The sequence below is a fragment of the Maribacter stanieri genome (assembly GCF_900112245.1).
GTDB lineage: Bacteria > Bacteroidota > Bacteroidia > Flavobacteriales > Flavobacteriaceae > Maribacter > Maribacter stanieri.
The window spans coordinates 461372-519042 of sequence record NZ_FOYX01000003.1; the positions used below are offsets into that span (position 1 = coordinate 461372).

Genomic DNA, 57671 nt, shown 5'->3' on the forward strand with positions numbered 1-57671 from the left:
TTCTTTACCATATGGAAAGCAGGGTAGTCATAGTAATGATAATAAACAACGTCTCTGAAATCCTGTTCGTTTAAAGTGCCGTTTAATAATCCTAAAAAAGATTCTCCTTGCATTTCTGAGTTCAAATTTGCAAACCCCGTAAGGTCTAAAAAGGTTGGTGCAAAATCTAAGTTTTGAACCATCGCTTCAATTTTGGCACCAGGCTTAATGGTTCCAGGTAGTTGCATTAATAAAGGAGTTTTAAAAGATTCTTCGTACATAAAACGCTTATCAAACCAGCCATTTTCGCCCATCCAAAAACCTTGATCAGAAGTATATACAACCAATGTATTTTTATCTAAGCCACTCTTTTCTAAATAATCAAGAATTTCACCTACTCCTTCATCAACAGCAGCAATTGTTGCCATGTAGTCCTGTATATAGCGTTGGCCTTTCCAAATAGCCAATTCTTTACCAGTTAATTTTGCTTTATGAAAAGCATTGTTTTTCGTTAAGTAAGCTGCATCCCAAGTCAATCGTTGCTCAGATGTCATTCTATCAAAGTCAGTTGTCCATGGGTTATTGGCAAGTTCTGTCTGTCCATAAGCTGTCGACATTTTTAAATCATGACCTTCATACATATCTTTATAAATGGTCTGAAGTTGTTCTTTCGCAGCCCATTGTTTGTTGAATTCAGGGAAATAACTATCAGGTAGTGGAAATTGTACAGAATCATACAATTTGACATGACGTAAGGCTGGCATCCAATTTCTATGAGGAGCTTTATGCTGTACCATTAAGAAAAAAGGAAGAGAATCGGTTCTATTATATTTTAACCAATTCAAGGCATCTTCAGTAATAATATCAGTCGCATAACCCTCTATACGTGTAGTATCTCCATTTTCAATAAAGTCGGGATTATAATAGTTTCCTTGGTCAACGATAATTTTCCAGTGATCGAATCCTTCTGGGTAACCATGCAAATGCCACTTACCGAACACTGCGGTGTTATAACCAGATTGCTGCAGCATTTTAGGTAATGTAGGCTGACTGCCATTAAAGTGATCTCCGTTTTGTCTAAACCCGTTTATATGGCTATGTTTTCCAGTTAGGATAACTGCTCTACTAGGACCACAAATTGAGTTGGTAACGAAACTATTATTGAATAGTACCCCATTTTTAGCAAGTCTATCAATATTCGGTGTAGGTGCTAATTTACTGATGGGATGACCATAGGCACTAATTGCCTGTACGGCATGATCATCTGCCATAATAAACACGATATTGGGTTTTTGTGCAGTCTTTTTACTCGTATTTATTTTGGTGTTACAAGCAATGGTCAATAACCCTATAAGCGTTAGAATACCTATTCGCATAGTTGATTTCAATTTCATTTTAAATGATGGATCGAAGATTTATTCCAGTTCAAATTCAGCAGACATCTCAGCATTGGAATTTCCACCAACGAACACCTTAAATTTCCCTGGTTCAGCCACAAATTTTAATTCGCTGTTGTAGAATTTTAAATCATTTGCCGATAAGGTAATGGTAACAGTTTTTGATGCTCCTTTTTTTAGAAATATTTTTTGGAATCCCTTTAGTTGTCTTACGGGTGCAGTAATACTACGAACCTCATCTTTTAGGTATAGTTGTACCACTTCTTCTCCATCAAAGTCTCCCGTATTTTTCACTTTAACTGAAACATTTATTGACTCACCTTGTTTTAGGATGTTCTTATCTAAAGTAATTTCACTGTATTCAAAAGAGGTATAGCTTAAACCATAACCAAATGGGAATAAAGGAGAAATTTCACTATCGAGATAATTGGATTTAAATTTTTCGAATTGATGTGTGGGTGCTGGTCTACCTGTATTTTTCATACTATGGTAAATGGGAATTTGACCAACATTCCTAGGCCAACTTGCCGTAAGTTTCCCTGACGGATTGTAATCTCCAAAAAGCACATCGGCAATGGCATTTCCAGCTTCAACACCGGGGTTCCAAACCTGGAGAATGCTAACTGGCAAGTTAAATTCTTCGGAAATGGTTAATGGTCTACCGCTAAATAAAACCAGTACTACCGGTTTTCCAGTTTCCACTAAAGCATGTATCAATTTCTTTTGGCTTTGTGGTATTGATATATCTGTTCTGCTTGCAGCTTCCCCGGCAAATTCTGAAGCTTCCCCGACGACTGCAACGATTACATCTGCATCTTTACTATTTCTCAAAGCTTCTGAAAGCATTGTATCAGGAGTTCTTGTATCGATGTCTACTCGTAGTCCAAAAACATTGGCACGCTTGGCGAGCTCCGTATCATTGGTGATATTTGCGCCTTTGGCGTAACTTATTTGAGAATTAGGAGCTACATTTTTTAAACCTTCCAACACAGGAATTGATAATTGAGGGTCACCCGTAGGAGCCCATGTACCCAACATATTATTTTTGTCGTTCGCCAATGGACCAACTAATGCAATTTTGGCATCCTTTTGTAATGGAAGAACATTGTTTTCGTTCTTTAAAAGTACAAAAGATTGCGTTGCAGTTTTTCTCGCTGCTAATCTATTTTCAGCAGTAAGAATGTCTTTTTCCGGTCTAGAGGTATCTGAATATTTATAAGGGTCATCAAACAGTCCCAATTGATGCTTTGCGGTTAAAATTCTTCTGCAGGCAATGGTGATGGCTTCTTCGGTTACTTTTCCTTCTTGTACAGATTTCTTGAGTGTGGTCAAAAAACCTTCGCCTACCATATCCATATCTAGTCCTGCATTCAGTGATTGAGCTGAAACAGCTTGCAGGTCTCCCAATCCGTGAGCCATCATTTCATTTACAGAAGTATAATCTGATACAACAAAACCTTTAAAGCCCCATTGCTTTCTTAATAAGTCTGCAATCAACCATTTGTTTCCCGTTGCGGGTATACCATCAATATCGTTGAACGATGTCATGGCACTACCAACACCTGCATCTACTGCCGCTTGGTACGGTGGTAGGTATTGGTTGTACATTTTCACCTTGCTCATATCAACAGAATTATAATCGCGACCAGCTTCTACGGCACCGTAAAGAGCCAAGTGTTTTACCGTGGCCATCATGGTGTGCGATTTACTTAAATCGTCACCTTGGTAACCTTTCACCATTGCTTTTGCAATAGCCGATCCTAAATATGGGTCTTCGCCGGAACCTTCAGAAATTCTTCCCCATCTGGCATCACGGGATATATCTACCATTGGCGAAAAATTCCAGTTAATACCATCTGCGGTAGCTTCTTTTGCTGCCATTTTTGCGGCATTTTCAATTAATTCCATATTCCAACTAGAAGCCACACCAAGTGGAATAGGGTAGGTGGTCTTATAACCATGAATAATATCGGAACCTATTAATAACGGAATTTTTAATCTCGAATTTTTTATGGCTATTTCTTGAGCCTGCCTAACTTTCTCTGGTCCTGACACACCAAACAAACCACCTACTTGTCCGGCTTTAATTTTTGCCTCAACATTTTCGCTTACTACAGAGCCTGTGGCGATACCGCCACCAGGTGTCAATAGATTTAGTTGTCCTATTTTTTCATCTAAAGTCATTTCGCTCAATAATGCTTCAACTTCAGGTATGGTTTCTTGCGCAGACATTTTAAAAATGGCAAACGACAATAGTAGTAATGGTAGTAATTTATACGTGTGAGTCATAAATATCGGGTTTAGTGACTTTTTATTCTTTGTTCAAAGAGTTAGAGAAAAGCCATGGTAATAAATCTGGTTCTGCAAAAGCAGGGTCCCAACTATTATGGTTGGCAAAGTCATATAAGGTAAGCCGGGGGAAAGCTCCCTCATGTAGTAAAGCACTAACCATTTCCATTGTTTGTAATGGGGCAACAACGTTATCATGAGCACCATGAAATGCCCATAGAGGAATTTTCTTCGCGTAATTTGTTGCGTAAGTTGGATCGCCCGCGCCACATATGGCTATTGCGGCAGCAAAACGGTCTGGTTGCCTTGCCAAAAGTTCATAGGTGCCCATACCGCCCATAGAAAGTCCCATGACATAAGTTTTGCTTTTATCTACAAAGTCTTCTTTTTCATAATTGCTCAATAATTGCAGCACAAGGTCCATTGCTTTGGTTGGTCCTTTTTTAAATTGAAAATCTAATTGAATAGGGTAGTTGCTACGATCTACGTTTACCTGTGCCCAATAATCATCTTTAGGACATTGTGGCATAATCACAATTGTAGGAAATTTGGTTCTATTGTTTTGGTCAAGAAATAGTGAACTACCATGTGTTAATTGTTTTTGGTTGTCATTGCCTCTTTCCCCCGCACCATGTAAAAATAAGATTAACGGATATGTTTTTTGCGCGTCAAAATTTTCAGGATATAGCATTCGATATGGCAACGTATCACCTTTTACGATCAATGCTTTCTTTTCAAATAAATTGGTATCCTGTGCGAAAGCTGTAAAGCTGCATATAAAAATAAAGGCGAGAAGTAAGTGTTTATTTTTCATACGTAAAACCTAGTTTGTCAAGACCGTTTTGAATGTCTTCATTCTGCATGAAAAGATTCCAAAGTAGACCACTTCTGTAATTTTCTATCATTATGATTTCAGGTCCTTGGTCAATCGCCAAATAAGCTTTAGCAACCCAAAAGTTGTTTTGCGGACTAAAAGCATCATAAAATCCTGCCGGACCTAATAATTTATCTTTATGCTGATAAAAATAGCGTAGCGCTTTTAGAGATTCGTCTGGAGTATAGGGAATGGAGCTTATAGCTGCTGTTGGTGATATTACACCTGTGTCATTACTTGGGCTATGTGCATTGTAACCCAAAGTACTATCAGTATTTCTAGAATAACTTGCCGTCAATCCCCAGCAATTTTCGCCATAATCGATGAAGTTTTTAGGATTTTCTACACAGTACAGATAATTGATTTTAGCATGGTTGATGGCCGCAGCACCATAATCGACGAATTCATCGTTCAAATTTTGTGGCTTGAGTCCTAAATAAGAGTAGTGCGAAAAAAATAATGGTCCGCCATTAGGGGAATTTCCTGCATGATCTACCACTAATGGAATGTTATATGCACTACTAGCATCATTTATAGCCCCGTTAGATGCCCAGCCATTGGTATATACCTCTTTTTCAATAGAAAAATCTGGTGAAGCGGCAGCCATTACGTAAGTAATCATTACTTCATTATATCCTTTCAATTCTAGATTGATATCAAAACCAAAATTAGGACTCCAATGCCAATACAGGCTATTTTTATTTTGCGTGTACCAATTCCATTCAACACCTTTCCAAAGGGTGTCAGCTTTATTCGCTAATGACTTTTCGGTTTCGTCACCATCTTTAAAATATTCTTTAATACAGATCAAGCCTTGTGCCAAAAATGCGGTTTCTACAAGGTCGCCACCATTATCCATTTCGCTAAAAGGTCTAACGGTACCATTGGTGCCATCTAACCAGTGTGGCCACGCACCGTGAAAACGATCGGCAGATGCCAAAAAACTTAAGATTTGATCAATACGTTCTACTGATTCGTTTCTGCTTATAAAACCTCTTTCTACTCCTACAATCAAAGCCATTAAACCAAAACCTGTACCACCAATACTTACGGTGTTAGGGTCGTTTGATGGTTCGTTGGGATGAAAACGTTCACGAGCTGCACCCGAATTAGCTTCTGCATAATCCCAAAAGTATTTGAAGGTTTCTTGTTGAGTAAGGTCTAAAAGTTCTTCATCTGAAATTTCTGGTACTTCAGGTTCCGGTACGTTCGGAGTTTCCGGAAGTTCAGATTCGCCCGTTGGGGCATCGGGTTCAGATGAGGAACACGCCATTACCGTCATCGTTAAGATTCCTAAGAATACTACGAACACTTTTTGGAGTATTTGCTTTTGATGCCTATGTCGATTTATGCCCTTCATTTTGGTGATGCTACAGAAAACCCTAATTTATCTAACCCCTTAACGACATCTTTATTGGTCATAAATAGCATCCAGAATAGTCCGCTTCTATGGTTTTCAATCATTACCGGTATAGGACCTTGGTCGATAGCCAAATACCTTGGCAATACCCAATTTTCTTCTAAGCTGAAAGCATCATATGGACCGTATTTACCAACCAGTGTATCGTGATTCGTATACAGATTTCTTAAAAATGCCATGCTCTCTTTAGGTGCATATGGCATGGAAGAAAGAGCTGCAGTTGGCGAAATAACGCTGATATCCCTATCTGGTCTATGTCCGTCATATCCTTTAATAGAATAGCTGGATGTAAGCCCCCAAAGGTCTTCTCCGTATCCTTTGAAATTCTTAGGGTTATCAACGGCATACTTGTATTGTATCATAGTATGATTACGATTCAATTCCCAGTAATCTGCATATTGGTCTTTTAGTCCTTTCGGATTTAAACCTGTATAAGAATAGTGAGCCCAGAACATAGGACCTACGGGTGAAGCATCACTTTCATAATGGTCTAAAATAGTTGGTAACCCATAATAAGTAGTGTCTTTTGTGATTGCTCCATCTCTAGCCCAACCTTGGTCATAAACTTCTTTGGAAATAGGATGTGTTGGAGATGCCGCTGCCAGAATGTACATAATCAATGCTTCGTTGTAACCACCAACAGGAAAGTTCATATCCCACTCATATTCTGGAGACCAGTGCCAATACAGTACATTTTCACCTTTTGTATACCAATCCCATTCTACTTCTTCCCATAGTATTTGTATACGTTGCGCCAGTGCTTGCTCTCGATCATTTCCGTCCTTGAAATATTCTTTCACGGTCAATAATCCTTCAATGAGGAATGCGGTTTCAACTAAATCACCACCGTTATCTTTTTTACTGAATGGCGTCATTTTACCATCTGGGGTGAGCCAGTGTGGCCAAGCACCATGAAAACGATCGGCATTGTCAAGAAAATCTACTGCTTTTTCAAGTCGTTCAAGACCCATTTCACGCGTTATGAATTCTCTTTCAATTCCTACTAAAATTGCCATGACACCAAAACCTGAACCACCAATGGTGATAATATCCTTGTCATGAGTTGGGTAAATATCATCTAAATGAATTCTTTCTCTTGCCAGCCCTGATGTTGGTTCGGCACCTTCCCAAAAATAATTAAACGTCTGTTTTTGAACGGAATCTAATAATTGTTCATCCGTTAATTTTATATCTTCTTTTTGCTTGTCTTGATCTCTAAGTTTGGACTTAGAGGATTGACCATTACAACCCACTAACAAAGTTGCAATGGTCATTGAAATTAAAAATAACCTCATAAAAATCTACTACATTAACTGAATTAAACTAAACTACTATTGTGCTTAAAGACCTGCTTGTCTTATATCTTGAATTTCTTGTTGGCTCAACGCTTTGTTATATAATCTAAGCTCATCGATGAAGCTTAGGTCAAAGCCGTGACCCCATTCTGTAAAACGTGGTGCACCTGAACCGATGGATAAAATATCGCATCCTGTCCAATCTACGCCCGTGAAATCACCTTGTGATACTATTTCACCGTCAAAATAGACTACACATTCGGTACCGGAGATGGTAAATGCCAAGTGTACCCATTCTGTAGCAGTAGGGTCTAATGCAGCTACATCGCCACCGTCAAACCAAGATTCACCGTCACCATTACCCACATTTAATTTGAATACCTGTCTTGTTTCATCACCTTCCCTAAAGAATCTGAATCCATTTGTGCGTTTGTTCTGTACATCAGGATACCCAGCATTATCTACATCCTCAGGACCCATAACTAAAATGGAACCTCTTGTTGGGTCTGCATTCAATTTATACCATAAAGTGGCACTAAATTCCTCTGTAGTAAGCGCGCCGGATTCATTCGTTGGAAACGTTAAATAAGAATCTGTTGCACCGGCATAGGCATTATCACCTTCTACACTTTCACCGGCATAACCAGGTGTACCTACAACGGTAGCGTCAATGTCTCTAAAACGTTCGTTGTAAGTGCCATCAAAAGGCATATAGAACATTTCACCGTCGAAAGTAGGAGGGTAGGAAGAAACAAATTCACCTGAATCGTCAGCCATTATTTGTTGAACTTCTTCTTGAGAAATTGCTCTGTTGAAAATACGAAGTTCGTCCAATAAGCTTTCATCTGACAAGTGACCCCACGCTGTAAAGTTAGGTGCGCCAGACATAATGGAAAGTACATTAACATCTGTCCAGTCAATACCGGCGAAAGCTCCTTCTTTAGCAATTTGACCGTCTATATAAACTACAGCTTCTGAACCTGAAATGGTAAATGCGAAGTTTACCCATTCTCCAATAGTAGGGTCTACATCTGCAGCCTCGCCACCATCAAACCAAGTACCATCTGTACCTGTACCTGCATTTAGTTTAAAGCGTTGCATTCCGTTTGCATTTTCGCGGAAAAATCTAAAACCTTTAGAAAGGTCGTTGTCTGCGCCGTTAATTAATGGCGGACTCAAGGTCAATACACCGGCACGGTCTGGGGTGCTATTTATTTTCATCCAGAAAATAGCACTGAATTCGGCATTTTTGAAACGCTCGGAATCTAATGTTAAATAAGTATCCGTAGCACCTTGGTATGAACCATCACCTTCAATATTATCTTCACTTATGGATGGACTTCCAAATTCTTCAGCTTCTTCAAAACTGATCAAATCAACATAGGCACCATCAAAAGGCATGTATAAAATTTCACCTGGATATTTGGAAACATAGGCAGGTTCTTTTGTAAAGTTGACCATGCCGTTTGTTGTTTTACCATCTAGGTCAGTTGCGGTTACGGTAAGAACATGATCACCGTCCGCTAGTTGGTCGTAAACCAAATCATCTACAACCAATCTTCTGTAATCCAGAAAATTAGAATAGCTTTTAATAGTAGTTCCATCTAAAGCAACATTGACCGAAGCCAACTCAATATCATCCTTAGCTTCAAATTTTATGGTAATGGTTGCTAGTTCTTCGTTCACTTTTACCGCTAATCCTTCTGTAGGTGAAGTAATGGTGATACTAGGAGCCGTTTCATCTGCACCAGGATCAACTTCGGTAAGTGAATCGATACCATCTTCGCAGGCAACCAAAAGAAAGGTAGCCAACAAAAAAGTAATTATGTTTTTAAAATGTTTCATTGTTGTTCGTTTTTAGTTAGCTATTTCACCTAATATTGGAAACTCGTCGATTTGATCTTGATGATAGGTTACAAAAGCCTTGTCTTCGGTAAATGTTCTACCATCAAAACTTAGTTCATCGTATCTACCCAATCTAACCATATCAAAAAAGCGTTTTCCCCATTCCATTGAAAGTTCGGCATACTTTTCATCTACGATCTGGTCAAGTGTTACTCCGCTTAAAGGTGCCATATTTGCTCTTGCTCTAACTTGGTTTACTGCCTCATCTGCAGTCATTACAGAATTATTTGCACCTTGAACTAGAGCTTCGGCATACATTAACAATGTTTCAGAGTAACGAAAAACAATGTTGTTCTTGTTACTGCCATAAGCCGTACGGCCAGGTATTAATTGATTGGTAGGTAAGTAGTGTTTACCGCTAGAAAATATGGACCGCACGGTTGATGTATTTTCATCCCCATCTCTTGTAATTGGAGAAACAAATGAGGGTAAAGTTTCTATGGTGTAAGGTGTAGAAGCAATTAAACTATCAATACCCTTTTGGCTAAAGAAAACAGAAGTTTCTAATCGTTCGGTTTCGCCTCTGTCAAGCATAAATTCAACATATTTTAAGCTAGGCTCAAAAAATCCCCATCCGTTACTTGAGCCATCAACTTCTGGATTCCATGAGTTTGGACCATAAGGAGCATATAAATGACTTACTCTATCGCCTTCACCATTTCCAAAATCAGAATATTGAAATTCGAATAAATTTTCATCGCTAAGTTTACCCGGAGTTTTGAATAGCTCATAATAATCAGGAAACAATGTGAATTTTCCCGAAGCAATAATCTCACCTGCAGCATCTGCAACGGCTTGGTAATTCTCCAGTTCTTGATTTGCTTCCGCCTTTATCATTAAAGCAGTGTATTTAGTTACTCCACCAGGTAAGTCAGTACGTTCGTTTGGTCTTAGGTCAAGTAAGAAAGGTATTGCTTCGTCCATTTGATCAGAAATGTGTTGCATTACTTCATCTTTACTTGGTACCGATGTTACATCTGCAAAATCGTTAAGATTCGATGAAGTTGGAATAAATACCGATCCATATACCTGTGATAATTGAAATAGAAGCACGGCTCTTAAAACTTTAGCTTCTGCGATATATTGATTGCCCAAGGCGATACCTTCATCATCGGCAAACTCCATATATCTTTCTATCTGTTCCATACCCGTATGGGCACCTATGATATCTCCATAATACGTTTCCCATAAGGTTCTAGAACCAAAGAAGGAATTGTCATACACATAGCGATCTTGATTTTTTAGGCCTTGTTGGTCTCCTGCGGCATTAACATCATCACCTCTTGTAGCAACTACCAATGGCTGTTCCCAACCTCTATCTGCAACGGATTGGTAAACCCCTATTAGTGATAAAATCATATCATCGGTCTGAGAGAAATCTGTTCCGCCGGCAAAATTATTGTTTAATTCAGGTTGGTCTAGTTCGTCTGAACAACCAATAAGTACAGTACCTAGAAAGGCTAAAAGCACTGTTAATTTGTTAACTTTTATATATTTCATAGCTGTATTTTTATATTTTAATATTTACACCAACTGTATACACACCTGGTATTGGATAGGTTTGGGTATCTCTACCATCAGAAACCTCAGGAGTAAAACCGTTGTAGTTGAAAAATGTCAACGGACGTTCTGCAGTGATGTAGAATCTAATATCAGGATTGAATTTTCCATTTAACTTAGGTAGCGTATACCCCAAGGTTACATTCTGTAGTCTTACAAAATCTCCCTTTTCTACGAAGAAACTGTTCAAGAACTGGTTGCTCCAAGGGTTTCTAATTCCCCTTGCCGATGGGTAGCTATTGGTGCTAGCGGCACCGTTCCATCTATTTACTGCGAAATCCCTATCAATATTGGCATCAGGAGTTTGGCGAATAGCAAAGCGTTTTTGGTTGGCTATAACATTACCACCTTGCCCAATAACATTCAGGTTAAAATCCCATGCCTTGTAATTCATTCCAAAATTGAATCCGAAAGAATAGGTGGGTAGGTATGATCCAAGATCCACTCTATCTTGTGCATCAATCACCATATCTCCATTTTGATCTACAAACTTTAAATCTCCAGGGGCAACGGTTAATCCGTCTGCAATGGCTGCTTGTGCAGCAGGGTCAGATTGAATTTCCTCATCAGTTTGATATACTCCGTCAACTTTTAACCCGAAGAACGGACTAATAGTACCACCTACAACTGTACGTTGTGCAGTGTCACCACCAGAGGTTAGATTCTCTTGTCCCGCTAAATCAAGTACCTCATTATCTAAAGTAGAGAAGTTTCCGCCTACGCTAAAGCTAAAATTATCTGATACTTTTTGGTTCCAGTTGGCAACAATTTCAAAACCTGAGTTTCTTATAATACCAACATTTTGTCTGGTTTCCCCAGGAACTAATAATCTAGACACTGGTATAACTGCGTCACGTGTTTCTCTAACGTAGTAGTCAGAATCGATCGTTAATTTATTATCGAATAATCTGGCAGTTAAACCTACGTTGGTTTCGGCAGTAACTTCCCATTTTAGGGCTTCAAAATCACTACTAGTTACAAGACCAGGGTAGCGAACATCACCAAATGCACCATCTACCGCATCAGACGTAATCCCGCCAGTACTAGAGTCTACATTGGCATTACCCAATTCACCCCAACTAGCTCTAAGCTTTAAAAAGTTTATAACGTTGCTGTTCTCTAAGAATGATTCCTCAGAAACTACCCAGCCGACACCAACAGTTGGGAAATAACCCCATTTCTCTTGGTATTTACTAGTACCATCTGCTCTAAACGTACCATAAAGAAGATATTTACTGTCATAGTTATAAGCAACACGACCAAAATATGAGAAAAAGTATTGTCTAACACCGTCATCACCTACACCATCAATATCTATTGAGTTGGCAAGGTCCAGGTAATAAGATTCATCTCCAATCCCTGGTCCGTTAGGAAAATTAAGACCTTTAGCTTCTAACTGCTCATAAGAACGATCCCTGTAAGAAGTACCGACCAATGCAGTTAGATTGTGTTTGCCATAACTGTCATTATAGGTTAAAGTATTATCCCAAGTTTGCTCTGAGAACGTTGCATTTCTTTTTACCAATTCTGCATTTTCCCTAAATGCGTTACCGTTTCCAAAAAAGTAAGGTAAACGTACTTCTCTCGTTTCGGTAGTTTCAAAGTTGTGATAAAAAGCAGTTTTTAAAGTCAATTTATCGGGCACCAACTGGTAGTTAAGATCAACTGTAGTCAGTGTATTTCTGATTTTGTCTCGATTTTCTGTATTTTCCATTACTGGAAACGGATTCTGGGTACCTCTGTAACCTAAATTTTGTGCGTTTGCATAAGGTTTTGGATATGCATCTGTTTTTGAAGGGTCAAGAACAGGCATGGTAGGGGAGGCATAGTATGCCAATGCAAATGCGGTACTTTCTGGTCTGTATCTTGTTGCATTACTAAAAAGAGTTGAAATACCAATATCTAAGCGATCAGTAATATCAACATTGATTTTAGAACGAATATTGAATCTTTCGTAATCATTCTTCATTTTCAAAATACCTTCTTGTTCAAAGTAGTTTAATCCTAAAGAATAAGTTACAGATTCTGTACCACCGGCAACACCTATACTATGGTTCTGCTGTAATGCGTGACGTAAAATAAGATCGTACCAATCTGTATTTACATCGGGTACATTGGGGTTAATTCTGCTTCTACCATAACGTTGAATAGCATTATCTATAGACTGTGCTTCTGCATCAGAACCAGATTCTCTTGCAAGGGTTGCAAACTGTTCTGAGTTAGATAGTTTAACAATGTTTTGCGCAATCTGCACACCTTGGTATCCATTATAGGTGATTTCTGGTTTCTGGTTTATTTTACCAGATTTGGTTTCTATCAGCACCACACCATTTGCGGCACGAACACCGTAAATTGCCGAAGCTGATGCATCTTTAAGTACGGAAATAGTTTCAATGTCTTCCGTATTTAAAAAATCGATATCATCGAAGAAAGTTCCGTCGACCACATATAGAGGATCAGAGGCACCACCCACATAAGAACCGATACCACGAACACGAATTGTTGGTCCCGTACCTGGTGCACCGCTACTTACTACTTGAAGTCCCGCTACTTTACCTTGCAATGATTGCATTGCGGCACTAGTTGGAGTTCTAGTGATATCCTCAGTTTTAATTGTAGTAATGGATCCCGTAAGATCAGCTTTTTTCTGGGTACCATAACCAACGACTACAACCTCGTCTAAAGCTTGAGAATCTTCAGATAAAGATACATCTATAGTTGTTTGGCCGTTCACCGCGATTTCTTGAGTAGAGTAACCGATGTAACTAATTACTAGTGTACCATTGTTGGGTACATCGTTTAATGCATATAAACCGTCAAAATCAGTTTGGGTTCCTGTAGTAGTACCATTTACGATAATACTAGCACCTGGTAATGGTTGCCCACTATCGTCGGTGACAGTTCCCGAAACCGAAATTCCATTTTGCGCAAAAACCGTCAAATGGCTTAGTAAAATGCAGAATGTTAAAAATTTGATTCCTATTTTCATAATTGTTTAAAAATTGAGTTGTAAAATTATCAAGTTGTTAATTTCAATAGCAAGTTATCAAAACAACTACGCGTTAAAATCTATTGAACTACATAAAAAGTACATCAACGGTATGAGTACCCTGTAAACCTTTAAAAACAGGGTTTTGCAGTAGTAGATGTGTTAATTAAAAAGTAATTTTTAACGTTTTGATGTAGTAATGATGTATAGTATTAACGCGATATTAATATGTGAGGTAGTTTTAGAGTAATCAATAAGACCTACTATTTGAACTTAATTAGGTAATTCGACAGATTTTGAGAGCTATCAATGTTTAATTTTTTACGAAGACGGTATCGATGTATTTCCACACCCCTAATAGAAATACCCATTAAAGGAGCTATTTCTTTGGTTGTATGATTCATTTTCAAATAGGCACATAATCTAAGATCCTTAGGACTTAGTTTTGGGTATTTCTTTAGGAGGTTTTCAAAGAAATCTTCATGTAATTCTTTAAAACTTAATTCAAAATGCTTCCAATCTTGATCTTCGTTCATTGAATTATCAAGTTTTTTAGATAAAGATCTGTAACGTTGTTTGTTAGAAAACGCATCTTGGTTTAAAGAGATAAGCTCTTTTAATTCAATAATTAATTCATTTTTCTTAGCTACACTCATGGTTGTTCTCGCAAGTTCGGTCTGTTTTCTTTTAATTTCTTTCTCTAGTTTCTCTTTCTCTATTAGAGCTAAACGCTCTTCTTGCTCCCTTTGCAATTTAATTTTTAGAAGGTTGTGCTTTTTAGCTAATTTTTGTCTGTTATACCAACGCACTAAAAGAATACTTGCAATAAATAAAAATAAGTATCCTAATAAACTCCAATTAGAAAAGTACCATGGTCTTAATATTTCAAATTCAATAATTTTAGGATTTGATAATTCATTACCTATGCTTACTGTGTATATTTTTAAAGTATAAGATCCAAAAGGCAAATTTTGAAGATTAATAATGCCATAATCCAAATAACTAGCTTGTTTTACGGTACCAGATAGTTCATAATAATACGTATACTGCTTAAAGCTACCAGCAGAAACTGCTATTTTAATATTTTTGGATTTATTAAATGGTATTTTAAACAGATTTCCATTTAATGAATGGGTTTCATTTTCATCAACAAAAGAATTTATTCTTGGTGCGGGTAATTCTACATTTTGAAGCTCTTTCTCAAATCTTTTAAGGTTAAGTTTTCCAAAGCCATCGGTAAGGGTAAAATAATATATGGAATCATTGTAATTTACTATTGTTTCTGTTTCAATGGCTAATCTTTTTCTAAGTTGCTCATCGTCTAATGTAAATTGATTAGCACCAAGATCTGTGTGAATGATTTTCTTTTGATTATCATTATCGAAAAACCAATAATTTGTGGAATTGTAATTTACCAAGTCCATATTTTTATAATCTTCGAATTCTTTAAATTTCGAAATTACATCTGAAATCGGGTCATATTTATACCAATTACCTTCACTTGATAATATTATTTGATTTTTAATATTATACAACTTTATATTGTAGGTATTTGGAATTACACCTGTTTCTATTTCTTTTATGTCCAGTACTTTGGTGTGTAATTCATTCATTTTAATTTTGAAAAGACCCTTGTATGGATGTGCCACCCATATTGTACTTGAATTTTCAAAGCATAATTGCTTAACGGGAAAGTCAATACCAATAACACGACTTGTTAGCCAATTGCCGTTAGCATCTTTCTCAAAATTGGCTAAACCTGTATATGTACCTTGAATATAAGAAGATTGGGTTTCAGGGACTTTGACTATTTGGTATCCTCCAGAAATATCAGATAGCTTTTTGAGTTTACCATTTTTCAATATGAACGTACCCGTATTATGTCCAATAAAGAGATCACCGTCAATAACTTCCAAATCCCAAACATGACCTTGTGAGCCAGGTACAAAGTGTAGTACATTATCTTTGAAATGATAAATGCCAGTATTGCTTCCCAAGTATAAATTACCTTTATGATCCACAAGGTCATACACGGTACCTAAGACTCCAGTATAATCAGTATAATAGGTAATAGGATTATTTAGTTGAATCTTATCGATACCATTATCTAGACCTAGCCATAGTTGTTCTTTATATTGTAGCATAGCTAAGACCGTATTATTTTGTAGCCCTAGTGCCTTGTTGAGATTTTTAAAAGAATTGGATTTAATGTTATAGGTGTAGACTCCGTTTTTTATGGTTCCAAATGCAATGGTATTTTTATCTAGTGATAAAACCTTATTTAATTGATGTTCTTTTAACTCGTTGTTAATGGAATCGTCTAATAGTTTTACTTGTCCATCAATAAGTAAAAAACATCCATTCAGTTTAGTGCCAATGATTAAGTTATCTCCAAAAGGGACCATATCAACAATGGTCTTACCTTCTAAAATTTCTTGTGAATTTATAGGTGTTAGAGCATTGTTTTTAATCCAATATAATCTTCGATGTTCACCTGCAACTATAATTTGATCCTTATACTTGGCTATATTGGTAACAACAAATGGGGCATCTACTATTTTTATTTCATTATCCTTATAAATGTAAACTGTTGAAAAAGATCTAAAAATAATTGCATCATTTAGTTGTATGATTTGCCAAAACTCTTCATTTGTAAACTCATGATTTTTAATTAAATGGGTTAATGACGTATACGCTAAAGATCCGTATTCATTCATCTCCCAGAACCCGAATTCTTCATAAGAGCCAGTAAAAATTTTTCCATTTACAAATGCTACGGAACGAACAATTGTTTTATTAGGTAATTTATTTAGACTCCAACTTTCACCATTAAAATGTAGCAATCCATTATTATTGGCAGCATATAATTCACCATTATTATCTATGGCAAGTCCCCAGTTTTTACTTGCGGCATTATATTCATAACTATTATAATTCTGAATAGGAGGTAATAAGTTTTGCCCTAAAATCCATTGCGGGAGTATAAATATGATAATTATAGAAAATAAATTATATCTCATTTTTATTTGGGATGTTTCAGATAATTTATTTTATAAAGATAGTAGAAAGAAATGGCTGATAAATACTTAAATAATATATTCAGATGCTTGCTAATACTTATAAGATTATAATTTTAAAATTTATTTTTAGGAAATTATACACTTTGTTTTCCTCGATAACTTGAAATTATAATCGCAGAATAATAAGGATGTTTTTTTGGGTCAAGGCTATTTTTTAAATCTTCTAAACTTAAAATGTATTAAGAATTATCTGTAAACCTGGTAGACACCATGGAGAATTAAATTTATTGGTTACGTCTTGCTGTTTAGGGCATTCTTCGATATTCACCTTTTAGTGTTTAGTTTTCAATGCTAATTTAATCAGGGAAACGTCCTATTTTTTTCTACTTTATAACTCCGATTCAATTAATTTCGTTTTTCATCTTAAATTGCAAACGAGTAGGCTAAAAGTTGCAGCGAGCCGTAGGCGGCTATTGCTTTTAGGTGTTGTTGGCAATAGTTTTTATTTTAATTCAAAGATTTCAAATTTATCAGATTCTTGAACTTTCACCATTAATTGGACATTTTCAGGTTCCTTCCATTCAAGCTCTTTCATATGGTCAATAAGTCCTTCCAAATCCAAATGATTGAAGGCTCCCACATATAATGGAATTTCTAACATTTTAGAGCCTCTATACCGTCTTTTTCTATTTTCTTTACCTAACCAATTAGTACCTTTTGCAAAATCTGCAGAGTTATCTTGAATCTACGACCGTTATTTAAAAATAAATTCACTTCGTTCATCCGACTCTTTTCATCTTCTCCAATTGAAAATGATATTATTAGGTTTGTTACTTCACTCATTATTGTTAATTACTGCCAACAATTGTATAAACGTATCTAGGTATGTTTATTTCTTTTTTAGGATTACTAATCTACTGGATTTTTTTAAATCTTATTTTTTTTCAAAAGGGCTATATCCCTCTTTGAGCAATTTTAGTAAATTTTTTCTGTAAGAGGTTAAAATAGTAAGTCTATCAGCTTTGGTCTTATAATTATTTGCTTTGCCATAAATATTTTTCATCCGTACCAATTTTTTGGTTATTGGGTCTCTTAATGAAATATAGACGTACCATCTTTTGGAGAGATCACCCTTTGCGGTGTAGATTTTAGGAGCCGATAAATTACTTTTTTGTTGACAAATCGTGTTCTAAAACGTGTTCACTTTCGTGAGAAAAATTAATCTTAGGTGAATTTAGAGCATAAAAAAACGGTCTAGCTTTTGCTAAACCGTTTTTTTATGCCTTTTATTTCTGTAGCGAGAGGGGGGCACGATCCCCCGACCTCCGGGTTATGAATTGTCCAAAATCCCTTATTTTACTACTATTTCAAGACTTTTTGTATAAAATCGTATTCGGTAGCGTATACGCTGATTAAACAAATTATTTACTCAAAAATAACAAAAAGTAGGAGGTAAGAAAACCATTAATAATAATTGTTTATTCTGAGAATACATATTGTGTTGAATTTATAAATTTTCTTTTAGATGTATAAGTTTGTTATTGGTTCAAAATCAAAATTGTTAACCATATGGAGTCATTCTAGCAATCTTTTATCTCAGATAACTGGCAATTTTTAATACATACATCATATTAAATATAACACGCATAGTGATTTCTATAATTAAGAGTAAGGTAAATTGTGTTATGCTTAGAGTTACACTATCATAAATAAAGATTTAATGAAAATATAGTTGTTATTATATATTTATATTAATAATTAAGAAAATTTTAATTAAATTCATCACAGTTTCTTTTTACATTTTAGAATTGTATTTCAATTAGTTTTAACTGTTGTGTAATTTTACTTGCATAATAGTTACTGGTTTGGATGCGCTTTTATGGTACAAATATTTAAATAGAATTCTTCGGTATTGTATTTAAATGTTTCTACTTCATATAGGTGAATATCTTAGCCTTTACTGCTGATCATAGGCTTGTTTGTTTATTGTATAATTTAAATCAATCTGTTCTCAGAATTTGATTTATGAAAATTACCAGTATGGACAATAACAACTACATGAATGAGAAGTTTCTTTTAGAAGGATTAATAAAAGGGTCTGAAGTTGCTTATGCTTACTTTTTTAATAATTATTATAAGGATCTTTGTAATTATTTATTAGCAATTTCTGGTGATTCTGAATTAACTGAGGAAATTGCACAACAAGCTTTTGTAAAACTTTGGTACAAAAGAGAGTCATTATCAATTCAAGATAATGCATTAAAACCTTACTTTTTCAGAATGGCTTATAACCTCTTCATAGATGCCAAACGAAAAGAGAAGAAAAAGTATAAATTATTAGAGCACCTTAAAGTAGAAGCCTATTCAAATTTAGTGGATATAGATAGCAGCCAATACGAACAAAAACTTAAATTAATTGATGACGAAATAGAAAACTTACCTGATCAATGCAAAAGAGTTTTTATTCTAGGTAAAAAGGAGGGACTAAAGTATCAGGAAATTTCTGAAAAACTTCATATATCAATAAAGACAGTTGAAGTACATATGTCTAAGGCATTAAAAAGATTACGTACTCAATTGACTATTTTCCTGTAATTAAAATTGATTTTCTTCAAGTAAATAGATGTACCTGTGTACTTCTCATAATAATAATGTTAAAAATATTTGTTTTAAGTAAGGGTATTTAAAAAAACGTGCGTCTCTAGTAAAAAGACACTTAATTTTTTTAAATGACTAACCTAGATATAAAAATTATTATTACCAGATACCTTAGAGAAGAAGCTACTGAGGAAGAGATAGCCATTTTATTTGAATGGGTAAAAAAAGACGGTAATCAAGATACTTTCAAAAAATTGGTTCAAGCCGATTATTTAGTAAGATATAAAAAGGAATCCTGGGATTCAGAAGAAGCATTTCAAGAATTTCTAAAAAGTATTAAAGAGAAGGAAGAATCTAAAGTCATTCCTTTAAATGCAAGCAAAAATATTCTAAAATATGCTGCTGCTATTATTGTACTTATTGCTTCAAGTATCTATTTTATACTTAATAACAAGTCTTCTGAATCAATTCAATCGAATTTAAATTATAATGAAATTACTCTTCAATTAAATAATGGAGAAACTATAAATCTTAATCAAAACAATGATACCATTATTAATGTAGGGAATGGATTAGCTAGTATTCAATTAAAAAACGGAATATTGAAACAAAACGGTTCAGTTAAAAACACCGTTAATTCAAGTAACAATATTTTAAAAGTTCCTTACGGAAAAACTTTATCGGTAACACTTGATGATGGTTCAGTTATAAAGTTAAATTCAGGTTCAGAACTATCCTATCCTTCAAGTTTTGCTGATTTGAATACAAGAAAAATTACTCTTAAAGGTGAAGCGTTTTTTGAAATAGCCAAAGATCCTTTAAAGCCATTTGTTGTTCAAACAGATGAAACATTTACCCAAGTTTATGGAACTGTATTCAATATATCATCATATGAAGACGATGATAATATCGAAGTAGTTTTAGTAGAAGGTTCCGTTGGCGTAGGTGATAAGCTCAGATTTAAAGAGAAGAATTTAACGATGCTTAAACCTTCTCAGAAAATCACTAATTCTAATAATTCATTTATTGTTGAAGATGTCGATATCACCCCATATGTATCATGGGTAGAGGGAGTTATTTCTTTTCAAAATGCGAACATGTCTCAAATTATAAAAAAACTGGAGCGTCAGTTTGATGTTCAGATAATTAATGAAAATAATACGCTAGAAGAACGTCAATTTACTGGTGCATTCGATAAAGAAAATATTGAATCTATTTTAAAGACGATCCAAACTCACACAAATTTTAAGTACATAAAAAAAGGAAAAATAATAACTATTAATAAAACAGAATAGCCTATGGTTTGAATCAATTCTAAGTAAAAAGAAACTAAACTAAACTAACTAGACCGAATGAATTATGAAAAAAAAGAAAACCATTTATACTGTGGCCGCTAAGGCTCGGAGAAAATTTATCTTTCTCCTATGTATGTCATTATCTTTTAGCTATGCCATTGCAAATAACAGTAAGCAAGAAGATACCGTGGCGGCAAATTTCAAAAATAAAAATTTAGGAGATGTTTTTGAATCTATAACCAATTCAACAGGACATAAATTTTTTTATGAAGCTACCGAAGTTGATTTGAGTCGTAAAGTAACCGTTTCAAAAAAAGCTCTTCCTATTGAAAAATTACTTGATGAAGTTTTTAAGGGAACAGATTTAGACTATGAAATAATTTCCAATCAAATTGTAGTAAAACGAAAAGGGAAGACTGTTTATAGTGGTAAAATACCCGAAAAGAGCGTTGAAATTTCAAGTTTTCAAACAAGTCTTAGTGGTAAGGTTTTAGATGAAACAGGTATCCCATTACCGGGAGCAACTGTTATAGCAAAAGGAACCACAGTTGGTTCGACTACTGATTTTGATGGGAATTTTGAAATCACATTACCAGTGGGTGTCTCAATTGTTGAAGTATCTTATTTAGGGTATAAATCGAAAGAAGTAAATGTAGAAGGTAAATCAACAATTACTATAAGCTTAGATCCAGATGCTGCTGCTTTAGAAGAAGTTATCGTTGTAGGATATGGAACATTGGCGAAAACAAAAGTTACTGGTTCAGTGGTGTCTATTGATACGCAAACCATAGTAAAAGTACCTGCATTAACTGCGGAAGGAGCATTGATTGGTCAGGTAGCAGGGGTTCAAGTACAAGAAGTTTCTGGTGAGCCGGGAGCAGCACCTAATATTAGGGTAAGAGGTTCAGGTTCAATATCTGCAGGTAACGATCCATTATTTGTAGTTGATGGAATTCCAATAACCAGAAATTTAACGTCATCAAGTCAGATAGGTGGACTTGCCAATCAGGGTGGTAATTTTCAACCACCAACTATTAATCCATTGGCAACATTAAACCCAAATGATATTGAGTCTATCCAAGTATTGAAAGATGCAAGTGCAGCTGCCATTTATGGATCAAGAGGTGGAAATGGTGTTTTATTAATAACTACTAAAAAAGGTTCAAATACTGATGAAGGTATTTTTTCTTTCGATTCTTATGCAAGTATGCAGACAGTTGCGAACAGAATAGATTTAATGAATGCTAGCGAATTAATAGATTTTACTACTGATTCTAGAAATAATAATTATCTGGCTTCTGTTCCAGGAGCTTCAATAAGTGATCCAATTGCACCAGGAGATCGTGGTAATGTAAATTATGAATTACCGGAATCTTTTATTAATTGGGATGGAACAGATACGGATTGGCAAGATGTGATTTTTAAAACAGGAGTAGTACAAAGCTATAATTTTTCATATGCCTCTCCGGTTAAAAATAAGACCAGTTTTTATGCTTCTACGGGATATTTTTCTCAAACAGGTGTTATTGAAAAGTCAAAATTTGAGCGTTATTCCGTTCTGTTAAATTTAAATTCTCAATTATCTGAAAAATTGAATTTAGATTTTAGATTGGCGCCGACAGTTACTGAAAATCAGAGAGTTCCTGCTTCAGCTCCTTATTTTGCAACTCCTCCGGGGATTGTATATTCGGCAATAGTGCATTCGCCAACAGTTAGTCCTTATAATGCTGATGGTACAATTAACCAACTAAACAATCAATCTTACTTGGGTGGAGGTACTACTACAGCTAGTAATCCTTTGGCAATTATCGAAGCAATAGATGACCGATTGTTTCAATTTCAAAATAGGGGAACGCTTAGTCTAACTTATGATATTTTACCTGAATTAACTTTTAAGTCTTTAGGTGGAGTTTATATCAATTTATATAATCAAGACTTCTACAGAGCGAATACATTATTGTATAGAGATTCGGCAGATGGTAATCCTTATGGTCAAGCTTCATCTTCTACTGAGACAAATTGGCTTTGGGAAAATACGTTAAGCTGGAAAAAAGAATTTGGAGAACATTATCTAGATGCAGTAATTGGATATACTGCACAAAAAGATAATTTAACAATCAAACAAGTTCTTGCAAATAATTATCCGGATGATTTGGTACCAACAATTAGTGGAGGACAAGTTTTTGGTGGTACTTCTTTAAAAGAACAATGGTCCTTATTATCATCTCTATTAAGAGTAAACTATAGTTATAAAGACAGATACTTATTTACAGGAACATTTAGAGCTGACAAATCTTCAAGATTTGGTAAAAATAACCAGACTGGTTATTTCCCTTCCTTTTCAGCTGGGTGGAGATTAAGTCAAGAGGAATTCTTAGCTAATTCGGAATTAATTTCAGAACTAAAGCTTAGAGCAAGTTGGGGACAAACAGGAAACTTTGAAATACCAAATTATGGTGCAGTTGGTTTACTATCCCCACAGAATTATAATCTAGGAGGAAATGAGATTAACGGTCTTGTACAAGCAACCATACCTAACCCAAACTTAACCTGGGAGAAATCTGAACAGGTAGATGTTGGTTTAGAAGTGGGCTTATTTGACAATAGAGTTTTCTTTTTAGCTGATTATTACAGTTCTACAACTCGAGATTTATTACTAAATGTTGCAATATCTTCTGTATCTGGTTTTGAAACTACATTAAGAAATCTTGGTGAGGTCCAAAATCAGGGTTTTGAATTGGCATTACGTACTAAAAACTTTGTAGGCGATTTTTCTTGGGATACTGATATTAATTTCTCAACTAATAAAAATGAAGTAATGGCTCTTAATGAAGGTAACGAACCCATATATTCTTCTGGTAGTGCAGGAGTAAGACATGTTACTAGAGTTGGTGATCCAATAGGTAGTTATTATGGTTATGTAACCGATGGCATTTATCAAACCCAAGAAGAGATTGATAGTGCACCAGTTGATACACAAGCACCAAATGCCGGTCCTGGTGATATTAAGTTTAAAGACATCGATGGAGATGGTCAAATTACACCAGATGATAGAACGGTTACGGGTAGTTATTTCCCAGATTTTACTTGGGGAATAAATAATACTTTTAGTTATAAGAATATTGACTTTAGTTTTTTAATACAAGGGGTTGAGGGCAATGAAGTATTAAACTTAACATCAAGGCATTTAAAAAATGGTGAAGCTAATTTTAATTCTTACGCCATTTTTAATGAAAGATGGAGATCTGCAGAAGATCCAGGAAATGGATATGTACCTAGAGCTGATAGAGAATCTGGAAATCATGGTAATAATAGTAGACCTTCTTCTTTTCAAGTTGAAGATGGATCTTATGTAAGATTAAGAAATGTATCCTTAGGTTATACTTTACCAACAGATAATCTATTTGGTGGAGCAGTTAAGAAACTAAGGTTTTATATCACAGGAACTAACCTTTTTACTATAACTGATTATTTAGGATACAATCCTGAGGTAAGTAATATTTCTACCAATAGTTTAACACCAGGAGAGGATTATGGTGCTTTTCCTTTGACAAAGTCTTTTACCATGGGAGTAAACTTAAAGTTCTAACCTAAAAACGAAAAAAATGAAACGAATTCTATATATAATACTTTTCACTGCTTGTTTTACTGCATGTAGTGATGATTTCACAGATCTCGCGCCAATTTCTAATCGTAACGAGGCAGACTTTTATAAAACTTCTGCTGACTTTGAGGTGTCTATCAATGCTAGTTACTCTGGCTTACAAAGCACAGGTGTTTATGGTAGAGGTTATTGGACAATGTTTGAGATGAGAAGTGATAACACTGATCAAGGACCAGATGCAACAGGTTTGGCTCGTCAATACACAGAAATAAATTCATTTACTGAAGATGCTTTGAATGAGCAAGTGTCTTCTGTATGGAGTGAATCTTACAAAGTGATATCTAATTGCAACGTCATACTCTCTAGAATTGTAGATGTTGAAATGGATGCCAGTCTTAAAAGTATGATTACTGGCGAGGCTTTATTTATTAGGTCTCTTATGTATTATCATTTAGCAATTGCCTATGGTAATATTCCGCTACAATTAACCCCTTTTGTATCTGGTGATGAGCTTACACAAGTAGATCAGGCAACAGTTTTGAATCAATTGATTTTAGACTTGACAGAAGCGGAAGCAGGTTTGTCTGTATCGTATTCCGGTAATGATATTGGTAGGGCTACCAAAGGTGCGGCAGCTACTCTTTTGGCAAAAGTATTGCTTACAACGGGTGATAATGCTGCAGCCGTAACCGTATTGCGACGTATAGTTTCAGATTATGGCTATGAATTGGTTGATAATTATGCAGATTTATGGGGTGTAGCTAATGAGAATAATGAAGAGTCCATTTTCGAAGTACAATTCATTAGCGGCGGTATTGGTCAAGGAAGTCTTTTTACAAATGATTTTTCTCCAAGTACTGATTTACAAACAGGTTCTGGTTTTGCTAGAAATAGACCAACTATTTCTTTGATGGAAGCTTATGAAGATGGCGACCTAAGATATGTTCCTTCCATGGGAGACACATATGTTAATTTGGAGGGTGAGACTATTGAATCTAGATATGTTAAAAAATATTGGTCAGACCCGGCTATTGAAAATGATTCTGATATTAATTTTGTGGTTTTTAGATATGCAGATGTACTGTTAATGTTAGCAGAAGCATTGGGAGAGTCGAGCGAAAGCTATGATTTAATTAATGAAGTCAGGGCAAGAGCAGGTCTTGAAGCTATTGACGGTACTACACCAGGTTCTTTCAGTGAAAAACTATTGAATGAAAGAAGGCTGGAACTAGCTTTTGAGAACCATAGATGGCCAGACTTAAAGAGATTTAATGCTCAAGATAAAATACTAGAAGCCGAAACTTTTATATCTGGAACTCGTGAGTTTTTCTTTATCCCTCAACGAGAAATAGATATTAACCCAAATTTCGAGCAGAATTAAAAATTGTTAGTTTAATTATTTGAGTTGTTTGATGCTGCCCAATATCATGAAAGGCCTACTTGTTCGCTGTGGACATCATAATTAAATAGTGAGTTTAACTTAATTAATATCCTTTTTCATTTTCTAAGAAGATGGACCAGACCAATAATGTCAAATTTTAAATAAAAAATGTAATGAGAAAAATTGTATCCATGATTTGTTTAGGTCTTGTCTTTATGACAGCCCAGGCACAAGAGAAAAAAGTATTGAACATTCTGGCGATTGGAGCACACCCAGATGATTGTGATTCTAAGTTTGGTGGCACGGCTGCTTTATTTGCAAAAATGGGACATAATGTCAAGTTTTTAGCACTTACTAATGGAGATGCTGGTCATCAAAGTATGGGAGGTGGACCATTAGCAAAGAAGCGTAGACAAGAAGCAAAAGATGCAGCGAAAGCTTTAGGTATAGCTGAATATGAGGTTTTAGATAATCATGATGGTGAATTATTTCCAACCTTAAATGTAAGGTTAGAAGTTATTAGAAGAATTAGAAACTGGGATGCAGATATCGTTTTAGGACTAAGACCAAATGATTACCATCCAGATCACAGAAATGCTGGATCTGTGGTTCAAGATGCTGCATATATGAATATTGTACCTAATGTAGCTCCAGATACACCACCATTACAAAAAAATCCTGTATTTCTTTATATGAGTGATCATTTCAAGAAACCTTATCCTTTTCAAAAAGATATTGCAGTTATTATTGATGAAGTAATAGATACGAAGGTTAAAGGTTTGGCTGCGCATGATTCTCAAATGTTCGAATGGCTTCCTTGGACTAACGGAACAGATTTATCTACAATACCTACTGGTGAAAAAGAACGCTTGGCTTGGTTAAAAGATAAGTGGATGAATAGAAAACCAGATGCGGCTACTTTAGAAACTGTAAAGAAGTGGTATCCAAATGTAGATGTTTCAAAGGTTAAGCAAGTTGAGTTTTTTGAAATTTGCGAATATGGTAAGCAGCCAACCGATGCGGAGATAAAAGAAATGTTTCCAATGTTAGGAAGTAAATAACTACTAAATAAATAAAATAACCAACCTTCCATGGAGAAAAGTAAGCCTACCACCAAAAGATATTATCACATAATAGGGTTAGTAATGCTTGTATTCTTTGTAATATCATTCATTACCAATATTCTAAATTCAATAATAGTAGATGTAAAAGATAGTTTTGATTTAAGTCTTACATCTACAGGTTTTTTACCTTTTACTTTCTTTATTGCATATGGTATAATGTCTATACCAGCAGGATTTCTTTCAGAAAAGTATAGTGAAAAATCATTATTGTCGATATCATTTTTGGTGATGGGGCTTGCCTCTTTGGGTTTTGCTATATTTCCTAGTTATGGAGTGTTTAGCATAACCCTTTTTACCCTTGGTTGTTGTATGGCAGTACTACAAGTAATTATTAACCCAATGTTAAGAGTTGCAGGTGGTGAAGAGCATTTCGCTTTTAATTCTGTACTTGCTCAACTGGTTTTTGGGGCAGCATCTTTTCTTAGTCCATACCTCTATAAGTATTTAGTCAATACTGAAGGTAATAGTAACGACGCACTAGCAGAAACTTTACGTGGATGGGTGCCTGTTAATTTACCATGGGCTTCGTTATATATCGTTTTTGCCTTAATCGCATTTGTTCTATTTATTTATGTTTTCTTAAATAAATATCCAAAATTCGATAAAAATGAAGATGAAAAAGCTGGGAATAAAAGTTCTTATTTGGATTTGCTAAAAAATAAATGGACCATTTTATATTTTTTGGGAATATTCTGTTACGTAGGTGCTGAGCAGGGAGTTGGTAATTGGATTTCACAATTCTTATACCAATATCATGATTTAAATCCACAAACAATTGGTGCAGATACCGTATCCTATTTTTGGGCTATGCTAACCATAGGTTGTTTACTCGGCTTATTACTTTTAAAATTCTTTGATAGTCGAAAAATTCTAATTTCAGCTACTACGATTACTATTCTTGCTTTAATCTTTTCATTAACTGGGTCAAAAGAAATGGCATTGATAGGATTCCCATTAATAGGATTCTTTATATCTGTAATGTATTCCGTTATTTTTTCCTTAGCATTAAATTCTGTGAAGGAGCATCATGGTTCATTATCTGGAATTTTGTGTACTGGTATAGCAGGTGGTGCGGTAATTCCATTTATAGTTGGAGGGTTAGGAGAATTAATGACACTCAAATCTGGTATGTTCTTTTTAATTATTCCACTAGGTTTTATTTTGTCAATAGGTTTTTGGGCTAAGCCATTGGTCAATAACAAAACTATAAGTCTAAAGAAAGACAAATGAGCATATTACTAGATGAAATTTTAGGAGTTGACATAGGAGGTACTAATATAAAAATAGGAAAAATCGTAAACGGAAAGGTTTTACAGAAGTGTAAAATTCCAGTAAATCGAGATGATCTTGAGCAAGTTACGCTAGATAATCTTTATAAAGGGTTGAAGGGTTTAATGACAGATTCAGTACAGGCAATCGGTATAGGTGTTCCTGCTGTGGTTGACATAGAATCAGGAACAATATTCGATGTTCAAAATATTCCATCGTGGACTAATGTAGCTTTAAAGAATTTAGTGGAAGAGAAATTTAATGTGCCTGTTTACATTAATAATGATGCTAATTGTTTTGCAATTGGGGAAAAGCAATTTGGAAAACTACGGGAATTTAAAAACTGTGTAGCACTTTCATTAGGTACAGGCATGGGAATGGGCATCATAATAGATGAAAAATTATATAATGGAGTTCTTTGTGGTGCCGGTGAAATAGGGATGGTGCCATATTTAGATGGCATTCTTGAGCATTATACTGGAAGCTTTTTTTTTGAAAGAGAATATAACTCTTCGGCATTATCACTTTATAATGAAGCATTAGAAGGAAAAGAAAATGCTTTAAAGGTATTTAAGGAATATGGCACCCACTTAGCAGAGGCTATTAAAATTATTCTTTATATGTATGCACCAGAGGCTATAATACTTGGGGGTTCTATAAGTAATTCATTTCAATTTTTTGAAGAATCATTAAAAACCGGATTAGCATCTTTTGCATATCAAAAACAGATTGAAAATTTAAAAATTCAAACTTCAGATTTAGTCGATTCTCCAATTCTTGGAGCTGCGGCCCTTTGTCTGTAATAAAATAACTAATTAAATGAGATTAACTATAATAACATTACTCGGGATATTACTTCTGAATTCTTGTTCTGATAAAGAAGTTGCTATTGGTAAACAAATCAATATCACAGTTGAGAATAATAAAGTAGGAGCTCCTGTTACTTTAGGAATCCCTTTTCCAAAAGGAGAACTTAAATCTGTAGATCATTTACGTTTAATGACTTCAGATGGGGTTGAGATTCCATGCCAGACTACAGAAGTTGCTAATTGGGGTCCATTAGATGATAGTATAAAATGGGCTTGGGTATTCTTCTTTTCTGAGGAAGGAACCGAGTATACTTTAGAATACGGAGATAATATTATACCTATTAGGTCTAAAGAAAAAATTGTATCCACAAATAATATGAGGCCACAAGGGGGAATCGATGTGAATACAGGTCCTCTTTCTTTTGCCATACACAAAATGGGTAATGGATTTCTAGATGAAGTTTTTTTAGATTCTAATGGCAATGGTGAATTTGAGGAAACGGAACTTATAGGTTCTTCTCAAGGTGAAAATAGGGGGTCTTTTTTAGATATTTTAGATGATGCAGGTATTGATAAATCAAAAGCCGTAATTCACGAAGTATTTAGGGAGAAGGGTTCTGGACCAATGCATAATATTTTTAGAATTGAAGGTACTTATACGTATAGTAGAAAAGATAATAATATTTCACCTTTTACAATGTGGTTGCATGTATATGCAGGTAAAAGCTATGTAAAAGTACTACACACATTAACCTATACCGGTATACCTGATAAACATAAAATTGTAGAGGGCGAACATTACAATATTGCAACTCAGGATGAAAATATTCTATCAGAAGATACTGTAGAAGATATTGGGTGGACACAACCTAACGATGAAATAGCGGCAAGTGGTATTCAATTAAAATATCACTTAAGCGATAACGTGAATATTTCTATTCCTATGATGGAAGGTAGTTGGCAAGATGATGATGCTAAACTGAGTTTGCAAGAAATAAAATCAAATGATAATAACGTTGTAAGATTATTACAACAAGGTCCTGAAAGAGTTAAAAGTACAAGTTTAAGAAGCTTGTATGTCAACGGATTTAAAAAGGATGGAAATGAAGAAGAAAAGAAAGATTTTAATTTTGAGGCAACTATTTCTGACGGTGATGAAAATATCGCTAAAAGTCAAAGAGCAAAAGGTTGGATTAATATAGCAGATACAAAACGAGGTGTTGGTGTTGGTATCAAAAATTTCCTAAAAGAATATCCAAAAGGAGTTCAAGTTGATCCTATTACAAAGTCTTTAACTGGTAGTATTTGGCCGTTAGAAAACGGACCAATGAATTTCGCTAGACATAACACAGAACCTGATGGTGGTATGTTGGCCAATTTTGCTCAAGGTATTACTAAGACAACTGAATTTATTTATTATTTTCATGATAATGTAGACACAGACGAAGTGGGTCAGAAAATGGACTATGTTTTAGATAGTCCTGTGGCACATGCATCCCCAGAATGGTACACAAATTCAAAAGTTTATGGTAATATGGCACCTAAGTCTACCAAACATCCTGAATTTGAAAATGCTTTGCAATATAGATATGATTGGTGGGCTTATAACCAAAAGCATGAACCATGGTATGGTATGTTTAATTATGGTGATGGCAAAAGTTATTTTTTCAATGATCGCTGGGTACAATGGACAAATAATGAACCCACTGTAGATTTTATGTTTTGGACTAACTTTATGAGAACGGGTGATCCAAAATACTTCAATCTTGCACAATCGATGAGTAGGCATACAATGGATGTAGATAATGTTCATTGGCCTAAAAAAAGAACCTACTATGGTGAAATTAATGATGCAATAGATTTTTGGAATTTTCAAAAAGAACCAGAATCTACCCCATATTTAGGTATTGGTAGAAGACATGCAAATGAACACTGGTATGCATTATTAAGTGCTCATGTTTGGATCCAAGGTTGGATTGCCTCATATTATATTTCTGCAGATCACAGAGCACTAGAAGTTGCAAAAATGACCGGTGATACTTATTTAAATAGAATTTGGGGAGATCACGATTTAAGGGGTAGAAGGTTGTATTTGTCAGTTCTTAATTTGGTAGAATTATATGATGCCACAAAACTCGATAAGTATAAGAAAGAATTAGATGAGCGTGTAAGTTTAATGCTTGAGTTTCAAGAAAGACAAGGGGGTAATTTGTTGTTAGATAGATATGGCTATAGCCAAACATATGTTGCCCAAGGTTTATATAAATACCAGCAAATAACGGGTGATGAAAAAGTTAGAAAAGCGTTGTTAGAGCATGCTAGATGGGTTAGAGATGTACCACCATTGAATCATGAAATGGAATCTTATTTGGCAACTATTTATCCATTGGTTCTTGGATATGAAATTAGTGGAGAAAAAGGGTATTTAGACGAGGCATTGGCACGGGCTGAATATTTGAAGATAGGTGAGTTGAAAAAATCATCTGATGAATATGATAATACAAAAGAGTATAGTGCTGATTTGTTAGAAATTTCTAATCTGCCAAACAGTAAAAAGAAATTCACCAATTGGCAAACAAATCAAGGCCTGCGAGTTTTTGGATGGACACATGCTTATAATATTCCTTATTTGCTATACGCAATGGAGCAAGAGAATATGGAGTAACAATTTTGAATTGGTTAGGGGGCAGTTTGCATTTTTTGTAGCTGCTCCTTTTTTTATAGTATTAATTTGAATTCAGCTTAAATGACACTAACCAAAAGAATTGGACTTATACTTGGTCCATTATTTTTTGTACTCATACATTTATATTTTGAGGGTGATGGGTTATCTGACCAAGGTCGAGATATTCTAGCAGCTACAGTTTGGGTTGGTATTTGGTGGGTATTAGAAGTTTTACCGATTGCAGTAACAGCATTGTTGCCAATAATACTATTTCCATTATTAGGTACGATCTCATTAGGGGAGACTACTGCTAGTTATGGTCATAAATATGTCTTCTTATTTATGGGTGGTTTTATGCTAGCCGTAGCAATTGAAAAATGGGGATTGCACAAAAGAATAGCCCTGCATATTATAAAAATTATTGGCACCAATATTTATACGATTGTTTTGGGTTTTATGGTAGCAACGGCTTTTTTGTCTATGTGGATATCGAATACAGCTACTACGGTAATGATATTGCCTATGGCAGTTTCTATTATTACACAATTTCGCAAAAATCAATCTAAAGAAAACCAGAGCAAAGATTCATTTAGTAAGCTATTAATGCTTTCAATTGCATATGCAGCTTCAATTGGGGGGATAGCTACTTTAATTGGTACTCCACCTAATTTGGTTTTTGCTGGGTTCGTTCAAAAAACATATGGTATAGATATTAGTTTTTGGCAATGGATGCAATTCGGGTTGCCTCTTGCTACAGTGTTATTAATGTTGTCTTGGTACTACCTAACTAGATTTGCTTACCCACAAAAAGAAAAATCGTTTCCAGGCGGAAAAGCAGAAATTAATAGGTTAATTAAAGAACTCGGACCTATGAAACCTGAAGAACAAAGGGTGTTGGCAGTTTTTGTGCTCACCGCATTTTGCTGGATAACTCGTTCTTTTCTATTGCAACGTTTCATACCTAATATGGATGATACTATAATAGCGATTGGGTCTGCCGTGATATTATTTATTTTACCGGCAGTTTCAAAAAATAGAGCTTTATTAATATGGAATGAGGCCGTTCGTATTCCATGGGGAATAATTCTACTATTTGGTGGCGGTATGGCGGTAGCAAAAGGTTTTGAAGAAACAGGTTTAGCTACTTTTCTAGGTTCAAAAATGATGTTTTTTGAAGGTTTACCACTATTAATTCTTTTACTGTTGATTATTACATGTGTCAATTTTCTTACCGAGATAACTTCCAACCTAGCGACTACCGCAATGATGCTTCCGGTAATGGCTCCATTAGCATTATCACTAAATGTTAATCCTTTTTTACTTTTAATAGCTTGTACTACAGCAGCATCTTGTGCTTTTATGTTACCAGTTGCTACACCACCTAATGCAATTGTATTTGGATCAGGTTATTTACGAATACCAGATATGATTCGTTCAGGTTTTTTGATGAACATAATTTCAATTGTAATTATTAGTTTAATTATTTATTTCTTGTTACCTCTTTTGTGGGATTTAGAAGGAATTTTAATCAGTGATTAATGTATTTGTAATTGGTACGGGTAGGCAAGGGTAGGTAACTGGGTAGGTATTCGGGTAGGCAATGGTGATTTAGGGTAGGCACTCGGGTAGGCAATGGTTATTTAGGGTGGGTAGTCGGGTAGGCGATGGTAACTTTAGGGTAAGTGCTAGGGTAAGTGCTAGGGTTAGTGATGGTTGTTAAGGGTTAATTTTAGGGTAGGAGATAGGGTAAGTAATGTGGGAGGATTAATGTGGTAAAATGTAATTAGTTGATATTTAGTTTTTTATGTATTAATTATTTAGGGTAGCTTAAGGGTAAGTGCCTACCCTTGATTTAGTAAACCGTATTAAAACTTTTCTGAGATTAATTTAAGCAATAGTTTTGCTGAAATAGTTCATATCATTTGTCATGAAATTTACCTTGAATAAATTTAAACCTATATTTTACATTTTACTAGCATTCTGTGGATACGCTGCAGAAGCGCAACTGGTGAATATAGAATCTAAAAGAATGCACACGGATTCTATCAGGTTTGTTCTTAATAGTGATTTGCTTTTTAATTATACAGATAACAACGGAGAATATATTCTTCAAATAGGTTCTAACCTAACTACCCAGTTTAAGTCGAAGAATCTAAAGAGTATTTATTTTTTATTGGGGAATGTAAATCTGATTCGTTCTAAAGATGAAGATTTTCAGAATTCTTATTTCTTACACGCTCGGTTTAATCAGAAATTATCAGAGTTAATTCGGTTTGAAGCTTTTTTACAAAACCAGAATAACCAGAAGCTCACCATATCTGAAAGGAACTTATTAGGTGTTGGTTTGCGATTAAAGATTCTAGATAAAAATGGAACGCTTGCTTATTTTGGTAACTCTTATATTTACGAAATTGAGTCGGTAGATGACAGTGACCAAAAATTCTATAACCATAGAAATAGTAGTTATATTTCGTTAAACCAATCCTTTAAAAAGTATAGACTTGATATTTCTGGTACACTCTATTTTCAACCGTTGTACGACAACATAGGTAATCATAGAATTTTAAGTCAATTTAAAGCTGAAATGCCATTGACTAAAAGAATAAGTTTTTCAGCGTTGTATAATTACTCCGTAATTAATTTTAATTCAGCCTTAGAAGATAATCGTGCTTCTAATGTTAGCTTTGGGTTTACGTTGAATTTGTAGTTAAAATTATTTGCTGTGTCAGATTCAATTTATTCATTATTTCAAACTAGACATACGCTTCATAGTATCAAAGAATGCTCTATAGAAAGTTTCATCTTTAGCGTATAATTTATAAACCTCTAATTCCTGTTTCCGTTTAGAACTCATAACTTCGTCTATAATTTTTTTTAGAGCTAAGTCACTATTCTGATTGTCAATATTATTAACCAACTTGGTTTCAAAGTCAGGGTGTGCCTGAATAGATTTATTATAACTTATTAATTTTAGTTTTCTTTCTTCTGCTGTTTCGCCAAAACTATCAAACCAACGCTCGTTAAAACTCTGTATAATTAAATCTAATGGATCCTTATCTTCATCTTGACCATGTGCTCCTCTTGGGTTAGGGTTTTGTGGGTCTACAGAACTTTCTGAGTCATCTAATCCTATTGATTCGTTCAAACGAACACGCTCTAAGCCATATGTAGATAGATCTACGGACTCTAACAGCTCATCAAGCGTGTCTATGTCTTGATTTTTAATTGGAAGTTTCGGAATCAAGAATTTAAGAAACCAAAATAGTTTTTCCCAATCTACAATTTGGTAAGGCATAATGGCAGCCATTTGACCGTATATTTTAACGAATTGTTTGGCTTTGATTTTAAAATCTGCCTTGTCGTCATCTTCTAGTTCCAACTCATGTATAAAGCGTTCTGCTGCACGTTCTGTTAATGGACTTAATTCTTGTGCATCTACTTTATTAAAGAACTTTTCATTAAATTCTTCTACTTCCTCCCATTCATAAACACCTACATCATCTAAGACATCTTTTAGTTCATGCAGTACATTTACATCGGTAGCACCGCTTAACGAGGTTGCGGTATAAAAGGGGTCAAAAGAGTTTTTAATATCATCGGTCGAGTTAAAGAAATCAAGCACGAACAAATCTTCTGTTTTCTTGCCTAATTTGTTAGCTGACCTATTTAAACGTGATAATGCTTGAACAGCAAGTACACCTTGTAGCTTTTTGTCTACGTACATTGCGCTCAATTTTGGTTGGTCAAAACCGGTTAGATATTTATTGGCAACTACCAAAATTCTATACTCGTCCTCATCAAATTTCTCCTTGGTATCTTTCTCTGAAAAACCGTTCATTTCTGCTTCGGTATATTCTATACCATCTACCATTTTGGTTCCAGAAAAGGCAATGGCAATTTTAAAAGGGTTGCCCTTATCCATTAAAATGCGCTGTAAGGCTTTAAAATATCTTATGGCAGATTCTATACTTTGGGTAATGACCATTGCCTTTGCTTTGCCCTTAAGTTTTTTGGTATTCACAACTTTTGGTATAAAATGGTCTAAGATAATTTCGGCTTTGGTATTTATGGTTTGTTGGTGTTGTTCAACAAATGCACGCAATTTTTTTTGCGCTTTCATATTATCAAAAAGAGGATTTTCTTCAATCGACTTTTCTATTTCGTAATAGCTTTTTAAAGTAGTGTAATTTGCAAGAACATCTAAAATAAAGCCCTTACATTACCTGTTTCATGGAGTATTGGTTAAAAGAGTTAAATTTTGCGACTTCTTGTTTCACTCCAAATCTCTCAAAGTTAATCAGTTTGGATTTTGGGGACTTATGATAACAACCAAACAGATAGTTTTGTAATTAATTCTACTTTAGAAATAGATTGTACTTCTCTAAAAAACTTAATTTTAATACCATTATATTTTTCATCCACTTTATCACCATTTAGGTATTGTCTTATTGAATTATTATCCACAAACCAATACTGTTCACTGTCTTCGTGACCTAATATCCAACGCATATTTTCTTCAAAATAGGTAGTTTTGTCTTTTAAGACTTCTGGTTGAAAACCTGCTCCTTTACCTTGACCGAAACCTAACCTGCCGTGATTTTTTTTATGGAATTTAATTTCAATAAAACAAAGTTTAGGATTAATACCGTTTTTAGCAATTAAAACATCCACAGCTTTTTTAAAGTTGAATAACTTAAACTCCTCTTTATTTGCCAAAACTTCACTTAAAATGTTTTGACGTATATGATTTTCAAACTCTGTTTCACCTGTAATATTTTGCATAGAGTAGTTTAAAATATCTTTTTCATTACAATTATAAATTCAGATAGAGGCAAGCCATATAACCATACATTTTCTTTGACTTTATATTTTATTTGGCCTTCTTCTATATCTACATCAATATCATTATTGCTCGTTCTTGTCTTTGCTACTTGACTATCTAATTCTTTAACTTTAGTAACTTCTTCAGTTAATAGCTCTCCAATATTGGTAACAAATCTCACATTAGATTTTATTTCATTTTTAATAGACTCTTTTATATTACCATCTTCATCTCTAAAATTTTCAAAATCTAAACTATGATTAAATACACATAATGCAAATGCGTCTTTTTTATCAGTTGACAATTGACCTTGTGCTTTAGTCATCCTAATATAATCTGTTCTCGTTGATTTCAATTCTATTGCGTATTTCTTTTTATCGTCATTTACGACCAATAGGTTTTCTCTACCTGTTTTGTCATCAATAAAGTCATTTTCTAATTCAACAGCTTCAATAATATCAAAATCTCTACCTACAACTTCTTTTTTTATATTTAGATTTGATTGACTTAATTCTTCATTTATTACTTGCTCAAAAATATCTTCAACGGTTAAACCAATATCCCTATTATTTTTTACTATTGTTTTCTCTATTCTTTTCTTTTTTATTTCCTCAATTAAAGCAGGGTCGTTAAAAATACCTAAAACTTCTTCTGGTGTAACCTGATTGTTATGACCTGCTGACAAAATAGAAGTATATGCTTTATCCCATTCAAATTTTTCTTCATCTGTTTTTGCATAGATATTTTTAGTTAGATCACCCACACTAACACCTATGATATTTAAAAATTTAGCGGTTTTTTCATCTTTAAGTTTTTCACTTAATAATTGACTTTTTTCAAAATAATCAGATAAATTAGTTGATGTTGCCATTTCAGATTTATCTTTCCCTGTATTTACCCAACGATTATTTTTAATACGTGCAACCCAAAATGAAGGATATATACTTACAGATTGATCATAAATTTGTAGTTGAACTTCTTCAAAAAGTTTTGTGTCCTTTACTAAAACACATTCAGTTATAAACTCTAATAATTGACTTGTTCTTTTATTTGCTTTTCTTGAATTGTTTAGTACAGATTTATCTTCTGAATAGAAAAATGGAATTTTGGAAACAATAACCTCTGGAATTATAATAGTAGAATTTTCATCTTCACGTTCCCAAAACTCATCATCTAATTTTTTAGAAAGTACCTTTTTTAAATCGTCTTGATTAAAGGTATGTTTTTCATAATATAGTGGTTGAGCATATATGAAACCATTTTCTTCTAATTCTATAGTGTAATCTTTTATAATATTCTTGTAGTCACTATTGAGAATGAAGTCATCACTAAAAAGGTCTTTGTAGTCTCTAAAAATATCTTCCCAATTTTCAACTGGTGCTAATACAGTATTCTTATTCGATAACCTATAAATACCCCTATTACCATCTATGTAATTTGCGTAGGATACAGGGAAGTTCTCAAGTTTATCTATTTTAGAATTAAACAATAACCAACTTAACATATCTTTTGAGGCTTTATACTCAGCTTCTGTAAAATGTTGGTCAATATCAATTACTTTGGCAAGTGTACGGTCAAATACATCATCTTGAGACTTTTGTGTTATGTTTGGAAATGAAAGTTCTATGTCAATTAAATTCTTTCTTATATCCTCATTTAGTAGTACTAAAATATCCTTTAAATTTTCATCAATACCAGCATCTGTATTTAAATTTGCTTCTTTTTTAACGAAACGTCCATTTTGATTAACTATAATAGCATAATTCTCAAATAAATGTGGCTGTTGAATAGATTTTATAATTGAATAATAATTATTAAGCCATATATAGGCTTTATCATAGTCATTATCAAAAAATGAATTTGTGAAACTTTGTAAATTTCCTTCACTTTCTATTTTTTTTGCTACATCACTTAACGTTATTTCAAACTTAAACTTATCAAATTCAAATTCATTCCAATAATTAATTATACTCAACCAATCTTTATGCAATTCTTTTTTAACTACCCGTTTAGGAAATAACACTTTAATTAATTGCCAGTAATTATCATTTAATTCTTCGGATACATTTGTTGGAATAAAAGCAGTATTAAGAACTATAGGTATATCTTCATCATTACTTAAAACTTTCTTCTCAAAAAACGTTTCAATCAAATCCTTTAATTGATTGTTAAACCAATCATTATCTACTTCCGGAATATTTATTTTACTTAATTCACAAAGGAAATGTACGTTTAAAAAATCATTATCAATTAACCCATCAAGTAGTTGTATAAATAAGTCAAAAGCCTTTTTAAATATGGCCTTATTTTTATTGACATCATAAGTTTTAGCAACACTTAAATAAATCCCATCTCTCTCAGTTTTTGGACTAAAAGATAAACTGTTTATAATTGCAGGAAACTTAAATGAATCTGTTGTGACTAATGGAAAATCGTAATATATACAAGGTGTTTTCCTATTAATACGAAGCACTTTTTTATCTTTTACTTCAACATTAACAGATAATTTAATTTTTTCTTGCGCATTCTTTTCTCCATCCTCAGTATTATAATCAAATTCAACATCTGTTACAGATTCCAGTTTGAGGATAGATATATTTTCATCCTGAACTTTAATTTTATACTCCTTAATTGTTGAACCTGGGTTTAAAAGGACATCTCCTAAACGATTAATACTGAATATATTTTCTTTATTTGCTATTAACAATTTACTTATTTCTTCACTTGAAGAAAGCACAAACGGTATTGTTAACTTTAATGTATTTATTACATTTTCTACAAGATTAGTACGTGTTAGATTTATACTATATGTAAATTGAGTATTGTAAACTAGACTAGGATTATAAGGATAATCAGAATTGTCCTTAAAGTTTTTATAAGATTGCTCTAATGTTTCACGAAGTTCATCACTGTTATTTCCGGTTCTATCAAGTGTAAACTCAAAACACTTGTCATTTTCCATTAATTTCCCCTTAATATCTACTTTTTTGGAAAGTAGATGTGTTGTCATAAAGCCAGTACCAAACTTACCTGTTTTAGTAGGGTCTCCTTTTTTTGTTGAGCCGTGATAAATTAAATGCAGTATTTCTTTTCGAGTAAATTCTTTACCTGTGTGTTTAAAAATTACTTCACTATTATTATATTCTAAAGTTACCTCAATAGTATTTGTGTCTTTAGCATCTTTTGCATTTTGTAATAACTCCCAGAACCATCTACTACCATTTTTATCAATTTCATTTTCTAAACTGCGTATGTGCTGGTATATGAATTGTGCATTGTTTTCTACTAATACATCTTCTTTATCCTCATCAATTGTACTCATATGCCAACTATTTCAATTTCTTAATTGCTGGTTTAAACGCTTTTTCAAACTTTGGTAAGTATTCTATTAAAAACTCATTCATTTTATCCCAATCTGCTTTATCAAATAAATTTACCCCTTGTAACTCATATTTAATACGACTCATCTTATACTCTGCTAATTCTTGCCATTCAAGTTTATTACCAAAGGCTTTTTCAATCGTTTCTTTCTGGTTAAATAATTTCTTAAAGTATTTCTTGTTCTGTTCTTTACTTGATGTAGTTATACCTAACTCTATTCTAACATATTTGCCTGTTATAACAAAAGAATATGCTAAACCACTAATTCCAGCTCCGGAATTTAACCAATGGTCTTTAGTTGGGTTTACATTAGAAAACAATTCAGTATGTACAATTAAAGGTAGTAACTGTTTCCAATATTCTTTACGTACACCAAAACGATTAGGCACATTACCACTATCACTATCAGCATATTTTATTAGTAACTCATCTTCAAGCTCAAATAATGGTAATAGCTTTTTAAGAGTACTAAACTTAGAGTTACTATCTATATTTGACTCAATAAAATAACCGCTTTGTAATTTTTGAGGTGCTCTATAATCTGATGCATCACGTGTTATTTTAAATATGTCTTTAGCCTCTAATAAAAGTTGAGGATTTTTTTCATATAATTTTTCAATGACATAAAAATACATTTGAGCAATAACATCTTCATCTACTTTAGTGTTTTCAAAAATAAAGTACTCTAATTTTTTATGTGTTGGAGATTCAGCATTGTATAGATTTTGTTCTTCTGTATTATCAGAAACAGGTATTTCTACGTCTGGGTATTCCCATATTTTAAGAAAACGACCGTAAATTAAATCAAACCTTTCATTGTAGTTTTCAATATCCCAATTATTAATGGTTTTAAGATAATCGTTAAGCCAAAGACGACTAAAACTATAACCTTGTTCACCACATTGTCGATTCATCATCTTTTTATCTGGAAAAGACTTATTACTTAAAGCTCCATTATTACCTGATAAAGTTAAATTAGCAATAGTGTTTACATACTTTTCTTTAAACTGAAAATAATCATCAGGTGTTATGCTTTCATTCCAATCTTCATTTGGAGTTTGAGGAAAAATATGTTCAATAGTTATATCTTCATTTGAAGTATTTACATATTCTCTGTTGTTAAAATTCTCCAACAACTCAAACATATAGTTTCTGTTTTTAGATTGAATATTGTATAAGTCTTTATCCTTTAAAGCTGACTTTAAATCTTCATTTGTTGGGAATTTAGCACTTCCTCTTTTCTTTATTAATGCTAATGCAATAGAGTCAAAATAATCTTCAGTATCCACTTCAGAATATAAGGTCATAAAAATTTTGTTTAAAGCATTGGTAGGTAGACCTACAACAAATCTTCGCCAAGTATAAGATTGTATTAACTTTAGAACCTTATTTAAATCATTATTTGTTATTAGACCATTTTCTGCATCTTCAAATACCTGTAAAAGAAAAGGAAAGGCTACATTAATCTCAAGCCTTGATATATATTCTAATTCTTTTCTAACATTATTATCTTGAACTGTAGATGGATTTATAAATTTCTTGTAGTGTGTTGAAAGTGATTTAATGTTTTCTAACTCTTGATGGTATGCTTCATCCTTAATAGTGTATAGTTTTTTAAACTCTATATATACTTTACTTTTATTAGGTATCTTTTTATTACGTAAAGTTAGATAATCTCTAATATAAGAGGACACTAAAGATTTTTGCTTAATTAAGTCTCTTGCGTTTTCTTCAATAGGATTCCATATTTGCTCGAATACTTTATTTTGATTTTTAGGATCTAAATCCATTAAAATATAGTTTCTAATTAAATCGGATTGTGATAAATCTAAACCTGTAGAATTTAAACTTTCAAATATACGTTGTGGATCGTCTTTTCCTCTTTCTAAAGATATTTCAACAAATATCAAACGTTTAAGACCATTTAGAATAGTATTAAAATTTTCTTGAGTTATAATACTTTTAAAATAGTTGAAGTTTTCTATAACATTGGAGTAGTGGTTAAATTCATTCTCTGTTCCATTCATTATAGCTTTAAAAGCTAATGAATTTGTATCTGTTTGCTTTAGTTTTAACTTACTTGATTCTTGCTGTACATATTGGTTGGTTAAAAACATATTCAACAACATATCTGCTTCTTGTTGCATATCGTTATCTTTTGCAAAACGATATAATGCTACATATAAAATGTTAATAGTTGTAAGGCGTTGTTGCCCATCTATTATTACTAACTCTTTAACCTCACTTGTACTGTATGCACCATCATAAACAAAAACAATACTACCAATAAAATGTGTGCCTCTATCTGCTGTTTCTACAGCTATTATATCATTTAATAGTTCTTTACATTCATTATTTGTCCAATCGTAATTACGTTGATATACAGGTATTACAAATTGAACATTAGGAGCTTGTAAAAAATTTATGATTGGTAGTTCGCTTGCTTTCATTTCTTCAAAACTTAAAGTTGTATTGTAACTACCCTGTTTTCACTTTCAATTCTTGTAAAACCAAATTTCTTAATTAAGTGAGCAGAAATTACGTCTGTAGTTGGCATTTCTTGTTCAAAGTTAAATTTTGGAAAATCTTCAGGATGTTCTCTTGCCCAATCTTTTGGCGTTGTTTCTATTAATATTTCATTTTCGAAATAAATAACATAATGCTTTCTATTCATAATTTAGGTGTGTTTAAAACCAATAAAAGGAATCATCTATTTTCTTGATATAACATATAATAAAATCAACTAATATCTCTAACTCTACTTTCTATATGCTTCCATTCTTCGTTCGTGATGTCCCAAAGTTTACATAATTGTTTATCTGTATATGTACCCTCGTATTTTTCTAAATCAGGAATAAAAGCAAAACACTTTCTTGTTACATCTTGAGAAACCACTCTTTGCAATAATAAGAACCTAGCCACTTTTGTAAATAGATAAGATTTAAAAGATTTAATTTCTTCTTCAGAATCTGATGAAAAAGCAACTAAGTATGTCTCAGTACAACATTCTCCAGGTTTTGCTATCCGAGTATTACCATCATAATAAAAACCAACAGGTTTAGTAAAATCTGTTTGACCTGCAATTGGTGATTTTGGAATTAAAAATTTCCATTTGTCTAAATAGTTGAACTTGTCAGTTATATCTTTTTCAGAAGCGAATTTTAAACCTATTCGTTGAGTAAAATAGCAAGGTAACCCTTGTTTTTTAGGCTTATAAAAGCCTCGAATCCCAAATGGTCTTGAAGTAGAAATAAGATTATCTAATGTTTTATTTGATGTGTTTAGTTTTTGTACTTTCTTTAAAATAGGAATTGCTTTATTGTCTCTAATTAAAATATCAAATGCATCTAATTCTCTTATATCTGTGCTTAACTCACCATTTATATAATTTGTTATTTGGGTTTTTCCATTGTATTCTTTATCCCAAAGGAAATAACACAAACCACCTGCAATATCTACATTTGTAAAGCAGTCGTTAGAATTAGGATAATCAAATAACTTAGAAATACTTTTATCATTAAGCATTGTTTCTCTAAAGGTATCTAAACCTTTACCACCTGCATACCATCTTGCTGGCATAATTAAAGAAACATAATCAGGTTTAATACTTTTTGCGATGTCTACAAAGTGATGATATACTGGTTTTGCGCTTACGCTATTACCACCATCCATTACTTGATACGGTGGATTGCCAACTATTGCATTAAATTTCATATCGTTATTGTTATTTGCTTTCCTATAGGTTTTTCCTTTTCTAATTTTTTCTATGAATTTATCAGGTCTATCGGTTATTTGATGCACTAAATCTTCAAAGTAACGTGTATTAACTGCTACATCTCTGAAGCCTACCAAAGTGCGTTTAGTAATACTTTTTGCCATTGGTGTTTTACACAGTACATAAACATTATTTGCTACTACTTTATCCCAAATTTTATGCTGTTCTTTTACCGTTAGCTCATTATATTCTTTTTCAGGATAGGCTGTTTTTATTGCATTTCTATATACACTATAAGCCATAAATAATGGATACAAACCTGATTTTGAATTGATTTCAAGGATATAACTATCTGTGTTGTATACCTCTTCTGTTACTTTATCTTGTTTTATATAGCGAGGTTCAAGTGTTGTATTTTCAAATTTCTCATCAAAAAACACATAACCACCAAGACAATTACCTATATGCATATTAACTACTCTCCAAGGTGTTAATACGGTTTCTTTATCAGGGTTTTTAAATTTCCCAAATATTGCTGTAATGCGTTCTATACGCTCATCTATAGTTAAACTATCTGTTGCTCTTGATAGCGCACGTATGCGTTTTCCTGCTGCTCTAAATACGTCTGGCTCATAGTATTTCTTGAATTTTTTAAATGTAGCTTTTGTTACACCTTTAGGCATAAACTCTTCCCAAGATTGGTCGTCAACTAAGTCAGCAAAATTATCAATAGTTAATTCCTTTTCTTCATTCTTAATATCTGCGCCATAAATTAGAAGTGGCATACGAATAGAAATACCTCTAAGAATAGAAACCGCTGTATCTCTATTTTTCTTTTTCTCTTTTCGTTCGTCTAAAAGTCTTTTATCCTCTTCAGTTAGGTCTTCTTTTTTCTTTTTCTTGGCAGCTTCTAATTTTTCGTGTTCTTCATCTGTAAAACCTTGTTTATTTACATCTATCTCACTTGTTTTAGGCATTGCCTTTGTGCTACCAATAATCTTTTTAAGTCCATCAAATTCTTCTAATTCTACAGACTCCAGTTTCATTAACTGGTCGTTATTGTATAAGTGTGAGTCTTCAAAACCATTACTTACTACACGCTCTATATATACTTTTTTAAGTTGTTCAAGCATTGTATTGACGTTATACTCTTTCATTTGAGTACCATCAGCAGAAATAATAGGACAAAAATTGAGGAACTCGCCCATTATTTTACGGTCTTGGTCTGTTGTTTTACCTGCCTTGGCAGACATTTTAGCAGTTTCAGCAATAACTTTAAGTGTTCTATCCGGTGCAAAGTCGAATACAAAACATTCTTCCTTAACCTTACCATTAATGGTTGCAGGTGTTTGCACTCTAAAAATAGTTTGCATATAACTTGAAGCAGACGTATTGTGAGAACCGGATAACATAAAAACAGCTGTCCACGCCTTTACAGAAACACCCGTTGTTAGACGACCACAGGATAAGGTTATTGTGTATGTATCTTGTGGTTTATCGGTTATAGCATTTTCAACTTTTTTAAGTGCTTCTTCGTTAGCTTCTTCCTCATCTCCATCTCCAGCAACATTGACAATATTGAAGTGACTAAAAACTGGGTGCGATTTTAATAAGGCACTTAAAGCACGAGCTTCTTTAACACCAGGAACCATCCATAAAGAATGTCTAAAGTTATCTCTATATTCCTCTGTAGCGAAAGGGTAGTTACTTTCTGAATCACCTTTACAAATAAGATTTAGAAATTTCTCTACGTCTTTTTTATGTATAAAGTCGTCTGTTTCATCAACTCTAAAAAACTCTTTAAAATTGAAGGCAACATCTTCATCGACAAAATCATTAATAAGTTTCCCTAAATCGTAGGTGTAAATATTCATCTTAGGTAATGATGCATAAGGATTAGGGTCTCCAAAATGTATTTCGTCCCATTCGGCTTTTGCCTTTTGCTCCATTACATAATCCCAAGTGTAGATTTCCTCTTCCTTATAATCATCAATTAAATTAAATGGTGTCCCTGATAAGTGAAGAATTTTTGGATTATTATTTCTAAGCCCATTTAAAACATTTCTACCAAGTTCTGTTTGTGTTCCCTCGTGAGCTTCATCTACGATAATAAAATCCCAAGCTGCATTAAAAATCTCATCATTTTTATCAAAATTACCGCCTACTAATTCAGAGCCTCTCAAATCTTGTATGGAAGCAAAATAGATGTAATGAATGTCCTCCTTATTACTTCGATTTTCTAATACCAGAAATTCACCACCTTTATTTTTAGAGCCATAATGATAATACTCTTTATCATAAAATATTTTACTAAAATCCTCAAACCAACCAGCATCAACTACAGGTCTATGTGTTAGTATTAAAGTTCTTTTAAAATCGTGTTCTCTAATTACTTGAAGTGCAGAAAGTGTTTTCCCAAAACGCATTTTAGCAAACCAAAGCATTTCATTACTCTTTTTGAATTGCTTTTTAGTTTTTGCAATAGCATCTTGTTGTTCAGGTCTAAAAACTATTGGGCTTTGATTTTTAGATATTTCACTTGGATTTAGAGAAGACTTACCCTGTTTAACAGCTGTAATAGCTTTTTTTACAGTTTCTAAATCGGCTATAAACCATTCATTCGCTTTGTTTTCTGTATCAAAGACTTTTCTTTTAATTCCAGACCTTATTAAAACGTTGTGAACTTCTGAATCAGAAAAAGATTGTATTATTTTATTATTTACAAATATCGTAGATTCTGTATAAAGTAATTCATAAGCAATACCAGCTGTTTGGGTATATTGGTTAATTCTTGCCTTTGCTGCTTGGTTTAGAATTTTAGAGTTTGGTTGTAGCCCAAATAAATCATCAGTATCAACTGTAGCTTCCCCAACTTTTAAACAGCCTAAATGAGCAGTATCATTAATGCGAAATACATAAATTAACTTTGGTTTTAGAGATGATGTAAATTTCATTAATCTTAATTGTTTAATAAGTCTATAAATCTAATCTTCTTGCCTTTACGTCCTGTTAGTTTATCTTTATTTGACCAGTCTTTTACAATGCAGTATGTACCATTATGTTTTTTAATATTATTCTTGTCACAACCAGCACAAGGGATGCATTTAATTTCTTCAATACCAAAAAGAATTTCGGTAGTAGTACAATTTGGTTGGCAAGAATCAGGAATTACTCCTTTTATGCCATCCATTTGCCAAACATTCCAAGATATTATATATGCTATATATTTTATTGACTTCAACAATGGCTCTTTACCAAATTTCAGCGTATAGTTTTCAATAAATGTAAATAACATTGCTTCTCTTGCTAACAACAAACTATCTCCTTGCCATTCATAAGCATAAGTTGACATAAATGCAGTTTGTGCCGCCTTTAACCATTCACCGGATGTATTTACATTCTCATTAATTACTCTAAGTTTACGATCTAGTATTCCTATTCTTTCCCTTACGGGAATAAAGTCTCCTGTAGTTGTATCGTAACGACTTGTTATATACGGCGCTTCGCCACAAGCAATTTCAAGACGTTTATCTCGCACATAATCTTTCCATGTTTTATTTTTTGGAAAATCAATTTTTTGTGAATTAAGTTCCCAAATCCAATTACCATTTTCAAGCTCTATTTCTCTATTAAAGACGTTCTCTTTGTCGAACCAAGAATTATCAATGAGATTATTTTGTGCATTACAAATCCACGATGGGGTAAATACTTCAGCCATATTTCTTGCTCTTGATTGTTGCAAGATTTTATCCTTTTGTACTCTTGGCATTATTACATTTCCATTGTCACCTGTAATAGACTCAGGAATAATTTCTGATTTGTATTTATACAATTTACCTAACTCACTATAATTCTTAGTAGCCCATAAAATATTTTGTTGTGTTGTATGGTCTCGTAAAAGAACATCCAAAACATTAGGATATTTTTCAAGTATTTCATTTTCTAATATGTCAATTTGTTCTTTCAATCAGTTTAAAAAGTTTTAGTTTTTGAAGTTTAAACATGGCTTATTTATGTCGTTCTTATTACTCTACATTTTCAAAAAACTTGGTAGCGTATTTACAGTAGTCAATAATAAGTTCGCTATCAGTTTCAAATTCTTTACGTTTACCAAGCCAGTTTTTAGTCTTTTCTGAAATTTCTCTACCTGCTTTTAATTCTGCATAAGATATACACTTTATATGTTTAGGCGTAACCAATACGAATAAAGCATTTTCAAAAGGATAATCCCCATAACTTTCAATATCCTTTAAAGTCAATTTTCCGCTTTTACGGAATTTAACTTCTATAAAATGAGCCTGCTTGTCTTTGAAAACTACAAAATCTGGCATTTGTCTAATATTTTTGGAAACATCGCCCCTAACACCTTTGAGTAAGTCTAATATACCAGGAATGGTATTTTCCATTCCGTATTTATAAACTTGAAAATCTAAGGATATAAAAAGCTGTTCAATAATAGTTTCAGCGATTCGTCCTTTGATAACTCCTGAAACCCAAGGATTTCCATTTTCTTTATTATAACATTCGGTACATAGACCATTATTGAATCTGGTGTATTCACCACACTTCGTACAATCGGGCATATTTAAATAATAATTTAATGGGGGAGTTAATCAACTACCAAAATAATGAAAGCATCTTTAAAAATACTAGAAATCAAGTAATCTTACATACTATTCAAAGTTTATGATGACTAAGTTTCGGGTAGCGAGTATATTACCTTTTTTTTTAGTTTTCAAACAAGATAGTATTTAGTCTAAAAGTCGGGTGCGCAATTTAGATTTTCATTATAAGGTTGAATGTAAGCCCAAAATGCTTTGCCCGCACTAGTTAAATAATTAATGGAATAATTAAATTCTGTGTCTGAGCCAACCTGATAAATGTAGTCTTCGTAAGAGCTTGTAAATCTTACTACAGCGAAATAATAATCGTTATAATTATCATCTGAAATTTCATAGAATGTAACTTCTGAAATCGCATCACTTCCATAGCTGTAATATGAGGTGCCATAACCTTGATTCTCTACCATTTCAAGCATATCATCACATGAAGCTTGTGCGTAAAAATTAGTTATGGAGAATATTAATATAAAAAACAGAGTATATTTTTTCATGAGTTTATAAATTCAAAAATTACCTTCTCAACACTAGACGCTAAATCTGCATTCTGAATTTTAAATTTTTTGACTCCCATTTCGTTAAACCAATTGGTCCAATAGGCTCTCATTACGTCAATGGCATATGGGTTTTTAGGGTTTAAACTTTCAATACCGATTACTAGAACTTCTAAATCTTCTAAATCTTCATTTGCCTTTATAAAGCCATAACCTTTTTCTTTTAAGGTAGTTTCCCACTTAGAATTTGACAATGGAAGTCTATCCATGGATTTTGGCGTTAAGTAAGAATTCATATTATCTTCTTTCATTTGACTGTTTTCATGATACATATAGCCATCTGTTAAGATTACTAGAATGTTTCTGTGACAATCACTGATAGTATAGTCCTTAACGTTGTCTTTGAAAAAGCGCCAAATATCAGACCCAGGAAAATCTTTTGGGTTTTCAGAATCAGCCAATGCTAAATTGTATATCTCAGTAGGTTGTGAAGCATACAATTCTTCTGTATGCATTATTTTAGCCTTAGGTGAGTTTTTATCGAACTCAATATGCAATTGTTCAGCAACACTGTTAATGGTGTTATTAGCCGGCTCTGGATTAAAGTAAAGTTGAATCTTATCTTGTAAGAGTATTAGTTTTTTAGTCTTTACATGATTGGTAAACGCTTTTGATATACTTTTTAAATATTCCGTGTCTTTTAGAATAGTTTTCGGTTGAGTTATTCTATCGGACAAGTCTAAGAAAACACTGATATTGAGATTGTTTTCTTTATTATCAAGTATAAAACTTGGACATTCTCCTTTAATTTCCTTTTTAGCTATTTCTATCTCTTTTATTATTTCTTTTTTTTCTGATTTGCAGGAAGAGAGCAAAAGGACAATGGTTATATATGTAAGTAATTGAATCTTATTATTCATGTTATAATGTTTTCGTGTAAACTTTGTTTTGATAATCATCTACATTAAGGTCTAATTCAGCGATGTGATTATTATATACCTTTATGCACTCATTTAAATAGTCTTTTGTTTGATCTGGACCTAATACTATTTCTGAGGTAATACATTCTTGCCAACCTTGAAGGTATTCTGAAGAAAGAGCTTTGTAATTTCTAATTGGTAGAATAAAACCATCTATAATATCTTCAAGTTCTGAACAACGAACTTTTTTCGCCCTAATAATCTCCTCTAAGGATTCAATAGTATTATTTTGCTTGCTAATAATTTGAATTAGATTTTTTATTTCATTCTCTAGGGAAATAACATAATTCTCGATTTTATCTTTATCAGCATGCTCTTTCATTACAATGTCGAACACTAGGCCCCAAATGATATAAGATACAAAACCGGCAAAAATAATTACCCAAAAACTTGGACTAGAAAAAGCAACAGAAATTGAGAATTCGGGGTCTTCAAATGTCTTGTTTAGATTATATAATTTTTCATCGATTAAATAAGCTAAGAGGGCATCAAAAATAAAAGTAGTAATGAAGAGTAGTATTACCTTAAATACATTAGCAATGCTTTGTTTGTGCATAAAAACATGAATTAGATATCCTAATCCAAAAAACACAAAAGGAATAAATATTATGAAACCTAACTCCAAAGCACCGGCATCATAAGCCTCTTGCAGAGCTTTAGGGTAAAACATACCCCCAAATAATTCGGTTGAAGGATCAAAAGTCCTAAAGAATGCAGAGTATGAGGTGGATATATAAAATATAAAAATGTATACGCTTAAAAAAGCCAACAATATAGTGCCAATCCAAAACTTAGAAGAAGATTTTCTCTCAACTGGTATGCCGTAATCTTGTGGGCTACGTCTAACATTTACAATGTCAGATCTTAATTTTTCAACTTTAGTTTCCTTTTCTTCTAATTTTTCCTTTTCACGCTGTAACTCTTCTCCTTTAGTAAGCATTAAAGTTCTTTTCCCCTTTAATTCTGTAACATATGGCTGTTTTAGTTTAACTTGCTCTTCTTCTTCCTTCTTACAGTTATTTTCGAATTTATAATAGATAGCACTTAAACTCGCTTGTAAATTCTCAGATCTTCCTTGACATAATCTTGAAGTTGAGCGTCCATCTTCATGATAGGTGACTTTTTGGTCTTCAAATGATGGAGTGTTTTCTTTAACCTCTGGTTTTAATGAAGGTTTTATTTGAGCAATACTTTTTAGTAATCCCATTTCTTAATTATTAAGTTCTAATAAAATTGATTCTTTACTTTTTCCTTCTTTTGCGCTTTCAATTAAATACTCTGTCAGCTGAACAATTTTGTCCTCCATAAATTCAAAATTTCTACAGTATTTTTTTAAAGCATTGAACTCGTCTTCTGTAACTATTTTGTCTGCCCAAATCATTAAAGCAAAGTCATAGAGATATTCAATTCTTTTTTCTAAAGTTTCAGGTATAGTTATGGGGCCAGTATGAGCTGTTAAAATTTCATCTAGTTGTTCTTTAGAAATATTTCTTTCGCTAGCAAACTGATAAAGTAAGCGCATTTCTAATGGGCTAAAGTCATCATCAGCCAAGGCTATTTGGTATAGTCTTAAAAAGTGACTTTTTATTTCTTCTGAGATGGTTGGGTTTTCCATAGTTGATTTTGGTTTTTTTTAAAATTTTCTATCTCTTCCATAGGATTTGGGAGACTTTTGCTTGGTATATGGTATAAAAGGTTTTTTCTTCTTTTTTATATGAACTGTGCAGATTAAAAAAAGTAGGCCACAGATGATATCTACTGGAATCCATATAAGCTTTTGGAATAAATAAATAGGAATAATAGGATTGAATAAATATGCGATAAGAGCAAATGAAAGTAGCTTAAATGGTGTTTTATATGAATTAAACATCATTAATAAAGCTCCAATAAAAATGAATACTCTTAAAAATTTATAATAAAAAATATCAAAGGGGAAAATGGCAATTATTAAAATTAATGCACATGCAATCGATAGGTAACTGAAAAAATCCTTTTTGAATATATAATTCATTCTTAATTGGTTTTGGTTGGGACAATCCAAACCTATTACAATTTGAAATATATCTTTTACGGTATCCCGTAATCAGACAAAATCTATTTGTATTATTTTCGTTTTTATTAAAATCTACCATGTTTAAAAAGATCTTTTTTCTACTCTTATTTCTATTTCATTTTTCTGTTTCTTCCCAAGAGCAAATCAGTCTGATTTCTTGGAATATCAGAGATTTTGGTAAGACTAAAAACAGTGAAGAATTAGATAGAATGGCTGAAATTGTTCGCGATGCAGATATTGTGGCAATACAAGAAGTGGTGTCAGGTTATGGTGGTGCTCAAGCAGTTGCAAAGCTTGCTGATAACCTAAATAGAAAAGGAGCTAAATGGGATTATGTGATAAGTAAGCCTACCAATAGCCCTAAATATGTAACAGAGCGTTATGCGTTTATTTGGAAGACCAAAAACATTAAAATAAAGAATAGGGGAACCTTAATTTCAGAATTGGATTCACTGGTTGATAGAGAGCCTTTCTTTCTTGATTTTTATGTTAAAGGGCGTAAGCTTTCTGTAATCAATTTTCATTCTAGACCACATGATAAAAACCCGGAAAGGGAAATATTGGCGATTACCGACTATCTGAAATCAGATGATTTTCAACACCCGATATTACTTGCTGGAGATTTTAATGTGGACCAAAAGGAAGAAGTTTTTACTGGTTTGAGAACGCAGGGTTATAATGCTACGGTCATTGATGCCAAGACTACTTTGAAGCAAAGTTGTGCTACTGATGGTTATTTGAATTACCCTATTGATAATATTTTCTATTCAAATAAAATTGTACTCAAGAGTGGTTATGTGATTGATTTTGTGAAAGCTTGTGAGAACATAAGCAAAGCAAGAGAATTATCTGATCACCTACCAGTTTTATTGAATTTTAGTATAGATTAAGTTCTTTAATCTTCCCAACCACATAAGGTTCTATTGATTTGTCTTGCTCTGGATAAGCTTACTTTATACGTGTCTGTAGAACAGTTGGAAAGTCCTCTGCAGTTTGGAGAATAATGGTATTTTTTACTTGATTTCCCTTTACATATATAGACATATGATTCAAATTTAGATGCGGAGAGGGAGGTGTAGGCTAGTAAGGCAATAAGAATGATGGTGTGTTTCATTTCAACTATAGGGAGTTTGATTTGTTAGGTTAATTCTTTAACGTTTTATGAGAAAGGTTTATTCATTTTTTTTGTTAAAATTTATAAAAATTGACCTAATTGTGTATTTATAAAGATGTGTAGAATGAAGTAATTAAAAAGGGTTAAGATATTAAGTCTTAACCCCTTAAATTTTAAGATTCAATTAGTTAATCGGTGGGTCTGGTGGCGGTGGAGGAGGTGGAATGTCTCCACCATCACCACAACAGGCTTGAAGTTCAACTTCATTCTCTGCTAAATCTTGTGGGTCACAAGATAAAAAGGCAGAATTGAGGATTATCGTAAATACAACTATATAAATTTTTTTCATTTTGTTTAAGATTTTTGGACATACCTATGGCTGTCCGAATTAGAATTCAGTTATGGTTTGCGACATAAATCGCACAAAAAATGAAGGGACGTCTCCCAATTTTGAGAAGTAGAAATCTAAATGCGGTAGTGCCTAGCTACTTCTCAATCGGGCTATTTACCGACCGCATTTATAGATTTCCGAGAGACTGATTTGTTATTGGACTGTGGTAGCAAATCATAGTCTTAAATCAATCTGAAGCAAAGAAATAAGAAGTTGATGATTATAGACCAGACATAAGCCCGACTTGTGTTCGACATCTATTCGACACCAATGATAACAGGGGTTTATAGAGATAATTAGTTAAGTGGTGATATATTAAATTGTATTTTTATAATTATGAAAGAGGCAATTATCAAAGAAATAGTTGAGAAAGTTTTTCAGAAAGCGAAAACTGAATGCCCGAAGCATTCTAGATATGCGCTTAGTAATCATATTGCCGAAACAACTTCAATTAGTTCTAGGACAATTGAAAGACTTTATGATAAATACCTAGAAAAAAAAGGTAGTGTAGGAGAACAAAATGAACATACAATTAATGACTTGTGTAAATATTTGAATTTTGATTCATATGGAGATTTCGTTAAACAAAATCCAAAGAATAAGATAAGTGTTGATTTAAATGATGGTAGGATAAAAAAGTATTGGAAAGTGTTGGCTGCCGTTAGTCTAGTATTAGTTGTTGGATTGTTTTTAGGTTCGAGCGAGAAGAGTAAGGAACCTAAATGTATGGTGTGGAAAACTGACCATTATGAAAGGATTGAGTGTTTTACAATTAATAATATAATTATCATTCCATTTGATGAAGTAAGGTTGCAGAATTTTAAAAAAGTTGATGTTGATTTAACCACAGAGTTTTTTGACGAAACTACCGGTAAACCATTGATTTGGTATTATAAATCTGGAAATAATATTGAATTTTATACAGCCCCGGGATTACATCCTATAAATGGGAAAACCCTAAAAGCAGTTACGGAGTATATAGTAGATAAGTATGTACCTGTACATACTTATGAAGCGAGCTCATTTGCGGAATAGCGCTTAAAAATATTAATTATAATTATCCCAGATTTAGGTTATATGGGTAAAGAAAAAGGCGTATTGTAAATTTACAATACGCCTAAAATTAATCTAATCTAACAAACTCTCTCTTTTAAAGGTAATATCTACAATAGGTGATATCATAAATAACTACCCTCTATCTTTCAATAAATCTGGACCTTTTATCATATTAGAATTGTGCTCTTTAACCACTTGCATAATTCTTTCAATTTCTTCAGGTTGTTTTTTAGCTAAATCATATTTCTCAGATGGATCTTGTTCTATATTAAATAATAATGGTGGGTCATGTTTAGCCAAAGTGTTTGGCTTATAGCCATCTTGGGTAATAAAATGTGCCTTATATGCACCCACTCTTACAGCATATAATTCTGGTCCCTTATAATAAAACACTTCATTTCTTGGACTGTCGCCATTTCCAAATAGCACAGGGCTTAGATCAATGCCGTCCATTTCTCTATCTGCAGGTATTGCTACTCCAGCAAGATTACTAAACGTATTGAACAAATCCATTGTAGTACCCATTCCCGTTACTAGTTTTGGTTTGATGTAACCAGGTGACCAAAAAATACCAGGCTCACGCATACCGCCTTCCCAAGTAGATCCTTTGCCCTCATGTAACAGACCGGCACTTCCTCCGGAGATTCCAGTTGACAACCACGGTCCATTATCCGAAGTAAAAATGACTATTGTATTTTTATCTAAACCTTCAGCCTCAAGAAGTTTCATTATTTCGCCAACCCCATGATCAATTTCCTCTACAACATCTCCATATAAACCTCTTTTGCTTGTACCTCTAAATTCATCAGAAACAAATAATGGAACATGTGGTAGACTGTGTGCTAAATACATGAAAAATGGTCCTTCTTTATGATTTTTAATCCATTTTACGGCTTCTTCAGTATATCGTTTTGTTAATGTATTTTGCTTTGCAGGTCTTTCAACAACTTCAGTACCACGTAGAATAGGAACATTAAATTCTTCTGGTGTTCTTTCTTCATAAGTATCTGTATACCTACCAAAATATTCTTCAATGGAATTGATTTTACCTGTGTGATCCATGTCATTTGAGTAAGGAATTCCATAATAATCATCAAAACCATGACTTGTGGGTAGGTATTCTTCTTTATGACCTAAATGCCATTTACCAACCATTCCAGTAGCATAACCTGCAGATTTTAATTGTTCTGCTATTGTAACCTCTTCAGCTGGAATACCATTATGTGAATCTGGAAAAAACACTCCTACTTCTGAGCTGGTCAAACCATTTCTAACAGGTAATCTTCCTGTCATTAAAGCTGCTCGACTTGGTGTACAAACACTGGCTCCAACGTAAAAATTGGTCCATTTTTGACCTTCGCTAGCCATTCTGTCCAAATTGGGGGTATTAATGGTAGGGTGACCATATGAGCTTAAATCTCCATAGCCTAAATCATCTGCAAAAATGATTATTACATTTGGTTTTACAGGGAGCTGTGGGTCTTGACTTATTCCTAAATAAGGAATAGAAAAAAAGACCATTACAAATGTGACAGTAGTCAAATTTAAAAAAGACTTTAGACTTTTATTTTTATTGCTATTTTTCATTGGTTTATTTTTTTTATTAATAACCTGGATTTTGTACTAAATCGGGATTAGCATCCAATTCTACTTGAGGGATTGGAAATAATTTATGATAGTCTTTTGCATTTTTACCTCTGCTTACGGCATTTGAAATAAATACATCTTGTCTTATCATATCTTCTCTTCTTTTTCCTTCAAAAAACAATTCCCACCCTCTTTCTTGTAAAATTGCTTCACGGAATGTTTCTTTAGTAAAACCAGCCAATGTCAATGGTGAAATTCCTGCTCTTGTTCTTACATCATTAATTAAATCGATTGCTGTTTGTGTAGGACCTGATATTTCATTTAATGCTTCAGCTCGACTCAAAAGAATATCGGAATATCTTATTGCAGGAATGTCATTTCCTGCCGCAGCGCCTACAGCTCCTGGGTCAAATTCAATTTTATACGGAAATGAGCGATCATCTCCTAAACCAGGAACAATTTCTCCAGTGGTTGTACTTACATATTCGGTTATTATATAATTTCTTCTAGTATCGTTTTCATCAAAAGAATTCACAAAATCATCATATAAATAAGTACGGGCTGCAAATACGATATTATTTGGATTTGGTCTAGGATAATCAGGAGGAAAAACTAATGCATCAATAGCTTGACTAGCTGTTGGTGAAGTAGCATCTTTAGGTAAAGCCCATAATATTTCATTATTACCTTCATTATCAATACTAAATACATTTCCATAATTAGGAAGTAGTTCATACACGCCCAAATCTTGAATATCTTCAGCTACATCTGCCGCATTCTGCCATTGTTTTGTATTCAAATAATATTTACATAAAACAGCCATCGCAGCTCCTTTAGAGGCACGTCCATAAGCTGGAGCTTGTACGGGTAAATTTGCTATTGCCGCAAGTAATTCTTGCTCAATAAATTCCTGAACTTCGCTTTCCGATGATCTTGGTAATAAAGGGTCATCAGTTGAAGTTTTATATAATGGTACAGGACCGAATAAATTATACAGTTCAGAATAATCCCATCCTCGTAAGAAATGTGCTTCGGCTTCGGTCAGCTGTTTGTACTCATTTGAAAACTCTTCATTATCTAAATTATCCAAAACAATATTTGCATCTCTAATGGAATTAAAATAGATAGTCCATTGAGCTATAATATGATCGTGATTACCGTCCCAAGTAAAGTCAATTTCCGATAACCATAAGTTTTCGATTGATCCACCTTGACCCCATATTTCACCAGTGGTCATGGAAGCTAAATGATATGCCGCCCATGAGTCTTGAAAACCTGGTCTGTGAGCATATGCATATGATGAATTTAAGACAGAACTTAATCCCTTTTCACTGGTAAATAGGGTAGACGGGGCTAATTCAGAGAAAACCTCTTCGTCTAATCGTTTTTCACAGGCGATTATGCCAATGACAAACAATACCATTATTGATTTATTAATATATGATTTCATTGTATTTTGTTTTTTGAGTTTAGAAACTGGCAGTTAATCCTAAAAGATATGTTCTTGCCGTTGGGTAACTACTGTAATCTACCCTTACATTACTTGATCCAAGAGAGTTGGATTCTGGGTCAAAGCCACCATAATCTGTTATGGTAAACAAATTCTGCCCTGTTACATAAACACGCATACTATTTAAAAAGTCGATGTTGTCCACAGGAACTTTATAACTCAGTTGAACATTTTTCAGACGAAAGTAAGAGGCATCCTCTACCGTTAAAGTATTAACCTTACTAGCACCATAGGCATTTGGATTTACAGAAGAAGGCCATTTGGCATCTGGGTTCTGAGGTGTCCAACGGTCAATAATTGTTCTTGATTGACGATTTCTTCTGAAATTTGCAGGATATAAGGATTCAATTAAATTTATATTTATTAATTCGGCACCTTCTTGTCCTTGAAAAAATACATCAAGTTGAAAGTTTTTATAGCTAAATGAATTTTGAATACCATAAGTGAAATCAGGAAAAGGACTACCGATTATTGTT

Annotated in this window: 40 protein-coding genes (2 of these 40 running past the window's edge); 12 read left to right on the plus strand and 28 right to left on the minus strand. The window is 33.5% G+C overall.

The genetic code is table 11. From position 1 onward, the window contains the following. The 10 genes from BM296_RS15795 to BM296_RS19465 form a co-directional block, all read right to left on the minus strand. Positions 1 to 1373, minus strand: partial view of a sulfatase family protein gene (locus tag BM296_RS15795; protein WP_245787035.1) — the 5' portion only. The gene continues 280 nt to the left of window position 1, outside the view; 1373 of the gene's 1653 nt are visible here — the first part of the coding sequence; the start codon lies at positions 1371 to 1373; the stop codon falls past the left edge of the window. Positions 1374 to 1394: 21 nt separating this feature from the next. Then, positions 1395 to 3665: a beta-glucosidase BglX gene (gene bglX, locus BM296_RS15800; protein ID WP_091904384.1), complete on the minus strand. Its 2271-nt coding sequence runs from the start codon at positions 3663 to 3665 to the stop codon at positions 1395 to 1397. Between the two features lie 22 nt (positions 3666 to 3687). Further along, a complete protein-coding gene (locus BM296_RS15805; protein ID WP_091904386.1) occupies positions 3688 to 4479 on the minus strand; it encodes a carboxylesterase family protein in 792 nt (263 codons plus the stop codon). Continuing rightward, a complete protein-coding gene (locus BM296_RS15810) occupies positions 4469 to 5899 on the minus strand; it encodes a glucoamylase family protein (RefSeq protein ID WP_245787036.1) in 1431 nt (476 codons plus the stop codon). Before BM296_RS15810 ends, BM296_RS15805 begins: the two co-directional genes overlap by 11 nt. After that, positions 5896 to 7254, minus strand: coding sequence for a glucoamylase family protein (locus BM296_RS15815; RefSeq protein ID WP_091904390.1), 1359 nt, complete (start codon positions 7252 to 7254; stop codon positions 5896 to 5898). Before BM296_RS15815 ends, BM296_RS15810 begins: the two co-directional genes overlap by 4 nt. 45 nt (positions 7255 to 7299) lie before the next feature. Next, positions 7300 to 9099 (minus strand): LamG-like jellyroll fold domain-containing protein, encoded by a 1800-nt coding sequence (locus BM296_RS15820; RefSeq protein ID WP_091904392.1) that lies wholly within the window; start codon positions 9097 to 9099, stop codon positions 7300 to 7302. A gap of 12 nt (positions 9100 to 9111) precedes the next feature. Then, a complete protein-coding gene (locus tag BM296_RS15825; protein WP_027066785.1) occupies positions 9112 to 10659 on the minus strand; it encodes a RagB/SusD family nutrient uptake outer membrane protein in 1548 nt (515 codons plus the stop codon). A gap of 10 nt (positions 10660 to 10669) precedes the next feature. Then, a complete protein-coding gene (locus BM296_RS15830; RefSeq protein WP_091904394.1) occupies positions 10670 to 13708 on the minus strand; it encodes a SusC/RagA family TonB-linked outer membrane protein in 3039 nt (1012 codons plus the stop codon). 263 nt (positions 13709 to 13971) lie between these two features. After that, positions 13972 to 16728: a helix-turn-helix and ligand-binding sensor domain-containing protein gene (locus BM296_RS15835; RefSeq protein WP_091904396.1), complete on the minus strand. Its 2757-nt coding sequence runs from the start codon at positions 16726 to 16728 to the stop codon at positions 13972 to 13974. Between the two features lie 502 nt (positions 16729 to 17230). Further along, complete coding sequence (locus BM296_RS19465) at positions 17231 to 17389, minus strand: hypothetical protein (RefSeq protein ID WP_177214968.1); 159 nt, start codon at positions 17387 to 17389, stop codon at positions 17231 to 17233. A 1364-nt stretch (positions 17390 to 18753) separates the two neighbouring features. Here BM296_RS19465 and BM296_RS15840 point away from each other — a divergent pair. The 10 genes from BM296_RS15840 to BM296_RS15885 all read left to right on the plus strand — a co-directional run bounded on the left by BM296_RS15840 (position 18754) and on the right by BM296_RS15885 (position 34180). Further along, positions 18754 to 19323 carry an RNA polymerase sigma factor gene (locus tag BM296_RS15840; protein ID WP_091904398.1) on the plus strand — a complete coding sequence of 190 codons (570 nt, stop codon included), beginning with the start codon at positions 18754 to 18756 and terminating at the stop codon, positions 19321 to 19323. A 134-nt stretch (positions 19324 to 19457) separates the two neighbouring features. Then, positions 19458 to 20621: a FecR family protein gene (locus tag BM296_RS15845; protein WP_091904400.1), complete on the plus strand. Its 1164-nt coding sequence runs from the start codon at positions 19458 to 19460 to the stop codon at positions 20619 to 20621. A gap of 64 nt (positions 20622 to 20685) precedes the next feature. Continuing rightward, positions 20686 to 24210 (plus strand): TonB-dependent receptor, encoded by a 3525-nt coding sequence (locus BM296_RS15850; protein WP_091904402.1) that lies wholly within the window; start codon positions 20686 to 20688, stop codon positions 24208 to 24210. Between the two features lie 16 nt (positions 24211 to 24226). After that, positions 24227 to 25606 carry a RagB/SusD family nutrient uptake outer membrane protein gene (locus BM296_RS15855; RefSeq protein ID WP_091904404.1) on the plus strand — a complete coding sequence of 460 codons (1380 nt, stop codon included), beginning with the start codon at positions 24227 to 24229 and terminating at the stop codon, positions 25604 to 25606. 173 nt (positions 25607 to 25779) lie between these two features. Beyond that, positions 25780 to 26667, plus strand: a complete 888-nt coding sequence (locus tag BM296_RS15860) for a PIG-L deacetylase family protein (RefSeq protein WP_091904406.1) — start codon at positions 25780 to 25782, stop codon at positions 26665 to 26667. A 30-nt stretch (positions 26668 to 26697) separates the two neighbouring features. Continuing rightward, complete coding sequence (locus BM296_RS15865) at positions 26698 to 27960, plus strand: MFS transporter (protein ID WP_091904408.1); 1263 nt, start codon at positions 26698 to 26700, stop codon at positions 27958 to 27960. After that, positions 27957 to 28802, plus strand: coding sequence for an ROK family protein (locus BM296_RS15870; RefSeq protein ID WP_091904410.1), 846 nt, complete (start codon positions 27957 to 27959; stop codon positions 28800 to 28802). The genes BM296_RS15865 and BM296_RS15870 overlap by 4 nt, the downstream gene beginning before the upstream one ends. 16 nt (positions 28803 to 28818) lie before the next feature. Further along, the gene (locus BM296_RS15875) at positions 28819 to 31473 is read left to right on the plus strand and encodes an exo-rhamnogalacturonan lyase family protein (RefSeq protein WP_091904412.1); all 2655 of its coding nucleotides are present in this window, start codon (positions 28819 to 28821) and stop codon (positions 31471 to 31473) included. Between the two features lie 81 nt (positions 31474 to 31554). Beyond that, on the plus strand, positions 31555 to 33012 hold the full coding sequence (locus BM296_RS15880) for an SLC13 family permease (RefSeq protein ID WP_091904415.1): 1458 nt from the start codon (positions 31555 to 31557) through the stop codon (positions 33010 to 33012). Positions 33013 to 33400: 388 nt separating this feature from the next. Next, the gene (locus BM296_RS15885; protein ID WP_091904417.1) at positions 33401 to 34180 is read left to right on the plus strand and encodes a DUF481 domain-containing protein; all 780 of its coding nucleotides are present in this window, start codon (positions 33401 to 33403) and stop codon (positions 34178 to 34180) included. A 36-nt stretch (positions 34181 to 34216) separates the two neighbouring features. Here BM296_RS15885 and BM296_RS15890 read toward each other — a convergent pair whose 3' ends face one another. The 13 genes from BM296_RS15890 to BM296_RS15950 all read right to left on the minus strand — a co-directional run bounded on the left by BM296_RS15890 (position 34217) and on the right by BM296_RS15950 (position 51495). Further along, positions 34217 to 35593 (minus strand): type I restriction enzyme subunit R domain-containing protein, encoded by a 1377-nt coding sequence (locus tag BM296_RS15890; RefSeq protein ID WP_245787037.1) that lies wholly within the window; start codon positions 35591 to 35593, stop codon positions 34217 to 34219. 197 nt (positions 35594 to 35790) lie between these two features. After that, positions 35791 to 36255, minus strand: coding sequence for a hypothetical protein (locus tag BM296_RS15895; protein WP_091904419.1), 465 nt, complete (start codon positions 36253 to 36255; stop codon positions 35791 to 35793). Positions 36256 to 36263: 8 nt separating this feature from the next. Beyond that, positions 36264 to 39617, minus strand: coding sequence for a sacsin N-terminal ATP-binding-like domain-containing protein (locus tag BM296_RS15900; protein WP_091904421.1), 3354 nt, complete (start codon positions 39615 to 39617; stop codon positions 36264 to 36266). Positions 39618 to 39624: 7 nt separating this feature from the next. Next, positions 39625 to 42126 (minus strand): DUF4268 domain-containing protein, encoded by a 2502-nt coding sequence (locus BM296_RS15905; RefSeq protein ID WP_091904423.1) that lies wholly within the window; start codon positions 42124 to 42126, stop codon positions 39625 to 39627. 11 nt (positions 42127 to 42137) lie between these two features. Continuing rightward, positions 42138 to 42350 (minus strand): hypothetical protein, encoded by a 213-nt coding sequence (locus BM296_RS15910; RefSeq protein ID WP_091904425.1) that lies wholly within the window; start codon positions 42348 to 42350, stop codon positions 42138 to 42140. A gap of 65 nt (positions 42351 to 42415) precedes the next feature. Next, a complete protein-coding gene (locus tag BM296_RS15915; RefSeq protein ID WP_091904427.1) occupies positions 42416 to 46345 on the minus strand; it encodes an Eco57I restriction-modification methylase domain-containing protein in 3930 nt (1309 codons plus the stop codon). Between the two features lie 5 nt (positions 46346 to 46350). Then, complete coding sequence (locus tag BM296_RS15920) at positions 46351 to 47358, minus strand: restriction endonuclease subunit M (protein ID WP_091904429.1); 1008 nt, start codon at positions 47356 to 47358, stop codon at positions 46351 to 46353. 58 nt (positions 47359 to 47416) lie between these two features. Then, positions 47417 to 47974, minus strand: coding sequence for a hypothetical protein (locus BM296_RS15925; RefSeq protein WP_091904431.1), 558 nt, complete (start codon positions 47972 to 47974; stop codon positions 47417 to 47419). A gap of 173 nt (positions 47975 to 48147) precedes the next feature. After that, on the minus strand, positions 48148 to 48504 hold the full coding sequence (locus BM296_RS15930) for a hypothetical protein (RefSeq protein ID WP_091904433.1): 357 nt from the start codon (positions 48502 to 48504) through the stop codon (positions 48148 to 48150). Then, a complete protein-coding gene (locus BM296_RS15935) occupies positions 48501 to 49424 on the minus strand; it encodes a hypothetical protein (RefSeq protein WP_091904435.1) in 924 nt (307 codons plus the stop codon). Before BM296_RS15935 ends, BM296_RS15930 begins: the two co-directional genes overlap by 4 nt. Before the next feature lies 1 nt (position 49425). Next, positions 49426 to 50691, minus strand: a complete 1266-nt coding sequence (locus tag BM296_RS15940) for a hypothetical protein (RefSeq protein ID WP_091904437.1) — start codon at positions 50689 to 50691, stop codon at positions 49426 to 49428. Positions 50692 to 50694: 3 nt separating this feature from the next. Next, positions 50695 to 51099, minus strand: a complete 405-nt coding sequence (locus tag BM296_RS15945) for a hypothetical protein (RefSeq protein ID WP_091904439.1) — start codon at positions 51097 to 51099, stop codon at positions 50695 to 50697. Positions 51100 to 51117: 18 nt separating this feature from the next. Beyond that, on the minus strand, positions 51118 to 51495 hold the full coding sequence (locus tag BM296_RS15950) for a DUF6804 family protein (protein ID WP_091904441.1): 378 nt from the start codon (positions 51493 to 51495) through the stop codon (positions 51118 to 51120). Positions 51496 to 51614: 119 nt separating this feature from the next. Here BM296_RS15950 and BM296_RS15955 point away from each other — a divergent pair, with 119 nt between their 5' ends. After that, positions 51615 to 52427 (plus strand): endonuclease/exonuclease/phosphatase family protein, encoded by an 813-nt coding sequence (locus BM296_RS15955; RefSeq protein ID WP_091904443.1) that lies wholly within the window; start codon positions 51615 to 51617, stop codon positions 52425 to 52427. A 5-nt stretch (positions 52428 to 52432) separates the two neighbouring features. Here BM296_RS15955 and BM296_RS15960 read toward each other — a convergent pair whose 3' ends face one another. After that, positions 52433 to 52651 carry a hypothetical protein gene (locus BM296_RS15960; RefSeq protein ID WP_091904444.1) on the minus strand — a complete coding sequence of 73 codons (219 nt, stop codon included), beginning with the start codon at positions 52649 to 52651 and terminating at the stop codon, positions 52433 to 52435. 184 nt (positions 52652 to 52835) lie between these two features. Continuing rightward, positions 52836 to 53000: a hypothetical protein gene (locus tag BM296_RS19470; RefSeq protein WP_177214969.1), complete on the minus strand. Its 165-nt coding sequence runs from the start codon at positions 52998 to 53000 to the stop codon at positions 52836 to 52838. Positions 53001 to 53378: 378 nt separating this feature from the next. Between BM296_RS19470 and BM296_RS15965 the strand changes: the two genes are divergently transcribed. Further along, complete coding sequence (locus BM296_RS15965) at positions 53379 to 54077, plus strand: hypothetical protein (protein WP_091904445.1); 699 nt, start codon at positions 53379 to 53381, stop codon at positions 54075 to 54077. Between the two features lie 153 nt (positions 54078 to 54230). Here BM296_RS15965 and BM296_RS15970 read toward each other — a convergent pair whose 3' ends face one another. The 3 genes in view from BM296_RS15970 to BM296_RS15980 are tightly spaced (at most 19 nt apart) and all read right to left on the minus strand, a layout consistent with a single transcriptional unit that may run on beyond the window. Then, entirely contained in the window at positions 54231 to 55685 is a 1455-nt protein-coding gene (locus BM296_RS15970; RefSeq protein WP_245787038.1) for a sulfatase family protein, read from the minus strand. Positions 55686 to 55701: 16 nt separating this feature from the next. Then, positions 55702 to 57135: a RagB/SusD family nutrient uptake outer membrane protein gene (locus tag BM296_RS15975; RefSeq protein ID WP_091904449.1), complete on the minus strand. Its 1434-nt coding sequence runs from the start codon at positions 57133 to 57135 to the stop codon at positions 55702 to 55704. A gap of 19 nt (positions 57136 to 57154) precedes the next feature. Continuing rightward, on the minus strand, positions 57155 to 57671 hold the 3' portion of the coding sequence (locus BM296_RS15980; protein WP_177214970.1) for a TonB-dependent receptor. Its footprint extends 2822 nt past the window's final position; the window shows 517 of its 3339 coding nt (coding positions 2823–3339); its start codon lies beyond the right edge, outside the window; the stop codon is at positions 57155 to 57157.

Coding starts and splice junctions, on each gene's coding strand:
- bglX (WP_091904384.1), bottom strand. CDS start 3,665: ATGACTCACACGTATAAATTACTACCATTACTACTATTGTCGTTTGCC.
- BM296_RS15805 (WP_091904386.1), bottom strand. CDS start 4,479: ATGAAAAATAAACACTTACTTCTCGCCTTTATTTTTATATGCAGCTTT.
- BM296_RS15810 (WP_245787036.1), bottom strand. CDS start 5,899: ATGAAGGGCATAAATCGACATAGGCATCAAAAGCAAATACTCCAAAAA.
- BM296_RS15815 (WP_091904390.1), bottom strand. CDS start 7,254: ATGAGGTTATTTTTAATTTCAATGACCATTGCAACTTTGTTAGTGGGT.
- BM296_RS15820 (WP_091904392.1), bottom strand. CDS start 9,099: ATGAAACATTTTAAAAACATAATTACTTTTTTGTTGGCTACCTTTCTT.
- BM296_RS15825 (WP_027066785.1), bottom strand. CDS start 10,659: ATGAAATATATAAAAGTTAACAAATTAACAGTGCTTTTAGCCTTTCTA.
- BM296_RS15830 (WP_091904394.1), bottom strand. CDS start 13,708: ATGAAAATAGGAATCAAATTTTTAACATTCTGCATTTTACTAAGCCAT.
- BM296_RS15835 (WP_091904396.1), bottom strand. CDS start 16,728: ATGAGATATAATTTATTTTCTATAATTATCATATTTATACTCCCGCAA.
- BM296_RS19465 (WP_177214968.1), bottom strand. CDS start 17,389: ATGTTAGAAATTCCATTATATGTGGGAGCCTTCAATCATTTGGATTTG.
- BM296_RS15840 (WP_091904398.1), top strand. CDS start 18,754: ATGAAAATTACCAGTATGGACAATAACAACTACATGAATGAGAAGTTT.
- BM296_RS15845 (WP_091904400.1), top strand. CDS start 19,458: ATGACTAACCTAGATATAAAAATTATTATTACCAGATACCTTAGAGAA.
- BM296_RS15850 (WP_091904402.1), top strand. CDS start 20,686: ATGAAAAAAAAGAAAACCATTTATACTGTGGCCGCTAAGGCTCGGAGA.
- BM296_RS15855 (WP_091904404.1), top strand. CDS start 24,227: ATGAAACGAATTCTATATATAATACTTTTCACTGCTTGTTTTACTGCA.
- BM296_RS15860 (WP_091904406.1), top strand. CDS start 25,780: ATGAGAAAAATTGTATCCATGATTTGTTTAGGTCTTGTCTTTATGACA.
- BM296_RS15865 (WP_091904408.1), top strand. CDS start 26,698: ATGGAGAAAAGTAAGCCTACCACCAAAAGATATTATCACATAATAGGG.
- BM296_RS15870 (WP_091904410.1), top strand. CDS start 27,957: ATGAGCATATTACTAGATGAAATTTTAGGAGTTGACATAGGAGGTACT.
- BM296_RS15875 (WP_091904412.1), top strand. CDS start 28,819: ATGAGATTAACTATAATAACATTACTCGGGATATTACTTCTGAATTCT.
- BM296_RS15880 (WP_091904415.1), top strand. CDS start 31,555: ATGACACTAACCAAAAGAATTGGACTTATACTTGGTCCATTATTTTTT.
- BM296_RS15885 (WP_091904417.1), top strand. CDS start 33,401: ATGAAATTTACCTTGAATAAATTTAAACCTATATTTTACATTTTACTA.
- BM296_RS15890 (WP_245787037.1), bottom strand. CDS start 35,593: ATGAAAGCGCAAAAAAAATTGCGTGCATTTGTTGAACAACACCAACAA.
- BM296_RS15895 (WP_091904419.1), bottom strand. CDS start 36,255: ATGCAAAATATTACAGGTGAAACAGAGTTTGAAAATCATATACGTCAA.
- BM296_RS15900 (WP_091904421.1), bottom strand. CDS start 39,617: ATGAGTACAATTGATGAGGATAAAGAAGATGTATTAGTAGAAAACAAT.
- BM296_RS15905 (WP_091904423.1), bottom strand. CDS start 42,126: ATGAAAGCAAGCGAACTACCAATCATAAATTTTTTACAAGCTCCTAAT.
- BM296_RS15910 (WP_091904425.1), bottom strand. CDS start 42,350: ATGAATAGAAAGCATTATGTTATTTATTTCGAAAATGAAATATTAATA.
- BM296_RS15915 (WP_091904427.1), bottom strand. CDS start 46,345: ATGAAATTTACATCATCTCTAAAACCAAAGTTAATTTATGTATTTCGC.
- BM296_RS15925 (WP_091904431.1), bottom strand. CDS start 47,974: ATGCCCGATTGTACGAAGTGTGGTGAATACACCAGATTCAATAATGGT.
- BM296_RS15930 (WP_091904433.1), bottom strand. CDS start 48,504: ATGAAAAAATATACTCTGTTTTTTATATTAATATTCTCCATAACTAAT.
- BM296_RS15935 (WP_091904435.1), bottom strand. CDS start 49,424: ATGAATAATAAGATTCAATTACTTACATATATAACCATTGTCCTTTTG.
- BM296_RS15940 (WP_091904437.1), bottom strand. CDS start 50,691: ATGGGATTACTAAAAAGTATTGCTCAAATAAAACCTTCATTAAAACCA.
- BM296_RS15945 (WP_091904439.1), bottom strand. CDS start 51,099: ATGGAAAACCCAACCATCTCAGAAGAAATAAAAAGTCACTTTTTAAGA.
- BM296_RS15950 (WP_091904441.1), bottom strand. CDS start 51,495: ATGAATTATATATTCAAAAAGGATTTTTTCAGTTACCTATCGATTGCA.
- BM296_RS15955 (WP_091904443.1), top strand. CDS start 51,615: ATGTTTAAAAAGATCTTTTTTCTACTCTTATTTCTATTTCATTTTTCT.
- BM296_RS15960 (WP_091904444.1), bottom strand. CDS start 52,651: ATGAAACACACCATCATTCTTATTGCCTTACTAGCCTACACCTCCCTC.
- BM296_RS19470 (WP_177214969.1), bottom strand. CDS start 53,000: ATGAAAAAAATTTATATAGTTGTATTTACGATAATCCTCAATTCTGCC.
- BM296_RS15965 (WP_091904445.1), top strand. CDS start 53,379: ATGAAAGAGGCAATTATCAAAGAAATAGTTGAGAAAGTTTTTCAGAAA.
- BM296_RS15970 (WP_245787038.1), bottom strand. CDS start 55,685: ATGAAAAATAGCAATAAAAATAAAAGTCTAAAGTCTTTTTTAAATTTG.
- BM296_RS15975 (WP_091904449.1), bottom strand. CDS start 57,135: ATGAAATCATATATTAATAAATCAATAATGGTATTGTTTGTCATTGGC.